The following is a 55287-nucleotide window of genomic DNA, read 5'->3' as shown; positions in this document are numbered from 1 at the left end:
TCCGGATGGACGACGTCTCGCAGACCGATTTGCACGACCGCCAGACCGCGATGGCGATCTCCGATTCGATGGGCGACCTCATCACCGCACCCCGCGCGGGGACGCCGGCGACCGGGCCCGTCGAGGGTCTGCGCGGCCCGAAGGTCGAGAAGATGGTGTCCCTCGCCCTCCAGGGCGGCGGTGCCCACGGCGCCTTCACCTGGGGCGTGCTCGACGCCCTGATCGAGGACGGTCGCATCGGCTTCGAGGCCATGAGCGGGGCGAGCGCCGGTGCCATGAACGCCGTCGTCATGGTCGACGGCTGGCTCGAGGGCGGGCCCGACGGCGCGCGGGCGGCCCTCTCGCGGTTCTGGAACGAGGTGAGCCTCGACGGCGACCTGTGGCCGGTCCAGCGCGGGGTGGTCAACGGCTTCCTCGACCTGTGGAAGAACAACCCCGTGGTCGACTTCTGGACCCGGGCGCTGAGCACCAGCCCCTACGTCTCCAACCCCCTCAACGTGAACCCGCTGCGTAAGGCTCTGGCCAAGCACGTGGACTTCGAGCGGCTGCGTGGCGCGGCCACATCGGCCATCTACGTCTCGGCCACCAACGTCTGGACGGGCAAGCTCGCGGTGTTCGAGCGCGAGGTGCTCAGCCTCGACCACCTCATGGCGTCCGCCTGCCTCCCCACCGTGTTCCAGGCGGTGGAGATCGACGGTGTGCCGTATTGGGACGGCGGCTACCTCGGCAATCCGGCGATCTATCCCCTGTTCCAGGGCGCCGAGACCCGCGACGTCGTGCTGGTCCAGATCAACCCGGTGGAGCGGCGCGAGACGCCGCGGACCCGCGAGGAGATCCAGAACCGCCTCAACGAGATCACTTTCAACGCCAACCTGATGCGCGAATTGCGGGCGATCGATTTCGTCGACCGGCTGATCGACGACGGGGTGCTCGGCCGCAACGACTACAAGAGCGTGCTGGTGCATCGCATCGACGGGACGGGTGCCCTCGACGATTACACGGCCGCCTCGCGGCTCGACGCACGCCTGAAGATGTTCGAGCGGCTGCGCGACACCGGCCGGGCCGCGGCCAAGACCTGGCTCGCGGAGAGCTACGAGGGCGTCGGCCGCACCTGCACCCTGGATCTGCGCGCCACCTACCAATGAGGCCGCCAGTGAGACCCGGTACCCGTCGGGCCGACGACGGGCACCGGGTCGGGGGTTGCGGGGATTCACCCAAGGTGGGGGATTAGGCCGGGACGGTCGCGCGTCTATATGGATATGCGCATGGGACCATCCGACCGTCAGCCCGATATCGTCGACCTGCTGGTGCCGATGCGGCGCTACGCGCGGGCGTTGACCCGCGACACGCTCAAGGCGGACGACCTCGTCCACGACGCCATGGTCCGCGCCCTGGAGGCGCGCCCGACCCTGAGGCCCGGCACCAACCTGCGCACCTGGATGATGACGGTGCTGCACAACGTCTTCATCGACGAGCAGCGCCGCAAGCGCGTGGAAGCCCGCCATGCCGATGTCCTCGTCCAGCTGACCGAGGAGGTCGTGCCGCCCGCCCAGGAAGGCCATGTCCGCCTCGCCCAGATCCGCCGGGCCTTCCAGACGCTGCCGGAGGAGCAGCGTGCCGCGCTCCATCTCGTGACCATCGAGGGCATGGCCTACGCCGACGCGGCGGTGGTCCTCGGCATTCCGATCGGCACCTTGATGTCGCGCCTCGGCCGCGGCCGGGCGGCGCTCAGGGCGTTCGAGGCGGGCGAGGCGTCCGGTGCGGAGCCGGCGCCGCGACGGGCGCAGGCCGATGTGCCGCGATTGCGCCTCGTGCCGGCATCGGCGCCGGACGAGGCCTTGCCGTCCGGGCGGCGGGCGTCCGGCGAGGGCTGAGGCAGGCCGTCCAGTCAGTGTGGCGAGGACCGAGGACAGGGGCGCCGCCGGATTTCGAGACATCCGGCCGTGAGCGACCCGTCCACAGCAGCGAGAGCGAGCAGACCATGACCGAGCCGTCGACCACCGATCCGATCACCGAGCACGATCTCATCGCCTATGTGGACGGTGAGCTCGCGATCATGCGCCGCCTCGACGTGGAGGCGCATCTGGCACGCCACCCCGACGTCGCCGCCCGGGTGATGGCCGAGCTGCACGACCGCGACGCTCTGCGCGAGGCCTTCGCCCAGCCGCCGACGCCGGGGCCGCAGCGCAACCGCGAGGCGGCGCGCCGCCTCGACCGCTCCCTGGCCTGGGGGCGTTTCACCGACCGCCTGCGCCGCGCCGCCGCCATCGCGATGCTGGTGGGAGCGGGCTGGCTCGCCCATTCCGACGTCGGCGCCTTCGGCATCGCCGACACCCAGGCCTCGCCGATCGACCCGGCCCTGATGGCCGATGCGCAGCAGGCCCGCGAGGCCGCCCGCATCCGCGCGCGCATCGCGTCCCAGCGTCTCGCGCCGGCCTACGACCAAGCCGGGATCGAGGCCGCCACCGGCATCCTCCTGCCGGCGCTGCCGGCGGGATGGACGGTCAAGGACGTCCAGGTGTTCCCGTCGCGGACGGGGGCCGGGATCGAGGTGGCGATCGAGGCCGAGGATCTCGGCGAACTGGCGCTGTTCGCCACCCACCGCCCGGACGGCGACGCCACGTCGGCCCCGGTGACCCGCTCGCAGGACGGCGGCACGGCCTATTGGACAGACGGACGCTCGGCCTATCTCCTGAGCGGCGCCGCCGACGGCGAGCGCCTGGGCAAGGCGGCCGCGCGCATGGCCGCCAAGGGCGACCGGCCGCAGCTCTGAGACGGTTTCCGCCTGGATAAAGTGAGAACCGTATCAACCGAGCCCGCGCGGCGCTCGATCGAAGCCCATGTCCGCATCACGACGCAGGTTCCGCACCCGTGACGCACCGCGTCACAGCATCGAGGGCAGCCTGTCCGCCGTGAGGCGAGACCGTGCCTCGGCCGCGTCGCGGTCCATGCGGGCGATCAGGGCCTCGGCGCTCGAAAACCGCTCTTCGCCACGCAGGTAGGCCACGAACTCCACCGTCATCTCCTGGCCGTAGAGGTCGCCGGAGAAGTCGAACAGGTTGACCTCGAGCAGGGGTGCGCCGTCGTCGAAGGTCGGGCGGCGGCCGTAGCTCGCGACCCCGTCGCACACCCGCCCGTCCCGGAGCTTGGCCCGGACCGCGTAGATGCCGTGGGCGAGCTCGCAGGGGCCCAGCGCCATGTTGGCGGTGGGATAGCCGAGGGTGCGCCCGCGCTTGTCGCCGTGGCGGACCTCGGCGGTGACGAACCAGCGATAGCCGAGCAGCGCGTTGGCCCGGGCGACGTCGCCGGAGGCCAGGGCCGTCCGGATCGCGCTGGAGGAGACCGGCACGGGATCCTCGGGCATCGCCACCGCCTCGATGATCCGGCAGCCGAGGCCGGCGGCGGCGCAGAGGGCGGCGAGAATCGCCGGTGTGCCCTCACGGCCACGGCCGAAATGGAAATCGTGCCCGATCACCACGCCCGAGAGGCCGAGGTCGCGCATCAGCAGGCCCTCGACGAAGGCCGCCGCCCCGGTTCCGGCCAGGGCGGCGTCGAACCGGCGCACGATCAGGCCATCGAGCCCGAGCCGGTCGAAGATCCGCTCCTTCGCCCGGCGGTCGCTGAGGTGGAACAGCGTCTCGCCGGGATTGAAGTACACCCGCGGATGCGGCTCGAAGGTGAGGACGACGGCCGGGCGCCCGTCCACCGCCGCGGTCTCGCGCACCGCCGCGACCAGGGCCCGGTGCCCGCGATGGACGCCGTCGAAATTGCCGATCGCCGCCACCGCCCCGCCGAGGCCGGCCGGCACCGGCTCGTCCTCGCGCACCACGAGGAAGGGCGCGCGCCGCATCGGTGCGCCGGGGGAGGGCGTGGCCGTCTCGTCGCCAGGCAACATCGGGTCCGGAAGGGGTAAGGGGGGTCGGCTGGCGCGGAACCTGTCGAAAACCCCCATGGGGGTCAAGCGCGGGACGCCCTCGCGGCGGCGGCGCGTTCGCCGCATCGGCCATGAGTGCGCCCGGAGCGGCCACCGCCCTGTTTTGGCGCGCCAGCGCCCGGAGCAGTTAACCGGTTCGCAATTCCGTCCTCGGTATTGTCGGTCACAAGAGGCGCCGTTGCGGTGCTTCCCCGAAACTCGTGACGGGGCGCGCGCCGCGCCGGCCCTCGTACTGACGGAGCAGAGCAGACCATGGCCCTCGATCTCGGCATGCCGATCCTCGTGGTGGACGACTATCAGACGATGGTCCGCATCATCCGCAACCTCCTCAAGCAGCTCGGCTTCGAAGAGGTCGACGATGCGTCCGACGGCACCGCGGCCCTGGCCCGCCTCAAGAACCGCAAGTACGGCCTCGTGATCTCCGACTGGAACATGGAGCCCATGACCGGCTACGAGCTGCTGCGCCACGTTCGCGCCGACGAGAACCTGCGCACCACCCCGTTCATCATGGTCACCGCCGAGTCGAAGACCGAGAACGTCATCGCCGCCAAGAAGGCCGGCGTGAACAACTACATCGTCAAGCCGTTCAACGCGGCCACGCTCAAGACCAAGATCGAAGCCGTCTGCGGCGCCTGATCCTCGTCAAGGATCGGTGACGCGTTAAGACCGGACGACACACGACGGAATGGGAGCGGGGCCGATGGGGGGGGCAATCAACGCGAGGATGGCGGCTCCCGCCATGCCCAAAGCCGTGGGTGCCGCAACGACGAAGCCTGCGGCGACCTCGGCGAAGCCGTCGCTGATCCGCGAGCTCGTCGATATCGCGGACTACATCACCCACGTCCGCAACGAGATCGCCGCCCTGCGGGCGAACGAACTCACCCGCGACCGTCTGCCGATGGCCCACGAGGAGCTGGACAGCGTGGTCCAGGCGACCGCCGGCGCCACCAACTCCATCATGACGGCGGCGGAGGAGATCCTGTCGCTGCCCGACGACGGGAACTACCGCGCCAGCGTCGAGGCGCGGATGAACGACATCTTCGAGGCCTGCACCTTCCAGGACATCACCGGCCAGCGCATCCGCAAGGTCGTGGACGCCCTGCGTCAGCTCGAGACGCGGCTGTCGCGCTTCGCCACCGCGGTCAAGGCCCGCGACGAGGCCGGCATCGACCCGGCCGAGATGGAGCGCCGCATGCGCGACGAACTCCTCATCCTCAACGGCCCGCAGCTCAAGGGGCCAGCGACCCCGCAGGACGCCATCGACGCCCTGTTCGATTGAGCGGCGGCCAAGCCTGCGAGACCAGCGAGCCTACCAGACCAATTTGTCGATGACCGCGTCCGGCCGCACGCTCTGGGCGGCCAGCCAGCCGGCGATGTCGCCGAGGGTGTGGTGCTCGGCGGTGACCCCCAGTTCCTCGGCGTGGATGCCGCGCGCCACCAGGAGGTTCGGGATGCCGAACCGCGCCGCGCCGTCGATGTCCGTGCGCAGCGCGTCGCCCACGGCCAGCACCCGGCCCAGGTCCGGCGGCGGCAGGCCGTCGAGGGCGGCGGCCTTGGCAAGCGCCTCCTCGTAGACCGGCCGATACGGCTTGCCGGCATAGGTGACCGCGCCCCCGATCTCGGCATAGGCGGCGGCGATGAGCCCGGCACAGGGGATCAGCACCTTGTCGCGCTCGACCACGAGGTCGGGGTTGGCGCAGATCATCGGCACGTCCCGCGCCCGCAGGGCCGCCAGCACCGCGCGATAATCCTCCGCCGTCTCGGTGGCATCGTCGAACAGGCCGGTGCAGACCACCGCCTCGGCCTCCTGCGGCCCCACCAGCGACAGGTCGAGCCCGGAGAAGATCGTCAGGTCCCGCTCGGGTCCGAGGTGGTGGATGCGGATGCCGGGCGTGCGCGCCAGCAGGCTGCAGGTGAGGTCGCCCGAGGTCAGGATGGCGTCGTAGGCCTCGCGCGGCACGCCGTAGCCGTCGAGGATCGCCTGGACGCCGGGCCAGGGCCGCGGCGCGTTCGAGACCAGCACCACCCGGCGCGGCCGGCCGGCGGCGGGCAGCGCGCGGAACCGGATCAGGGCCTCGCCGGCCCCGCGGTGCGCCTTGGTGCCGTCGTGCAGCACGCCCCAGACGTCGCACAGGATGAGGTCGACGCCCTCGGCGATGCCGGCGATGCCCGCCAGGATCGGGATAGGCGGCGGGACGGTCTGGGACATGGGATGAGGCCATCGAACGGATCGGGGCACGGATCCGTTCGGGCGGGTCGAACCGACCGGACGCCCCGCGCCCCGCAGCGGTTAAGCCGCCGGTCCGGCGAAATCAACGTCGCCCGGTTCAGCCGGCCCGGCGCAGGAAGTCCCGGAACGGGCGCCGCTGCGGCGCCGGCTCGCCGTCGGGCGCGGGCGGCTGCGGCGCGGCGGCCGTTGCCAGCACCTCGGCCCGCACCGCCCGGGCCGGGGCGAACAGGGCTCCCTGCGCCAGGGGAATGCCGAGGTCGATGAGGTCGGGCACGTCGGCCTCCCGCTCGACGCCGTCCGCCACCACGCGCACGCCGGCCCGGCCGAGCGAGGTGACGAGGTCTTCGAGGGCGATGTCCGGCATCGCCTGGCGGCTACCCGGACGCAGGATCATCTCGGCGGGGATCTTGATCTGGCCGATGCCGCGGTCGGCCAGGGCCAGGGGATCGAAGCGCATGTCCACCGGCCGGTCGAGGGTGAAGCCGAGCTGGCCACGCAGGGCGAGGAGCGCGGCCGACTGCTCGGCATCGAGGTTGCGCCAGCTCTCCTGCGGCAGCGACACCACGAGCCGCCCGGCGAGGCTCGGCCCGTCGCTCACGAGGCGGGTCAGCGAGCGCAGGAAGCCCGGCTCGTACAATGAGAACGGCGACAGGGCATAGGCCACCGCCGCGTTGCTGCCGCGCCCGCCGAGATGGCGGCCGATGGTGGCCACTTTCTGGATCATCCGCCGGTCGAGGTCGGTGGTGCGGCCGTGGCGTTCGAGCACCGGCAGGAACAGGTCCGGCGCCAGCACCTCGCCCGAGACGCGCAGGCGCGCCACCGCCTCGTAGGAGACGACCTTGCGCTGGGGCAGGCTGACCAGGGGCTGCAGGTGGACCTCGAGCCCGTCGCCCTCGAAGGCCGCGATCAGGGCGGTCTCGCGCTGGCGCTGCTCGCCCGAGCGGTCCGGCGGGGGCGGGTCCGCGGGTTCGCCGCCGCCGCGTGCTTCGACGGTGGCGAGGGGACGGGGCGCCCAGGGCGCGCGCGACGGCGCCGCCGTCGCGGCGGCCGGACCGCGGGGCGGTACCACGATCTCCTGGGAGACGGACGGGGCCGGCGCCGGCTGCGCCCTGGCGGACGTCACCGCGGTCGGCACCGGTACGGGGCGGGGCTCTGCCTTCAGCTTGGCGAGGTCGCTGTCCTGGGCGGCGACGATGGCGGCGAGTTCGCGCACGATACCGCTGAGGAGGCCGATCTCCGCCGTGACCTCCTCCACGTTGGCCGAGAGGTCCGCCGTGCCCTCGGCCCGGCCCGTCCGGGCCCTCGCCGTCTCGGCTCTTGCGACCTCGGCGGCCTTCGCCGCATCGCCCGTCCTGCCCGCCTCGAGGGCGAGGAGGCGCTTGGACAGGACGTCGATCTCGCCCGAGAGCTTGTCGCAGCGCTGGGCGAGGGTGCCGGCGCGCCGCTGCAGGATCAGGCCGATCGCCACGGCGACGGCCGCGAGGGCGAAGGCGCCGGCCAGCGGCACGAACACCGCCAGCGGCGGCAGGACGAGCAGCCCCAGCAGCATCCAGACCCAGGGGCCACCGCGCCGGCCGACGAACCTGGCCATGGATTGTTCAACCTCGAACGCGAACGACGTGCAAACGACGCGATGGAAACGGGCCGCGAATCGCGGATCGGCCAGTCTTGTCGGCGGACCGGCGCCCCCACAAGGGTATCGTCGGCGGTCCTGGGTCGATTTTTGCTAGGTGTGGCGCAAAGTGTGGCGCAAAGCTGGCTCGGCACCCGCGTCCGGGACCCCTGCGTCGTCCGTCGCGGCGACGGCGGACGCGGGCGGTAATCGAGGACATGCCGGGAGGGCTCAGCCGATGGACGCGATGCGGACGGACCTTCTCATGCGGGTCGAGGGCATGACCTGCGACGGCTGCGCCGCCGCGGTGACCCGGGCGATCCGCCGGCTCGACCCGCAGGCCGACGTCGCGGTGGACCGCGACCACGGCCGCGTCGCGGTGACGACCCTGGCCCGCGCCGACGGTATCGCCGAGGCGCTGACCCTGGCCGGCTACACCGCCACCCCGATGGAGCCCTGATTCTCGACATGAACCCCGCCATGAATCCTGACGTGCGCGCCGCCCCTGTCGGGCCCAACGACCTCGACGCCTGGTGGATGCCCTTCACCGCCAACCGCGCCTTCAAGGCGGCGCCGCGGATGATCGTGGGCGCCAGGGACATGCACTACCGCAGCGCCGACGGGCGCCGGATCCTCGACGGCATCGCCGGACTGTGGTGCTGCAACGCCGGCCACGGTCGCGACGCCATCACGGCGGCGATCCAGGCCCAGGCGGCGACCCTCGACTACGCGCCCCCGTTCCAGTTCGGGCACGACGGCGCCTTCACCCTGGCCTCGCGGCTGGCGCATCTGGCGCCGGGCGACCTCGACCACGTGTTCTTCTGCAATTCCGGATCGGAATCGGTCGATACCGCCCTCAAAATCGCGCTGGCCTATTGGGGCGCCAGGGGCGAGGGCCGGCGCACCCGCCTGATCGGGCGCGAGCGCGGCTACCACGGCGTCGGCTTCGGCGGCATCTCGGTGGGCGGCATCGTCACCAACCGGCGCGCCTTCGGCCTCGGCCTACCCGGCGTCGACCACCTGCCCCACACCTATTCGCGCGAGCACCAGGCCTTCACCGTCGGCGAGCCCGCATGGGGGGCGCATCTGGCCGACGATCTCGAGCGGATCGTCGCCCTCCACGACCCCTCCACCGTCGCCGCCGTCATCGTCGAGCCGATGGCCGGCTCCACCGGCGTGCTGCCGCCGCCCAAGGGCTACCTCGAACGCCTGCGGGCGATCTGCGACCGCTACGGCATCCTCCTGATCTTCGACGAGGTCATCACCGGCTTCGGCCGCCTCGGGGCCGCCTTTGCCGCCGAACGCTACGGCGTCACACCGGACATGATCACCTTCGCCAAGGGCGTGAACTCGGGCACCGTCCCGATGGGCGGCGTCATCGCCAGCGCGCGCATCCACGACGCGCTGATGACCGGCCCGCCCGGCACCATCGAGCTGTTCCACGGCTACACCTATTCCGGCCATCCCCTGGCCTGCGCGGCGGCGCTCGCCACCCTCGACATCTACCGCGACGAGGACCTGTTCGGACGGGCGAGGCGGCTGGAGCCTTCCTTCGGCGAGGCGGTGATGTCCCTCAAGGACCATCCCGGCGTCCTCGACATCCGCACCGTCGGGCTGGCGGCCGCCATCGACCTCGCGCCCCGGCCCGACGCGCCGGGCGCCCGCGCCTACGCGGCCATGGTCGCCGGCTTCGAGGACTTCGACATCGTCGTGCGCGCCGCTGGCGACACCCTGGCCCTGACCCCGCCGCTGATCGTGAGCGCCGACCAGATCGGGGAGATCGTGGACAAGGTCGGCCGGGTGATCCGGGCGGTGGCTTGAAGAGCGACCCGGCTCTCAGGGGCTCCGACGCTACCGAGCGACGACCGTTGTCCGCTTGGCACGGATCAGGGTCTGAAGTTGCGTCAGCACATCGACGAAGAGCGACCTCGGAATCCGTCCGTAGATCACCGATGGCGGCTGTGCGTCTGGAACCGGGCGTAGATCGGGGCCCGGCCACACGAACCGGTTACCTTCCGAAATGATGATCCACTGCCGGCGATCGTCCAGACCGAGCGTCATGCGCACCGCGGCCGGAACCTCGATGCCGACCGTCCGCCCCTCGGGTTCGCGATGGGTGATGGGAACGACGATGCAGCTTCCCCGCTCGGCGTCCTTCGAGATAACGAGGACGGCGGACCGGTCCTTTCGTCCCCCCACCTCACCCTGCTCGTCTTCGTTCGACCACAGGAATGAAAATCGAACGACCGTGCCCGCAATGGGCGGCTGTGTCGGGATCAGCCGGCGAAATCCCGTCGTCGTCAGTCTTTCAGTTCGTCCGGAACGTCAGCGGCCAGAATTTCGTCGGCGATGTCGTCGGGGATGTCGTCGACCGTGAACGATTGCCGGTCCCGGTCGCGCAGGCGGATGAACTCCTCATAGGAAATCAGGACCGTCTTCGGGCGGCCGTTCTTCTTGATCCGGACCGGAGACCGGATGGCCTCGTCCTGGTAGAAGCCCGCCTTCTTGGCGAGGTCGGTCGCGTCGATGTCTACGAACGTGAAAAGGTTCATCATTCACCAGCCGCGGGGGTCTGTTCCGCCTTGGATATGATCCGCAGAATGCGGATCACCCGTAGCTTTAGCAAGGGCGGTCACATGTCGCGAGAGGCCTCGGCCCTCACAGCGGACGCCGTCGGCAAAGGTCGATCGCCTGACGGCACGATTTTTTGTGGGCCGCCTCAAAAAAATCCGAACCGATCAGCGCTTGCCCCGTCGCACCCTGTGATGCCATCGGTCTAGGCTGGACACATCGCCAAGACGGCCGCACGGCTCAACGCCGGCGGGGACGGAATCCGGGAGAGAAGCATGCCCTCAGACATCGAGATCGCCCGCGCGGCGACCCTCAAGCCCATCGCCGAAGTGGCAGCCCGGATCGGCATCCCCGACGAGGCCCTTCACAACTACGGCCGCAGCATCGCCAAGATCGACCACGGCTTCATCAAGTCGCTGGAAGGCAAGCCCGAGGGCAAGCTCGTCCTGGTCACCGCCATCAGCCCGACGCCGGCCGGCGAGGGCAAGACCACCACCACGGTGGGCCTCAGCGACGGCCTCAACCGCATCGGCAAGAAGACCGTGGCCTGCCTGCGCGAGCCCTCGCTCGGCCCCTGCTTCGGCATGAAGGGCGGGGCGGCCGGCGGCGGCAAGTCGCAGGTGGTGCCGATGGAGCAGATCAACCTGCACTTCACCGGCGACTTCCACGCCATCACCTCGGCCCACAGCCTCGCGGCCGCGCTGATCGACAACCACGTCTACTGGGCCAACGAGCTCAACATCGACGTCCGCCGCATCGCCTGGCGCCGGGTGGTCGACATGAACGACCGCTCGCTGCGCGCGATCACATCGAGCCTGGGCGGCGTCGCCAACGGCTTCCCGCGCGAGGACGGGTTCGACATCACCGTCGCCTCGGAGGTCATGGCGGTGTTCTGCCTCGCCAAGGATCTCGACGACCTCGAGGCGCGTCTCGGCCGCATCGTCATCGCCGAGACCCGCGACCGCAAGCCGGTGACCCTGAAGGACGTCAAGGCCACGGGCGCGATGACCGTGCTCCTCAAGGACGCGCTCCAGCCCAACCTCGTCCAGACCCTGGAGGGCAACCCCGCGCTCATCCACGGCGGCCCCTTCGCCAACATCGCCCACGGCTGCAACTCGGTGATCGCCACCCGCGCCGGGCTCAAGCTCGGCGACTACGTGGTGACGGAGGCCGGCTTCGGCGCCGATCTCGGCGCGGAGAAGTTCATCGACATCAAGTGCCGCCAGGCGGGCCTCAAGCCCTCGGCGGTGGTGATCGTCGCCACCGTGCGCGCCCTCAAGATGCACGGCGGCGTCGGCAAGAAGGATCTTTCGGGCGAGAACCTCGAGGCCCTGGAGAAGGGGTTCGCGAACCTCGCCCGCCACGTCGAGAACGTGCGCGGCTTCGGCCTGCCGGTGGTGGTGGGCGTCAACCACTTCTTCGCCGACACCGACGCCGAGCACGCCAAGCTCAAGGAACTCTGCCGCGACAGGCTCCAGGTCGAGGCGATCACCTGCAAGCATTGGGCTGACGGGGGTGCCGGTGCAGAGGAACTGGCCCATGCGGTGGTCAAGCTGGCCGAGGGCGAGCAGAAGCCCCTGACCTTCGCCTACGAGGTCGAGACCAAGCTCGCCGACAAGGTCCGCACCATCGCCACCAAGCTCTACGGGGCGCAAGGGATCTCCATCGACGCCAAGGCCGCCACCAAGCTCGCCCAGTTCGAGAAGGAGGGCTACGGCAACCTGCCGGTGTGCATGGCCAAGACCCAGTACTCGTTCTCCACCGATCCGGCGCTGATGGGGGCTCCCACCGGCCACACCATCGCCGTGCGCGACGTGCGGCTCTCGGCCGGTGCCGGCTTCGTCGTGGTGATCTGCGGTGAGATCATGACGATGCCGGGCCTGCCCAAGGTCCCGGCGTCGGAGGGCATCCACCTCGACGCCAACGGCCAGATCGAAGGGCTGTTCTAACCTCGCCGCCCGGCCCTCCCGGTGACGGGAGGGCCGGCTCGCCAGAGGATTTCACGTGAAACCCTGGGTGCTTCTGGATACGGCCGCGATCCCCGGGAGCACCGAGGTGCTGCGCCTGCTGCAGCGCGGATCGGAGTTCTCGATCCAGCTCGGCCACAACGAACTCATGAACAGCCGCCTCAGCGGTTCGGAGGAGGCGCTGGCCGACCTCGCCTGCGCCCGCATCGGCGCCAGGGCGGGCGCGCGGCTCCTCGTCGGCGGGCTCGGCATGGGGTTCACCCTGACCGCCGCCCTCGCCGCCCTGAGGCCCGATGCGGAGGTGGTGGTCGCCGAGCTGGTGCCGCAGGTGGTGGCCTGGGCCAGGGGACCGCTGGCGGCGATCTGCGGCCCCGGTCCCGACGATCCCCGCGTCCGCCTCCGCCAGGACGACGTCGCCCGGGTGATCCGCGAGCGCCCGCTCGCCTACGACGCCATCCTGCTCGACGTCGACAACGGGCCCGACGGCCTGACGCGACCGGCCAACGACCGGCTGTACGACGGCGAGGGCCTGGCGGCGGCCCTGGCCGCTTTGCGCCCCGGCGGCGTCCTGGCGGTGTGGTCGGCCGCCCCCGACGGATCGTTCACGCAGCGTCTGCGCCGGATCGGCTTTGCGGTGGAGGAAGTCGGCGTCAGGGCCAACGGCAAGGGTGGCGGCGCCCGCCACACGATCTGGCTCGCGACCCGACCGCTGCGCGCCACCTCGTCCGCCCGCCGTCCGGCCTGATCGGACGGGGTCGGGCGCGGGTCGCTCAGGCCGAGGCCCGCGGGCGGGCGTCGCTCTGCTCCTGTCGGCGCCTCAGGCGCGTCAGGCCGTAGACTGCGGCGAGATTGCGCCGGGCCGCCTGCACCGGGGCGGCGTCGCGCTCGTGCCGTGCCGTCGCGATGAGGTCGAGGGCGAACGCCACCGATCGCTCGAGCCGCACGACCTCGGCCGACGTACCCTGTCCCGCTTCGCCCGCCTCGCTGCGGACGATGGGGGCTGCCTCCCCGATGGACGCCATCTGCCTGTCCCTCTCGACGGCTCGAAGCGGAGCCGTACTGACGGCCTCGGACATGCGCGAGCGACGGGGCCTCAAGATGGCAGCTTGACCGTAGGCGGGCGAAACCCGACCTCGGACGGTGTGATATCGTTTCCGCTTGAATCAAGCGGGAACCGCATCACCGAGCCCGGACGGCGCCTGAGCGAAGCTCATTTCCGCATCACGAAGTGATCAACCGGAAATGGCGTCAGTCGCGGCCGATGCCTTCGTTGAACTTGTCCTGGCAGGTGTAGCCGACGAAGCATTGCGGATCGTCGAGGGTGCGCTCGAACGCCGGCTTGGGCCCTTCCGGCAGCGGGCAGAAGCCGCCGTCGCGCACGAGTCGCGCATAGGTGATGGGTCCGGTGGTCATCACGACGGCGCCGGCCCGCGCGACGAAATCCCTCGCGGCGGCGCAGGCCATCGCGGTGGTGGCCGGGCGCCCCTGGGCCGCGATCGGGGAGGGGGAGCCGAGGACGGCGCAACCGGCCAGCACGAGGCGAACGGATCGGACCATGGCGTGACCTCCTGTGCGCTCGGGGCCGCCGGTCGCAACGTGACGGCCGCGGAGCCTCGATGGCGTGGAGCTTACGCTCCGGGCAGAGGCGGGTCGATGCCCTGACGACCAGGGCGCGGTGTCGCTGGCCGGGGTTGATCCCGGCGGAGTGTCGCGGCAGAGCGAAGCCGGTCGACACGTCGTCGTCGCCCATCCCGCGCACCCGCGAGGTCGTCCGCCGTGAGTGTCCCGCCCCGCCATACCGGCGCCGACGCGCCCCCCGCTGGGCCGGTGGCGGCGCGCTATTCCGCCCTCGTCGCCTCGGGCGTCATCGAGCGCGATGCCGCGCAGGTGCGCCTCGTCACGGCCCTCGACGACCTTCTGCAGGTGCTGGAGCGGCGCCGGCGCGCCAAGAAGGGCAGCGCGCTCGGCTGGCTGTTCGGCCGCCGCGACGATGCCGACGGGCCGCCCAAGGGGCTCTACATCTGGGGATCGGTGGGCCGCGGCAAGACCATGCTGATGGACCTGTTCTACGAGGCGGCCTCCGGCACCAAGCGCCGGGTGCATTTCCACGGCTTCCTCGCCGATGCGCACGAGCGCATCCACGCCCACCGCCAGGCCCTCAAGGCCGGCACCGCCAAGGGCGACGACCCCATCCCGGTGGTGGCCGAGGCCCTGGCCGGCGAGGCGGCGCTGCTGTGCTTCGACGAGTTCACGGTCACCGACATCGCCGATGCGATGCTGCTCGGGCGGCTGTTCGCGGCCCTGTTCCGGCACGGCGTCACGGTGGTGGCGACCTCCAACGTCGAGCCCGACCGGCTCTACGAGGGCGGCCTCAACCGCGCCCTGTTCCTGCCCTTCGTGGCCGAGCTCAAGACCCGCGTGTCGGTGTTGCGCCTCGACAGCCGCACCGACTTCCGCCTGGAGAAACTCGGCGGCGCCTCGGTCTACCACGTACCGGCCGACGAAGCCGCCGGCGCCGCCCTCGACCTCGCCTTCCGCAGCCTCACCGGCAAGGTCCGGGGCCGCCCGGCCACGATCCGCGTCAAGGGCCGACAGGTGGCGGTGCCCGAGGAGGCCGCCGGCGTCGCCCGCTTCACCTTCGCCGACCTCTGCGCGACACCGCTGGGCGCGTCGGACTACATGGCGTTGGCCCACACCTTCCACACGCTCATCGTCTCCGACATCCCGGTGATGGGGCCGGACAACCGCAACGAGGCCAAGCGCTTCATCACCCTCGTCGACACCCTCTACGACGGCCACGTGAAGCTCGTGGCGTCGGCGGCGGCCGAGGCGCAGGCTCTCTACACCGCCACCGAGGGCCGCGAGGCCTTCGAGTTCGACCGCACGGTGTCGCGCCTCATCGAGATGCGCTCGGCCGAATACCTCGGCCTGCCGCACGGCCGGGGCGATTCGGAAGCCTCGGGCGCCAGCACCGGCCTCGTCGAGACGTGAGGCGGGGACGGGCGCCTGCGCCACCCTGTTTTGACGTCGCGTCTCGCCGGTATCCGCCGACGGATCACGCCGAGCGGGTCCCCAAGACGGGCGGCGGACGTGCGAACGCGTCCGCCGATCCCGCTCAGATGACCTTGAGCAGCGCTTCGGCGCCCGAGATCTCGGTCTTGACCGGGACTTCCTCGAGGTTGAGGACGCGCACGACGCCGTCGTCGACCAGCATGGAATAGCGCTTCGAGCGCGGCCCGAGGCCGAAGCCGGTGCCGTCCATGTCGAGGCCGGTCGCCTTGGCGAATTCGGCATTGCCGTCGGCCAGGAAGTCGATGCCCTCGGCGCCGCTGGCCTTCTGCCAGGCGTCGAGCACGAACACGTCGTTGACCGAGGTCACCGCCACGGCGTCGACGCCCCGGCCCTTGATCTCGTCGAGCTTGGCGACGAAGCCGGGCAGGTGGTTGCGGTGGCAGCTCGGGGTGAAGGCTCCGGGCACGCCGACGAGGACGACGCGGCGGCCCTTGAACAGGTCGTCGGTGGTCTTGGCCACGGGCCCGTCGGGTCCGTTCACTCGGAAGGTCACCTGCGGCAGGTGCTGGCCAACCTCGATGGTCATCGCGTGTTTCCTCAGGTCTTTCAGGGCCGGCGGCGGTCGCCGCATGGGGGTGCCGTTCGTCTAGCGCGGAAGGCTCGGCAGTGTCGAGCTTGAGCCTCGATCTTGGGCGCCTCGACCTCGGGCGCCTCGACGTCTGGTGCGCTGCACATTGCGCGCTGGACAACGCGGGCCGGACCGCTAGCATCGCGCCATGCAGACCCCCACCACCGCCACCGAGTCCTCCGGCTACCTCGACGGACAGTTCCTCGTGGCCATGCCCGGGCTGCTGGACGAACGCTTCGCGCGCTCGGTGATCTACCTGTGCGCGCATTCCGCCGACGGGGCGATGGGCATCATCCTCAACAAGGCGGTGGACGACCTCAACATGCCCGACCTGCTGGTGCAGCTCGACATCGCCACCGAGGACGACGCGATCCGCCTGCGCGAGCGGATCGGCCACATGCCGGTGCTGATGGGCGGTCCGGTCGACGCCAAGCGCGGCTTCGTGCTGCACAGCGACGACTTCCACATTGCCCAGTCGACCCTGATCATCGACGACGGCATCTGCCTCACCGCCACCGTGGAGATCCTGCGGGCCATCGCCACCGGCGACGGGCCGGCCAACGCGGTGCTGGCGCTCGGCTACGCCGGCTGGCAGCCGGGCCAGCTCGAGACCGAGATCATGGCCAACGGCTGGCTGACCTGCCCGGCCGATCCGGACCTGATCTTCCACACGGCGCTCGACGCGAAATACGAGCGGACGCTGCGCTCGAACGGGATCGACCCGGCGATGCTCTCCCTCACCGCCGGACGGGCGTGACGGGTCTCGTACGACATCCGCTCGATGGCTTCGCCCCGCGGATTTCGGCGTCGCTCGGGCGCCGCGCGGGCTCGGTGATACGGGTCCCGCCTTATCCAAGCGGGAACCGTATCGGTGGCCGCCGATGTCGCGGGCCCTAGCGAATGAAACCCGAGCGTGCATCATCTGGGTTCGATGCGCGCTCGGACAGCGGGTCTCTACTCAGAACTCCATGTCGAGTTCGTCGATGTCCTCGGGTTCGGCCAGGGCCTGCTCGGCCCATTCCGCCATCAGCGGCCAGGCGAGGATGCGGTCGCGGTAGTCCGCGATCCGGGGCGGCAGCGGGACGTCGTAGGTCCGGAAGCGGGTGCAGACCGGGGCGTACATGGCGTCGGCCAGCGTCGGGGCCTCGCCGAAGAGGTAGGCGCCGTCGTAGCGGGCCAGGCAATCCTCGACGATCGTCACGATGCGGTCGATGTCGCCCGCGGCACCGTTGAAGACCTTGAAGTCGGCGTGCCGGGCCTTGAGGTTCATCGGCAGCGCCGAGCGCAGGTTGATGAAGCCGCCGTGCATCTCGCCGGAGATGGAGCGGCAATGGGCGCGTGCCGCGATGTCCTCGGGCAGCAGGCCCGACCCGGGCAGGATCTCGTGGAGGTACTGCGCGATGGACAGGGTATCCCACACCGCCACGCTCCCGTGCTGCAGCCGCGGCACCAGGAAGGACGGCGACAGATGCAGCAGCTCGGCGCGGGTGGACGCGTCGGTCCCCGTCAGGAGCTCGGTCTCGAACGCGAGCCCCGACATCTTGCAGATCAGCCAGCCGCGCAGCGACCACGACGAATAGTTGCGGCTCGAAATCGTGAGCGTCGCGGCTGACATCGGCGTTTCCTCGAAGGTGGTCCGTAGGGTCCGGCAGAGCGGTCCGGGACTCGGCGATCCGGGACCGGATCTCGGCGATCCAAGACTCGTGCCGTATCGGCGGCATCCGGGACGAATGCGTCGCGCGGCCGGCACGGGCATTGCAGACCAGGCGCCGGCCCCGGACGGATGGGCCGGCACGGACCTTACCTGATGCAGGGGCACCACAACACGGCGGGATCGTATTTCGCCCCCGTTGCCTTCCGTTCCGGAGTGGCCCAGCCTGCCGTCATGGGACGGCTGAACGAACGGTATGAGCTTTCCTGCCCGGTCAGGGCGGATGTTTCGGCGTCCGATCGTTCGCGTAGAGGTCCCGGCGCCATGCTGTACGATGCCTTCGAGGTCCAGTCGGACATCGCCAAGCAGACCCGCACCTGGGGGCGGATGGTCAACGAGGCCCTGGCCCCGTGGCGGAGCGCGGGCTACCGCGAACCGCTGAACTGGTTCACCGCCAGCGCCCGCATGATGATGCGCGCCGGCCTCACCTTCGCGCGCCCCGCCTACGGCATCGACGCGGTGACGGTGGGCAACCGCCAGGTGCCGGTGACCGAGGAGGCGGTGCTGGTGACGCCCTTCGGCACCCTGCTCCGGTTCCGCAAGGACATCGACAGCGTGCAGCCCCGCGTCCTCGTGGTGGCGCCGCTCTCGGGCCATTTCGCGACGCTCCTGCGCGGCACCGTCAAGACGATGCTGCCCGACCACGACGTCTACATCACCGACTGGCACAACGCCCGCGACGTGCCGCTTTCGGCGGGCACCTTCGGGTTCGACGATTACGTCGACCACCTCGTCCAGTTCCTCGAGGCGATGGGGGACGGCGCCCACATCGTGGCCGTGTGCCAGCCCGCGGTGCAGACCCTCGTGGCCGCCGCCGTGATGGCGCAGTCGCGCAATGCCGCCCACCCGCGCAGCATGACCCTGATGGCCGGCCCGGTGGATTGCCGGATCAGCCCGACCTCGGTGAACAAGCTCGCCACCTCGAAGCCCCTCGCGTGGTTCGAGAAGAATCTGATCGCCACGGTGCCCTCGCGCCATGCCGGCGCCGGTCGCCGCGTCTACCCGGGCTTCATGCAGGTCTCGGCGTTCCTCTCGATGAACGCCAAGCGCCACATCCAGCAGCACGCGGACCTGTTCTGGCACATCGCCAACGACGAGACCGACAAGGCCAACGGGATCGAGACGTTCTACGACGAGTATTTCGCCGTGCTCGACCTCGACGCGGCGTTCTATCTCGAGACCGTCAAGACCGTGTTCCAGGAATACACCCTGGCCAAGAACGAACTGACGTACCGCGGCAACCCCATCGACATGCGCGGCATCCGCAAGACCGCCCTGATGACCGTCGAGGGCGAGCGCGACGACATCTGCGCCGTCGGCCAGACCATGGCGGCGCACGACCTCTGTACCGGCCTGGCGCCGCACATGAAGAGCCACCACCTCCAGGCCGGCGTCGGCCACTACGGCGTGTTCTCCGGCCGCAAGTGGGAGAACCAGACCTATCCGCTGGTGCGCAACTTCATCCAGTCGCACAATTGAGCCACAGGCGGCACCCGCCGGGCCCAACCCGTTCGGCCGGCTGTTGGAATGTGTCCCGCCTTGGTGTATGAGCCTGCCCCAAGTGCAGTTTCTGCGTCGATTCGAGTGTGTCTGAGGGGCGTCCCTCCCGGGCTATTCCGGGCGAGGGGCGTTTTTTCAGTTTTCCCGCGAGGGGCTCGGGGCCGGCGCCGGTTCGTCCAAGACCACCATCGCTCCAAAACCATCACCGTCCTAGAGGATCTAGACCGTTGCAGGTACTCGTTCGCGACAACAACGTCGATCAGGCTCTCCGCGTCCTGAAGAAGAAGATGCAGCGTGAAGGCATCTTCCGGGAAATGAAGCAGCGCAAGGCCTACGAGAAGCCGTCCGTGCGCAAGGCGCGCGAGAAGGCCGAGGCGGTGCGCCGGGCCCGCAAGCAGGCGCGCAAGACCGCGATTCGCGAAGGCCTGATCGCGGCTCCCAAGCCCAAGCCCCGTTTCGGCGCCGGTGCTCCCCGTCGTCCCGGCGGCTCGCCGTTCGCCCCGACCGCTCCGGCGATCGGACCAGCGGCCGGCTCCGGCCCCGGCGCCGCCTGAAGCGAGGCGGGGGCCTCTGGCCCTCACCCCCGTGCCGCCCTGCGGCACGGGTCGCCCGGCGCGGCGGATCGTGTCGTTTGGACTCTGAGGAAGCGGGCCACCGGTGCGGTGGGCCCGCTTTTTTCGTTGGTACGACAGGCCGGTCGTATCGAGCCGCGGACGCGGCGCTCGCCCGGGTTTCCCAGGATCACGCTCCAGGCGTCCCAGGAAAGGCCGAACGGATACGCCGGAAAAGGCGGCAGGCGTCGCGAGCCGTCGCGCACGGAGGCGCGGGCGACCCTGCGGATGATACGGTTTCCGCTTGGATCAAGCGGGAGCGGTATCACCGAGCCTGCGCGGCGCCTGAGCGAAGCCCATGTCCGCATCACGAAGTGATCAACCGGAAATGGGATGACGGCACAAAAAAGGCCCCGCCGAAGCGGGGCCGTTGATCGGTCCGACCGGCCTTGGGGCCGGGATCAGACCGCGATGCGCTCCTCGCCGTCCATCGGCTCGCGCAGGACGTAGCCGCGCCCCCAGACGGTCTCGATGTAGTTCTTGCCCGACGAGGCATTGGCGAGCTTCTTGCGCAGCTTGCAGATGAACACGTCGATGATCTTGAGTTCCGGCTCGTCCATGCCACCGTAGAGGTGGTTCAGGAACATCTCCTTGGTCAGGGTCGTGCCCTTCCGCAGGGAGAGGAGTTCCAGCATCTGGTACTCCTTGCCGGTGAGATGGACGCGGGAACCCGCGACCTCCACGGTCTTCTGGTCGAGGTTGACCACGAGGTCGCCCGTGGTGATCACCGACTGGGCGTGGCCCTTCGAGCGGCGCACGATGGCATGGATGCGCGCGACGAGCTCGTCCTTGTGGAAGGGCTTGGTGAGGTAGTCGTCGGCCCCGAAGCCGAGGCCCTTCACCTTGTCCTCGATGCCGGCCATGCCGGAGAGGATCAGGATCGGCGTCTTGACCTTGGCGACGCGCAGGTTGCGCAGCACCTCGTAGCCCGACATGTCGGGCAGGTTCAGGTCGAGCAGGATGATGTCGTAGTCATAGAGCTTGCCGAGGTCGATGCCCTCCTCGCCAAGGTCCGTCGTATAAGTATTGAAGTTCTCGGACTTAAGCATCAACTCGATGCTCTGCGCGGTTGCGCTGTCGTCCTCGATCAGAAGTACCCGCATCGTCGGTCCCCAGCACAGCCGGCCGTGCTCAGCGTCTGGGCAAGCCCCCGCTGTTCGCCCGCCACCGGCCCGTGGCGGACGTTCCCTCGTCCTGGACGTCAAACGCTAATCGTTAATCGTTAACAAAACCTGATTCTCCGTGGCAAGCCCTGAATTCGGGACCGGCCATCCGTTCGTCGATCCGTTGTCGGTCTGTTCCGATCCAAGACCTGAAAAGAACCGACCGCCGGGCCGAGAAAAAGCACCGAGGCGTCTGTTATCGAAAGCGTTTCACGTGGCACGTCACCGGAAGGCCACGGTGGTCGTACCAATCTGACGACCGCGATGGCGAGCCTCGTCGAAGGACCCGTCCACCGCTGCCGTCGCGATGAGGGCAGTGTTAAGGAGGGAGGTAAACGAACCGTTGCCAGCCTCGCACAAGATTGCGCGACGGGGCGCGGCGGAACCGTCGGCGGCGGAGGAAACGATGGCGGCGGAGGAAACGATGGCGGATCGCGGTGCCGGCCGGCTCGGACTGTCGGCGGTGATGCGGGCGCTCGACGCGATCGCGCCCCTCGAGACCTACGGTCGGGTGGTGGCCATCCGCGGGCTGCTCGTGGAGGTGGCGGGCCCGGTCTCGGCGATGCGCCTGGGCGGGCGGCTCGACATCAGCGTGGAAGGCGCCGGCGGCGCGGCGAGCGTGCCCTGCGAGATCATCGGGTTCCAGGGCGACCGGGCGCTGGCGATGCCGTTCGGCTCGCTGGAGGGCGTGCGCCGCGGCTGCCCGGCCATCGTCCGCGACGAAGCGGCGGGCGCGATCCGGCCCTCGACGGCCTGGCTCGGCCGCACGATCGATGCCCTCGGCCGGCCGATCGACGGGCTCGGCCCCCTCGTCCACGGCCCCGCGATCTATCCCCTGCGGGCGGATCCGCCGCCCGCGCACGCCCGCAAGCGCGTCGGGCCGCCGCTGGATCTCGGCATCCGCTGCATCAACACCTTCCTGACCATGTGCGCGGGCCAGCGCATGGGCATTTTCGCGGGTTCGGGCGTCGGCAAGTCGGTGCTGCTGTCGATGCTCGCCCGCTACACCGCCGCCGACGTGGCGGTGATCGGCCTCGTGGGCGAGCGCGGGCGCGAGGTGCAGGAGTTCCTGCAGGACGATCTCGGCCCTTCCGGCCTCGCCCGCTCGGTGGTGGTGGTGGCCACCTCCGACGAGCCGGCCCTGATGCGGCGCAACGCGGCCTACGTCACGCTGGCGGTCGCCGAGTACTTTCGCGACCAGGGCAAGCAGGTGCTGTGCATGATCGATTCGATCACGCGCTTCGCCATGGCCCAGCGCGACATCGGCCTGGCCGCCGGGGAACCGCCCACCGCCAAGGGCTACACCCCCACCGTCTTCAGCGAGCTGCCGCGCCTGCTCGAACGGGCCGGCCCCGGCGTCGGGGCGGGGGCGATCTCGGGCCTGTTCACGGTGCTCGTGGAGGGCGACGACCACAACGAGCCGGTGGCGGATGCGGTGCGCGGCATCCTCGACGGGCACATCGTGATGGAGCGGGGCATCGCCGAGCGCGGGCGCTATCCGGCCATCAACGTGCTGCGGTCGGTGTCGCGCACCATGCCGAAGGCCTGCGACCCGGCCCATCTGCCCACCGTGCGGCGCGCCAGGCGGCTCTTATCCACCTATGCCGACATGGAGGAACTGATTCGCCTCGGCGCCTATCGCTCGGGCGCCTCGCCCGAAGTGGACGAGGCGATCGGCCTGATGCCGGCAATGGAGGCTTTTCTGGGTCAGGGTAAGGAAGAAGCAACTTCGATCGGGGATGGTTACCTGCGGCTGGCGGAGATCGTGGGCGGTCCATGACGGACCCGCCCGCGCTCGGCGCGAGCCGAACCGAGGACGCCCCGGCGTCGCTCGGCCGAGTTGCGTAACAGTGGAACGGTCACCATGAAATCGCGAGACACGCTGATCCGGCTCCGCCGCTTCCAGGTGGACGAGAAACGTCGCCGCGTGACCCAGATCGAGATGATGATGGCCGACTTCAACCGCATGGCGCTGGAGCTCGACCGCGAGGTCGCCCATGAGGAAAGCCGGGCCGGCATCTCCGACGTCACGCATTTCGCCTACCCGACCTACGCCCGTGCCGCCGCGGGCCGCCGCGACAACATGCGCCAGTCGGCCGCCGCCCTCGAAGGGCAGCTCGCCGAGGCCAAGGCCGAGCTCGGCGAGGCGTTCGAGGACCTCAAGAAGGTCGAGATCCTCGACGACCGCGAGCGCAGCGCCGAACGCGCCGCCGAGGCGATCCGCGACCAGGCCGCCATGGACGGGATCGGCCTGTCGCGCATCCGCGCCTGACGCGGGCGCCAGCCCGCCGCACGGGCCGGGCTGGCACGAAAGCGTCATGATCGCGTGACATCAGCCGGGGCGTGCCGGCTTTCTCCCGAGGTTCGCCCGCTCCCGGTCGTGCTTGCGATGCCGGGCACGGTCGTGCAGGGAGGGCCCGCGTGAGGGGGCTCGACCTGTCGATCATGAAGAAGATCAGCGATTTCATCTGGCCGATCGTCGGCCTCGCCGCCGTCGTCGTCTCGGGCTACCTGCTCTATCGCGAGCTCGCCGGCATCTCGGTGGCCGAGATCAAGAGCAGCTTCGCCGAGATCCCGGTCCACCGCTTCCTGCTGGCCGGGCTCGCGACCCTCGTCGCCTATGCGGCGCTGGCCTGGTACGACCGCATCGCCCTGCTGCATCTGGGCGTGCGCCACATCTCGTGGTTCTTCGTCTCGGTCTGCTCGTTCACCACCTACGCCCTCTCCCACAACATCGGCGCCTCGGTGTTCTCCGGCGCGGTGGTGCGCTACCGGGCCTATACCGCCAAGGGCCTGTCGGCGGCCCAGGTCGCGGTGCTGGTGGCCCTGTGCTCCTTCACCTTCGGCCTCGGCACGATCCTGCTCGGCGGCCTCGTCCTCGTGGCCCTGCCCGACACCCTCACGCGCCTCAACGGCTACATGCCGTCGATGCTGACCGACCCGGCCACCGCCCGCATCCTCGGCGCGGGCCTGCTCGGTTTCGTCGCCCTCTACGTCATCGGCTCGCTCCTGCGCCTCAAGCCCATGACCATCCGGTCGTTCAAGCTCGAATACCCGCGCCCGCAGATCATGGCCCGGCAGATCGTCGCCGCGCCCCTGGAGCTGCTGGGGGCCGCCGGCATCATCTACTTCGCCCTGCCGGAGGCCGGGAATCCGGGCTTCCTCGTGGTGCTGGCGGTGTTCCTCGCCTCGTTCTCGGCGGCCCTGGTGTCGAACGCGCCCGGCGGCCTCGGGGTGTTCGAGCTGGTCTTCGTGGTGGCGATGCCGGACGTGGCGCGCCCGTCGATCATCGCCGCCCTCCTGGTGTTCCGGCTGTTCTACTTCTGGATCCCGTTCCTGATCTCCGTCGTCGTCGTGCTGCTCTACGAGCGCAATCGCCTGGCCAAAGCCATCAAGGGCGACCCCGCCGTGGAGACGGCACCCGCCCCGCCGCTGACCGCGCCGGGCCTCGATCCGAAGGCGATCGACGCACGCATCCGCAAGACGCCGGTCTGATACGGTTTCCGCTTGGATCAAGCGGGAACCGTATCACCGAGCCCGCGCGGCGCCTGAGCGAAGCCCATTTCCACATCACGAAGTGATCAACTGGAAATGGTCTGAGGCGGCGGCGCTCGCATCTCGGGACGAAGGCCGGGCTTCAGCAGCTCGCCGAGCCGGTGGAGGTCCGCACCGCCGAGGTCTGCGAGGTGAAGACGGCGCCCTTGCCGGTGACGTTCTCGACGGTGGCCGTCGACAGCGTCATCAGCGCCCCCGTGTAGGGGACGAAGGCGAGGTAGGCGACCTCCACCACCACGATGAAACCCTCGTCGTTCTCGGCGAACACCGGCGACGCCTTGGCCGCCACCGAGGGATCGATGAAGGTCACCCTCCCGGTGCAGGGCAGCATGGTGCCGCCGACCTTCTTGGCCTGGATCAGGGTCACCTTGGCCTGCGGGTATTGCACCAGGGCGTTGACCTTGCGGTCGTAATACCAATCGATCGTCTTCGTGGCGCAATCTCCCGAGGGGCAGCTGGCCAGCAGCGACGCGATCTGCGTCGAGGACCGTTCGACGTCGCGGCTGATCCCGGCCATCATGCTGAGGTCGACGACCATGGCCAGCAGCCCGAGGAGAATGGTGGCGGTCATCGCGAACTCGATCACCACCGCGCCGCCGGTCTCCCGGCCGAACGACCGCAACAGGCGGGCCAACGGGTGAACCGGCGCAGGTGAGACGCTCATGGCTTCCTGAACACCACGGACGACTTGGCGGTCATCACCGGAATGAAAGGGACGAACTGCGTCACCGGCAGCGCGGCGCGCAGTACGATCGCCTGCTGGCTCGTGCCCGAGGAGAAGGTCGTGCCGGTGATCGGCGTCGCCGTCGTCGCGACGGAATCGAGCCGCGCCATCTCGACGACGACCGCCGCGACGCAGCTCGCGCGCGCCATGATGACGATCCTGTCGCACAGGTCGCCCTTGAAGAGGGACTGGTCGCTCGCCAGCACGGAAGCGGGGGGCCTTGCCGCGCTGTCGTAGAGGCCGTTGCTCAGGAGGCTCTGGGTGTACTGGAACACGACGAGCTGGAGGATGCCCACGAGCAGCATCGTCAGCGGCATGGCGACGAGCCCCAGTTCCAGGGCGGCGATCCCCTTCTCGCAGCGCGCGAAGGCCGCCGCGGACAGCCGGTTCCGGATCGAACCCCTACGGGACATCGAAGCGTCTCCCGCCTCCTGCATCGCCACATCCCCGCGCCGATCCCCACACATCGGACAGGACCTCAGCCGGGGCAGCCGTTCTTGCAGATCCGGAGGTAGTCGATCAGCCCCCCGAACGAATCTTCCTTGCCGGCCGCGCGCCAGGTGATCTTGTAGTTCGCCTCCACGGGCACCGTGAAATCGATCACCCGCTCGACCCATTTGTCGGCCTGCACGCAGACGTCGACCATGTTGTTGGCGTTGAAGGTGTAGTCGCCCTCCTTCTCGATGAACAACTCGATCCGGTTGGTCTGGCCGTTGACCTGATAGTAGGAGACATCGCTGCTCGTCTTGCCGCAGATCACCTGACCCGGACGCGATGCGTCGCGCTCACGCGCGATATACCAGTATCGGACCTGGTACGATCCTGTCGTGAGCCTGAGAAGGCGCGACATCGCCGAGTTCGTGCGGCAGTTGCTCACGCCCGCGTTGACGGACGTCTTGCAGTCGCTGTCGAGCTCGGCGAAGAAGTCGCCGAAGCGGATCGAGTTGCTGGCCAGTTCGCGCAGGCCGTTGATCTCGATGCCGGCATTCTGGACCTTCCAGCCGTTCCACTCGCTGCTCGCGTTCTTGAGAACGGTCCAGCTGTTGGGAGCGACCGTGTGGGAGGGCTGCTCGAAGGATTCGGAGATCAGCAGGGTCGAGGGGTTGCGATCGGCGAAGGCGACCGCCGTCGAATTGACCGCGCAGTCCCGCGCGACGGTGAAGCTCATGGAGGCCTGGCCGAAGGCGCCGCTGAAGATCAGCGGCATGACGCCGGTCGCCGTGACGTTTATGTTGGTGTCGGTGCTCGTGGCGCGCGCCGCCGGGGCGACGTCCTCCATCGCCTTGGCGGCGAAGTTGTTGTTCTTGATCCGCTCAAGATCGGAATCGTAGGTCTTGGTGCCGTTCGCGCTCGTCACGTCGAGCCGCTTGTGTCCGTTCACGAACGCCTGCCCCTGCGTGCACGACAGTTCGACCGCGCTCGCCAGGCGCTGCCGGTAAGCAATTCCGCGGGACGTCTCGACCACACCGCCAACGCCGAAGATCAACGCCGGCAGAGCCAGCGCCAGGATCATGATCACGGCACCCTTCTCGTCCCGTAAGAACATCGAACACGTGCCCCGTCGACCACCCTGGCCCGCTGTCGACCATCAGGCGCCGCGAAACACTAACGTCGGGTGACTCCGACACGTCGATTACCCAGCGACACCTTAGCGAGCCAGGGTTGCGAACCGAACCCTGCATCAGGGTTAGCGAACTCCTGATGCGACCTGTGGTCCGGCGCTCGCTCAGACCGATCCCACCGTCCGCAACCGTGCCCGCGGGTGGATCTCGGCCTGGCTCAGCACGGCGGTCTCGCGGCGGAAACGCTCGATGATCGAGCGCACGAAGGGCCTCGCCTGCACCGAGGTGACGAGGACCGGCATCTCGCCCATGCGCGCGGCCGTCTCGAAGCGGTCGCGCACGGTGTTGACGAACTCGGTGAGCTTCGACGGCTGCATCGCGAGGTAGCGCTCGTCGCGCTCCCCGGCGATGGCGTCGAGAAAGGCCTGCTCCCAGGCCGGCGACAGGGTGATGATCGGCAGCGTCCCCTGCCCGTCCTGGTATTGCGCGCAGATCTGGCGGCCCAGTCGCGCACGGACGTGCTCGACGATGTCGCGCGGGTTCTTCACGCTGCCCGACACCTCGGCGATACCCTCGACGATGGCGCCGAGATCGCGGATCGAGACCCGCTCGGCGAGCAGGAACTGCAGCACCCGCTGGATCCCCGTCGTGCCGATCTGGCTCGGTACCACCTCCTTTAGGAGGTCCGCGTGGTCCTTCGAGAGTTCGCGCAGCAGCTTCTGCACCTCGACGTGGTTGAGGAGTTCCGAGACGTGCGCCTTGATGATCTCGGTCAGATGCGTCGAGACCACGGTGGCGGCATCCACCACGGTGTAGCCCTTCATCTGGGCCTGATCGCGCAGGGACGCGTCGATCCAGGTGGCGGGGAGGCCGAAGGTGGGCTCGAGCATGTGCTGGCCGGGGAGCTGCACCTGGCCGCCCATCGGGTCCATCGCCATGAACTGGCCGGGGAAGATCTGGCCGGTGCCGGCCTCGATCTCCTTGACGCGCACCACGTAAGCGTTGGCGTCGAGCTGGACGTTGTCGAGGATGCGCACCGAGGGCATCACGAAGCCGAGTTCGCCGGCGAGCTGGCGGCGCAGGGCTTTGATCTGGTCGGTCAGCCGGTCTTGGCCCTCGGGACCGTTGACCATGGCCAGCAGCGCGTAGCCCATCTCCAGCTTGAGGTCGTCGAGCTTGAGGAGGTCGGTGACCGTCTCCTCCTTGGCGGCCTGGGCGGCGGCCACCGCGCCCGCGTCCATCGGCGCGCCGTCGGCGTCCAGCGGCGGCGCCTCGCGGGCGACCTTGGCGATCTTCCAGGCGGCGTAGCCCGAGGCGCCGGCGAGCCCCAGGAACGGCAGCATCGGCATGCCCGGCAGGAGCGCGATCAGCACCATGACGCCGGCCGACATGCCGAGCGCCTTGGGGTAGTTGGCGAGCTGCTTGCCGAGCGCCTTGTCGGCCGAGCCCTTCACGCCCGCCTTCGAGACGAGGATGCCGGCCGCGGTGGAGACGATGAGCGCGGGCACCTGGCTGGCGAGCCCGTCGCCGATGGTGAGCAGGGTATAGGTCTTGGCCGCCTGCATGAACGGCATGCCCTGCTGGGCGACGCCGATGATGATGCCGCCGATGACGTTGATGAAGGTGATGAGCAGCGCGGCCACCGCGTCTCCGCGCACGAACTTCGAGGCACCGTCCATGGCGCCGAAGAACGAGGATTCCTCTTCCAGGGCGGCGCGGCGGGACTTGGCGACCTTCTCGTCGATGAGCCCGGCCGAGAGGTCGGCGTCGATGGCCATCTGCTTGCCGGGCATGGCGTCGAGGGTGAAGCGGGCCGCCACCTCGGCGATGCGGCCCGAGCCCTTCGTGATGACGACGAAGTTCACGATGATCAGGATCGCGAACACGATGATCCCGATGACGAAGTTGCCCCCCATCACGAAGTTGCCGAACGCCTCGATGACGTGGCCGGCCGCCGCCGTGCCCTCGTGGCCGTGCCCGAGGATGAGCCGCGTCGAAGCGAGGTTAAGGGCGAGCCTGAGCAGGGTCGCCACCAGCAGCAGCGTCGGGAAGACCGTGAACTCGAGCGGGTTGTCGATGAACAAGCCGGTCATCATGATCAGCACAGAAATGATGATCGAGACCGCCAGGAGCAGGTCGAGCAGGAACGCCGGCAGCGGGAAGATCAGCACCGTCAGGATGCCCATCACCGCGGTGGCGAAGAACAGGTCGGTGCGCTTGGAGAAGGCGTTGAGGTTCTCGCGCGTCGGCATCGCCAGGCGGGTGAACTCGCCGACCCGGGCGGGGGGTGCCGCTTCGCTCATCGTGGCTCCTGAGGATCCGGCACCCGCGCTGCGCGGGATTCGGACCCGGCAAGATTTGCCGGGTTCAGGGTTAGCGGACCGTTAACGGTCGCCCTCCGAGCCGCCCCGCGCGAGGCCAGACAAGGAACCAAGACTCCTCCGAGCTGCTTGAACAGACAGCAACCTGCATCGATCCGAGGAGCTTTCCATGCGCCTGCCCCTTCTCACTGCCGCTTTTCTCATCACCACCGGGGCCGCCTTCGCACAGGCACCCGATGCCAAGCCGATGGAGACCAAGCCCGCAGAGACCAAGCCCATGACGGCGCCGGCCGCGACCCCGGCCACCAAGGACGGCGCCCCCCATGCCGCCACCGGCAGCGTCGGGCAGCCGCTCGAATCGGGCGCCAACAGCTTCACCGAGGCCCAGGTGAAGGAGCGCTTCGCCAAGATGGGCTTCGGCACCGTCAAGGATCTGCGCAAGGACGACGCCGGCATCTGGCGCGGCACCGCCGAGCATGCCGGCAAGCCGGTGACCATCGGCATGGACTTCAAGGGCAACGTCGCCGCGCAGTAGCGCCGGCAGCCGTCCCCTTTTCCCCCAGCGAGAGAGAGTTGATCCCATGGCGACCCGTACCCTGACAGGCCTGTTCGACGATTATGCCGCCGCCGCTCGTGCGGTGGACGCCATCGAGGCGGCCGGTGTCCCCAACGGCGACATCAGCATCGTCGCCAACAACACCGACGACCGGCATTCCGGCCTCCCCGGCACCACGAACCACACCACCGGCACCACCCACAAGGCCGTCGCCGACGAGGGCGATGCCACGGATGGGGCCGGAACCGGCGCCACCCTCGGCACCGTGCTGGGCGGCGGCGCGGGCCTGCTGACGGGCCTCGGCCTGATGGCGATCCCCGGCGTCGGCCCCGTCGTCGCGGCCGGCTGGCTGGTGGCGACCCTGACCGGTGCCGGCGTCGGCGCGGCGGCCGGCGGTCTGCTCGGCGCCCTGACCGGCGCCGGCTTGAGCGACTCGGAAGCCGAGCATTATGCCGAGGGTGTGCGCCGCGGCGGCACCCTCGTCACGGTCCGGACCGAGGAGGCGCATGTCGCGCGCGTCACCGCGCTCCTGTCCGAGCACGGTGCGATCGACCTCGATACCCGGGCGGAGAACTGGCGGGCCGAAGGTTGGACCGGCGGTACCCTGACCGAGACGCGCACGGGCTCCCACGACGTCGGCACGACGCGCCCCGGTGCGCCGGCCGCCGGCCTCGGCACCGAGACCGGACGGACCCTGCTCGGGTCGGAGCCGACCGCCGCCGAGCGCGAGAAGCGCGGGATCGTCGGCTGACGCATTCCCGGCCAGACCGGTCTGGTCCGGTCTGCGAAAACGAAAACACCCGCGTCGGGAAACCGACGCGGGTGTTTTCGTCTCTAACGCCTACGGGAGGTGCCTACCGCAAGCGCGGTTCGGAAAACACTGTCGCTTAATAGTAGTCGCGGCGGCGGCCGTAGCCATAACCGTCGTGGCCGCGGTGGTGATGGTGGCCGCGCCAGCCGCCGTGGTGCCCACCCCAGCCGCGTCCGCGATGGCCGCCCCAGCCGTCACCGCGATGACCGCCGCCCCAGCCGTAGCCGCGATGGTGGTGGTGATGGCGATGTCCGCCGCCCCAACCATACTGAACCGGGACCACGTCGGGCTGCGCATCCTGAACCAGGGCCGATGCCGGCGCCAACGGCGCAGCCTCGGCGCCGACGGACGCTGCGCCGGACACGCCGAGCGCGATCGCGGCGGCCAGCATCCATGTTTGCGATCGGGTCGTCAGGTCACGAAAGGCCATGCCGGTCTCCATCGGGTCGGTTCACCGGGACGATCCCGGTGTGTGCGACGGACCCTAGGGAGCGGCGACTGAACCGATGCTGATGCCCGGCTTCAGGATCCGTTCGGCAACGGGCGTGGATGGTACGCAGGCCGGGGCGTCGTCCGGGGCGTTTCTCGGTCCGCGACGGTCCGAACCTTCGTCCCTCACGGGCGGCGATAGACCCAGACGCGGGCGGGGGGCAGGTTCAGCCAGACCTTGTTGGACCGGCTCGCCATGTAGCTGCCGGCGTCGCAACGCTTGGGGATCGGCGGCACGAGGGCGTAGGTGAACTGGACGAAGGGCGCGTCGGGCCGCATCAGATCGTGCGCCGCGTTGAGGAGGCCGAGGCGCTGCTCCAGGGGTTTGGTGAACAGCGGCAGGCTGGACACGGTGGCGGCGGCCTTCTCGGCCAGGAGCGGCCCCGCCGTTTCGGCGATCGCATAGGCGTCGCCCTGGACGATGGTGGCGCGGGGAAACCGCCGCCGCAGCAACGCGCAGAAGTCGGGGTTGTACTCGATCAGGATGAGCCGTTCCTGGGCGACGCCGCGGCGGACCAGGGCGTCGGTGACCGGACCGGTGCCGGGACCGAGTTCGATCACCGGGCCGTCGAGGCGCGGATCGACGTAGGACGCCATGGTGCGGGCGAGCATCTTGCCCGAGGGCGTCACCGATCCGGTGACGAGGGGCCGCTCGAACCAGGATCGGAGGAACCGGGCCTCGTCCTCCAGCGGATCGCGCTTCTCGCGGCCGGCTTGCGCCGCGGCGAAGCGCTTGTCGGTCGAGGATTTGGCACCGGAAGGGCGAAGCGACGGCAAGACCCAACGTCCTCACATGACGAACGACAAAGAAAGGCTAGACGACGAAAGACACGCTACAGTCAAGCTGCCGTGGGCCGAGCGAGGCCCGGGCCGGCGCGCCATCCCGATGGCATCGGTGCCGCTGCCATAACCGTGGCAGGCGGCGATTTGATCCGGCCCCTCGTCACGTGCGTGCGGTGCCGCCGAGACCGCCCAGGAAATCGCGCATCTTGGAGAAGAACCCCGCGCTTTCCGGGTGAGTGGCATCGGAGGCCGACTGGTCGAATTCCTGGAGGAGTTCGCGCTGGCGCTTGGTCAGGCTCTGGGGCGTTTCGACGAAGACCTGGATGTAGAGATCGCCGACGTCGCGAGAGCGCAGCACCGGCATGCCCTTGCCCTTGATGCGGAACTGCTTGGCGGTCTGGGTCCCGGCCGGGATGCGGACCTGGGTCTGGGTGCCGTCGATCACCGGCACGGTGATGTCGCCCGACAGGGCCGCCGTCACCATGGAGATCGGCACGCGGCAGAACAGGTCGGCGCCGTCGCGCTGGAAGAAGGTGTGCGGCTTGATCGAGAGGAACACGTAGAGGTCGCCGGCCGGACCGCCGCGCTGGCCGGTCTCGCCCTCTCCGGCCAGCCGGATGCGCAGGCCGTCGTCGACGCCCGCGGGCACGTTGATCGAGAGGGTGCGCTCGCGGGTGACGCGACCGGCGCCGGAACAGGAGGCGCAGGGGTCGTCGACGATCTCGCCGCGTCCGTGGCAGTTCGGGCAGGTCCGCTCGATCGCGAAGAACCCCTGTGCCGCCCGCACCCGGCCGTAGCCGCCGCAGGTGGTGCAGGGGCGCGGCTTCGAGCCGGGCTTGGCGCCGGTGCCGCCGCAGGGCTCGCAGGTGATGGCGGTGGGGATCGTGATCGTCTCCGCCTTGCCCGCGTAGGCCTCCTCCAGGGAGATCTCGAGGTTGTAGCGCAGGTCGGCCCCGCGCTCGCGGCCCGGCTGGGCGCGGCCACGCCCGCCCCCGGCCGCGGCACCCGGCCCGGCCCGGCCGTCGCCGAAGAAATTGTCGAAGATGTCCGACATGAAGTCGCCGAACTCGTTGCCGAATCCGGGGCCGCCCGGCGCGCCGCCCTGGCTGAAGGCGGCGTGGCCGAAGCGGTCGTAGGCGGCGCGCTTCTGCCCGTCGGAGAGGCACTGGTAGGCCTCGTTGAGCTCCTTGAACTTGAGCTCCGCCTCCTTGTCGCCCGGGTTGCGGTCCGGGTGGTGGACCATGGCGAGCTTGCGGAAGGCCACCTTCAGTTCGCCGTCGGACGCGGTCTTGGAGACGCCCAGAATCTCGTAATAGTCCCGCTTCGACATGCCTGCCCTCAGGTCCGCACAGGCCGATCCCCGGGCCGTGGAGCCCAGGGATCAAAGCCGTCATCGCTCAACGATATGATCGAGAAGAACGGGGCCGGCCAGACGGCCGGTCCCGCGCCAGGACTTGGGCTCACGCCCGCTTCTTCTGGTCCTTGTCGTCGACTTCCGAGAAGTCGGCGTCGATCACGTCGTCCTTCTTCGCTTCGGCGCCGGCCGCGGCCTCCGGGCCGCCCTCCGGCGTCTGGCTGGCCGCGTACATGGCCTCGCCGAGCTTCATCGAGGCCTGCATCAGGTCGGTGGTGCGTGCCTTAATGGTCTCGACGTCCTCGCCTTCGAGGGCCGTGCGCAGCGCCGTCATCGCCGTCTCGATCCCGGCCTTGTCCTCGGCCGAGACCTTGTCGCCGTACTCCTTCACCGACTTCTCGGTGGCATGGATCAGGCTCTCGCCCTGGTTCTTCACCTCGACGACTTCGCGGCGCTTCTTGTCGGCCTCGGCGTTGGCCTCGGCGTCCTTGACCATCTTCTCGATGTCCGCATCCGAAAGGCCGCCCGAGGCCTGGATGCGGATCTGGTGCTCCTTGTTCGTCGCCTTGTCCTTGGCCGTCACGTTGACGATGCCGTTGGCGTCGATGTCAAAGGTCACCTCGATCTGCGGCAGGCCGCGGGGTGCCGGGGGAATGCCCATCAGGTCGAACTGGCCGAGCATCTTGTTGTCGGCCGCCATCTCGCGCTCACCCTGGAAGACCCGGATGGTGACCGCGTTCTGGTTGTCCTCGGCCGTCGAGAAGGTCTGCGACTTCTTCGTCGGGATGGTGGTGTTGCGGTCGATGAGCCGGGTGAACACGCCGCCCAGGGTCTCGATGCCCAGCGACAGCGGGGTCACGTCGAGGAGCAGCACGTCCTTGACGTCGCCCTGGAGCACGCCGGCCTGGACCGCCGCGCCGATGGCCACGACCTCGTCGGGGTTGACGCCCTTGTGGGGCTCCTTGCCGAAGAAGGCCTTCACGACCTCCTGGATCTTGGGCATGCGGATCATGCCCCCAACGAGCACGACCTCGTCGATCTCGGAGGCCGAGACGCCGGCGTCCTTGAGGGCCTTGCGGCAGGGCTCGATCGTGCGCTGGACGAGGTCGTCGACCAGGCTCTCGAACTTGGCGCGGCTGAGCTTGAGCGCGAGGTGCTTCGGACCCGTCGCATCGGCGGTGATGTAGGGCAGGTTGATCTCGGTCTGGGTGGCCGAGGACAGCTCGATCTTGGCCTTCTCGGCGGCCTCCTTGAGGCGCTGGAGGGCGAGCTTGTCCTTGGTGAGGTCGATACCCTGCTCGCGCTTGAACTCGGTGGTCAGGTATTCGACCACGCGGTTGTCGAAGTCCTCGCCGCCGAGGAAGGTGTCGCCGTTGGTGGACTTCACCTCGAACACGCCGTCACCGATCTCGAGGATCGAGACGTCGAAGGTGCCGCCGCCGAGATCGTAGACCGCGATGGTGCCGGCCTTCTTCTTGTCGAGGCCGTAGGCCAGCGCCGCGGCGGTGGGCTCGTTGATGATGCGCAGCACCTCGAGGCCGGCGATCTTGCCGGCGTCCTTGGTGGCCTGGCGCTGGGCGTCGTTGAAGTAGGCGGGCACGGTGATGACGGCCTGCGTCACCGGCTGGCCGAGATGCGCCTCCGCGGTCTCCTTCATCTTCTGCAGGGTGAAGGCGGAGATCTGCGAGGGCGAATACTTCTTGCCGTCGGCCTCGACCCAGGCGTCGCCGTTGTCGCCGCGCGCGATGGTGTAGGGCACGAGGCCCTTGTCCTTCTGGGTCATCGGGTCGTCGTAGGTGCGACCGACGAGACGCTTAATCGCGAAGAAGGTGCGCTCGGGGTTGGTGACCGCCTGGCGCTTGGCCGGCTGGCCGACCAGGCGCTCGCCGTCGTCGGTGAAGGCGACGATGGAAGGCGTGGTGCGCGCGCCTTCCGCATTCTCGATGACCTTGGGCTGCGTGCCTTCCATGACGGCCACGCAGGAATTGGTGGTGCCCAAGTCGATGCCGATAACTTTACCCATGGTGGGATCCCTCTCGTGATGCTCTGCAAGCAGACCGCCGAGCCCCGGAGCAGCTCGGCCCATGGCGGTGCAAACTGAATGTCGTAAGACCGGAGTCGGGCCCGGATCGCAGGGCCGAAACGGCCCGATCCGGGTCTTAATCCCGCGCCCCGCCGGATATAAGAAGGTGGATGCGGAGCCGCAAGACGACGGCCCGCCGATGTTCCGGCGTCGCCTCCCCGGCGATCCTGTAGAAGTCGAAGACGAACCACGTCTTCGTCCGACGGATCGACCTGTTGCGGGAACGCCACGTTCGGCCAGCCGACGACGTGTTAGTCTGTCGCCGACATTTCAAGTCTCGACGGCCGGCGGCCGGAAAGTTTCGATGCGTTCCACCCGCGTTCTCCTCCTGGCGGCCCTGATGCCGGCGAGCCTCGTCCCCGCGGGCCTGGCCGCCCTGCCGCGGACGGCGGCGGCGCAATCGTTCTTCGAGGAGCTGTTCGGGATCGGCAAGGCCGCCAAGCCGCCGGTGCCGCCGCGCGGGGTGCCGACCGCGCCGCCGGCCCAGGCCCCGGCCGGCGACCCCTCACCGGCGGGCGCGCCGGGGGAACCCGGCACCGATGCGCCCCGGCCCGCGCCCGCTCCCCTGAAGCCGGTCATGCTCAAGGTCCCGGCGGAGGACAACGTCTTCGGCCAGGAGCTGATGCGCAACGGCTCGGGCGGCAGCCTCAAGCTCGAACGCTCGGGCTCCGCCATCGTGGTGCGCGCGACCCTTCCGGGCACGAAGGTCTCTCAGGCGGCCGAGACCTGCAAGGTGCCCCTGAACGACGGCGCTCCGGTCACCCTCACCCCCGAGGCCAGGACCGACGGCATCGCCCGGTTCGAGGTCGCGGGGGGCGAATGCCCCCTGCGCTTCGAGGTGCTGGATGGCGCGGTCCTGGTGACGCCGCTGTCGGGCGGCCCGGTCTGCACCTTCGCGGCGGCCGATTGCGCGACCACGCCTGGGGGCCTGTGGGGGCCGGGAGCCGCGAGTCTGATCCCGCGCTCGGGCGAATTCGACACCGCCCGCGGCGTCGCCGACAAGGCGGTGCGCGACAACTACAAGGTGATGACGCAGCGCGCGCGCGGCCAGGACGTCCGGCCCATCGTCACCGAGCAGGCGGCGTTCTCCTCCGACCGCGAGCAGATCTGCCGCAACTACGCCCGCGAGGGCAGCCACGGCTTCTGCCACGTCCGGATCTCGGAAGGCCGGGCCATCGCCCTGGCGACCCGCCTGGGCGTCAGCCCGGCCACCGCCGCGGCCCCGAGCGCCAGCGCCACCCCGCGTCCGCGCCGGCCCAAGCCCGCGGTGGAGGGGCTGAACCCCGACGGTGGATTTGCGGATTGATACGGTTTCCATCTGGATGAAGCGGGACCCGGATCACCGAGCCCCTGCGGCGCCAGAGCCAAGCCCATGTCCGCATCACGAAGTGATCGACCGGACAAGGTGTGAGCCGGGAGATGTCCGAATCCGACCTCGGGCTCAGGTGCGCTCGACCTCCGGTGTGAACAGGTAGCCGCCCGAGCGGATCGTGCGGATGATCTCGGGGTTGCGCGGATCACCCTCGATCTTCTGCCGGATCCGGCTGATCAGGACGTCGATGCTGCGCTCGTAGGGGCCGGCGGCGCGCCCCTGTGTCAGGTCGAGGAGCTGGTCGCGGGACAGGACGCGGCCCGGGCGCATGCACAGGGCGTGGAGCAGGTCGAATTCCGCCCCCGTGATCGCCACCCGCGCCTGCTCCGGGCTCAGGAGCTGGCGCAGGGAGACGTCGAGGGTCCAGCCGAGGAAGCTCAGGCGCCGCACGCCCTCCTCGGTGGTCTCGCCGGCCGATCCGCGGCGCAGGATGGCGCGGATCCGCGCCAGGAGTTCGCGCGGGTTGAACGGCTTGCCGAGATAGTCGTCCGCGCCGATCTCGAGACCGATGATGCGGTCGATCTCCTCGGCCTTGGCGGTCAGCATCAGGATCGGCACCGCCGATTCCCGGCGGATGCGCCGACACAGGCACAGGCCGTCCTCCCCCGGCAGCATCAGGTCGAGGACCACGAGGTCGACCCGCGAATCCGCCAGGCGCCGGTCCATCTCGCGCCCGTCGCCGGCCAGGGTCACCCGGCAGTCGTTGGCGCGCAGGTAGCGGGCGACGAGGGCGCTGATCTCGCGGTCGTCCTCGACTACGAGGATGTGGGGGGTGGCGGTGGCGTTCATGGGGTGGCCGGGGCGGATCCTGACGATCGGAACCTCGAGGTTATGCCGCGAGCCGCCCGGCTGTCGAAGGCCGGGGACGCGGCGAAATTGTAAGCGTGTGTGTCTCGCCTGGCCCCGCCTGGACGATCCCGGCGGAATGCCCGGCGCGCATTGCCCTGCGTGCCCGCGATTCTTATGTCGGGCCTGACGCCGATTCCGATGCCGCCTTCCTGGCCCGGTGCGGTTCCTCGACCCGACAGGAGACGACGATGCCGCCCTCAAACCGCCTCTTCGATGAGTTCGCCCGTCTCGCCACCGATGCCGCCGGGGCCGCGCAGGGCGTGCGTCGGGAGGCCGAGACGGTGTTCAAGGCCCAGGTCGAGCGCCTGATCCGCGACATGGACATCGCCTCGCGCGAAGAGGTCGACGTCCTGCGCGACCTCGTGGCCGCCCTGCGCAGCCAGAACGACGCCCTGGCCGCCCGAGTCGCCGCCCTGGAAGGCGTGTCGGCGCCGGTCCGCACGGCGCCCGGAGCCACCGAGTCACTGTGACGCAAGGCCCCGTCGCGGGGTGGAGTGGCGCAGGCGCTTGTGCACAGGAAGGAACGGTGGACCGTCGCTTTCCTGTTCATGCGCCGCGCCGACCGCTTTGAAACGGGAGTCTGGCCCGGTCTATAGTCGGGAACGCACTGATTCGCCGACCCCGACCGCCACCGCCGTGACCGTCTAAGCTTTGGTTTTGTCGCCTTAAATCTTGCGCTGCAGTGTCAGGCTGCGGTGCAGGACGGCGATGCCGTCGCCGCTGGTCTCAACACGTCTCGACGATCCCGCCGGATCGCCAAACTGGACCGCCATGACCCTCCTGCATATCGAAACTCACGACCGTAACGAGCACCCCCTCGACACCGTCGAGCGGCTCGCCTCCCTGCGCGACTGGATCTTCGACCGTGCCGAGACCGACGAGATGTCGGTGGCCGTCTCCGGGCGCTGGGCCGATTACCACGTCGCCTTCACCTGGATCGAGGACGTCGAGGCCCTGCACGTGGCCTCCGCCTTCGACATCAAGGTCCCCGAGCGTCGGCGGACCGAGGTGCTCAACCTCGTCTCCCTCATCAACGAGCAGCTCTGGATCGGGCATTTCGACCTGTGGTCCACCGACAGCGTCGTGATGTTCCGCCACTCCCTGCTGCTGACGGGGGGCGCCGTGCCGACCCAGGCCCAATGCGCGATGATGCTCAAGTCGGCCGTGGACGCCTGCGAGCGCCACTACCAGGCCTTCCAGTTCGTGATCTGGGCCGGCAAGCCGGCGCGCGAGGCCCTCGACGCCGTCCTGTTCGAGACCGAGGGCGAGGCCTGACCGTCGCGATGCTGCCCGCCTCCCTCACCCTCGTCGGCGCCGGCAAGATGGGTGGCGCGATGCTGGCGGGCTGGCTGCGCGCCGGCCTCGATCCGGCCCGCACCGTGGTGATCGATCCCTCGCCTTCGCCCGAGGCGACCGCCTTGTGCGCCGAGCACGGTCTCGCCCTCAATCCCGCCTCTTCGGCGCCGGCCGATGTCCTGGTGCTGGCCGTCAAGCCGCAGGGGCTGGCCGAGGCGGCTCCCGGGCTGGCGCCGCTGGTGGGGCCGCGGACGCTGGTCCTCTCGATCCTGGCGGGCAAGACCATCGCCGACCTCATGGCGCGGCTGCCCACCGATGCGGTGGTGCGGGCGATGCCGAACCTGCCCGCCAGCGTCGGGCGCGGAGCCACCGGCGCGGTCGCCGGTGCCGGGGTCACCGCCCTGCAGCGGGCCCAGGCCGATGCGCTCCTCGCCTGCGTCGGCCTCGTCGAATGGCTTGAGGCGGAGGCGCTGATCGATGCGCTCACCGCCGTCTCGGGTTCGGGCCCGGCCTATGTGTTCCACCTCGTCGAGGCTTTGGCGGAGGCCGGATGCGCCGCGGGCCTGCCGCAGGACATGGCCCGGCGCCTGGCGCGCGCCACCGTGGCGGGGGCGGGCGCCCTCCTCGATGCCGATCCGCGCGAGGCCTCGCAGCTGCGTCGCGACGTGACCTCGCCCGGCGGCACCACCGCCGAGGCCCTGGCGGTCCTGATGCGCGAGGACGGCCTCACCGCCCTGATGCGCGAGGCGGTGGCCGCGGCCGCGCGCCGGGCCGGCGAGCTGTCGGGCTGACGACCGCTCCGCCGGATTCGCGGCGCTGACCGCCCGTCCGCGTTCGATCGCGGGCCAAAGCGGCGTCGCAGCCCTCTAACCCAAACCGGGCTCGCGCCTTAGATGAGGGGCGTTGGAAGAGGACCGGACAGCCATGGACGACAACGACGCCTCGCCCCGCCAGAACGGCACGGACCTCACGTCTGCCGGTCCCGCGACCGCCGCGAAACCGGAGGCGTCCAGGCGCGACGCCGGAAAACCGAAGTCTCCCAAGCGCGAGGAGGCTGTCGAGGCGCTGATGCGGCTCGCCGCCGAGCAGCCCTGGAACGACATCGAGGTCGGCGACATCGCCCGGGAAGCCGGGATGACCCTCGCCGAGTTGCGCGACCTGTTCCCCTCCAAGGGGGCCGTACTCGGTGGCCTCTCGCGGATGATCGACCACGCGGTCCTTGACGCGGACACCTCGGACCTGGCCGAGGAGCCGACCCGCGAGCGCCTGTTCGACGTGCTGATGCGTCGCCTCGACGCGATGACCCCCTACAAGCCGGCCCTGCGCCGGATCGCCTATGCACTGCGCGGCGACCCGCTCTCGATGCTGGCCCTCAACGGCGTCGCCCTCAATTCCCACCGCTACATGCTGGCGGCGGCCGGCATCAACACCGAGGGGCCGCTCGGTCGCCTCAAGCTCCAGGGCGTGGTCATCGCCTTCGCCCGCACCGTCGAGACCTGGTTCGACGACGAGGACCCGGCGCTCGCCCGCACCATGGCGCGCCTCGACAAGGAGATCCGCGGCGGCGAGCGGCTGATGGAACGGGCCGAGGATGCCCGCCGCCTCACCGCGCCCCTGCGTGCGATCGGGCGCTCGCTCCTCGACCGCCGTCCCCGCCGCAGCGATCGTGACCGGACGGATGCCGATCCGGCCGCGATGATCTGAGGCTCGAAACCGGCTTAGGGCTCGACCCGGCGCAGCACGAAGGTGGTGCCGACGTCCGGGTCGCGCCGCCAGCGGCCCTCGCCGACCGGGACGAGCTCGACCGTGTGGCCGCGCTTGGCCCGCAGTGTCATGCGGCCTTGCCCCGCCTGCCACAGCACCGGATCGAACACCGCGATCCCGGTGTCGCGGCAACCTTCGACGAGCCGCACCGGGGCGGGCTTGGCCGCCTCTCCCGCCAGCAGTTCGACGCGGCAGACATCCTGTTCCTTGAACCGGTCGAGGGCGTAGAGGCCCGGCGCCGGTTCCGGCCCGCTAGCCCCGGCAGGCCGCGCCAGGGGATCGCGCGGGCCGTTCTGCGGCGCGGCCGCCGGCATCGCGGCGGCCTCCGCCGCACCGGTGGCCGCGATCTGCAGGGGCACAAGGCTGTAGGCCTCGCCGTCCTCCAGGCCGGCGCCGTAGCTGCGCGCGTCCGACCGGCGCTTGAAGGCGAGGACCGGGCGCACGTCCTTGTCCACCAGCCGGATCGCATCCTCGGTGAACAGCCAGCCGGCCACCCGGTTGAGCACCGGCAGCGCCCGCCGGCAGCCGGCCGGGAAGGTGAGCCGGCGCCCGGCCTCGCCGCTGGCGGCCGACAGCGTGAGCACGCAGCGGCGGGTGCTGGCGTCGCGCGACAGGTCCCAGGTTCCAGGCACGCCGGCCAGGGTCTGGGGCAGGCTCGGAACGAAGGCGGGCGCCCCGGCTTCCGCCGGTGCCGTTGCGTCCTGCGCATGGAGCGGGCCGGCGAGCACGAGGCCCGCCGCCAGGACGGTGGCGCCGATGCGGATCATGGACGTGTCCTCACGGTGGTCTCGCTCCACGGCGTCTCGGGAACCGGGGTGAGGGGGCCGCCCCCGTCGAACCAGGAGAGCAGGTTGTCGACGACGAGCCGGCCCATCGCCGCGCGGGTATGGTCGGTGCCCGAACCCACATGGGGCAGCAGCACCACCTGATCGAGGGCGACGAGGGCCGCCGGCACCTGCGGCTCCCTGGCATAGACGTCGAGGCCGGCGCTGCGGATCGTCCCCGCCGTCAGGGCCGCGACCAGGGCGTCCTCGTCGACCACGCTGCCGCGGGCGACGTTCACGAGGATGCCCTCGGGGCCCAGGGCCGCCAGGACCGCCGCGTCCACCATTCCCCGGGTCGCGGGGCCGCCGGGGGCGACGACGATCAGCACGTCGACGGCCTGCGCCAGGCCGAGGAGGGAGGGGTGATAGTCGTAGGCGACGCCCGCCTGCCGATTGCGGCCGTGATAGGCGATCGCGACGCCGAAACCCTCGAGGCGCCGTGCCACCGCCCGGCCGATCCGGCCGAGGCCGAGGATGCCGACCCGGCGCCCGCGCAGGGTCGCGGTGAGGGGAAACGAGCGCTGCGGCCAGTGTCCCGCGCGCAGGTGGCGGTCGGCCTGCGGGATCTGCCGGACGGTGGCGAGCAGGAGCCCCAATGTGAGGTCCGCCACCTCCTCGTCGAGCACATCGGGGGTATGGGTGACGACGATGCCCCGCCCCGCGGCTGTGCGCACGTCGATGGTGTCGTAGCCGACCCCGAAGCTCGCCACGATCTCGATCGCCGGCAGTTTCGCCAGCAACGCGGCGTCGACGGGGGCCTGCGCGCCCACCGCGAGTCCTCGGATGCGAGGGCCGATTTCGGCGAGGAATGCCGCGCCGTCCGCGGCGAGGTCGAGGCGATGGAGGGTGAAGCGGGCGGCCAGGGCCTCCATCACGCTCGGCTGCATCGCCTTGAGGAGCAGGAGATCGATGGATCGGGCTGCCGTCACGGTTGCTCTCGCACGTTTCCCGTCCCGTCCCTGCCGGCCCCGCCTGTCGGGGCCGCAGGCCAGCCATAGCCCGGCTCCATCCGTGCGGCCACTTCCGAAACCGCATCGGAGACACTACTAAGGAACCTCGATCCCATTCCGGCACGCAACACGGCTTTCGCAACGATCATGACGGCCCCGCGCACCCTCTACGACAAGATCTGGGACGACCACGTCGTCGACGTCGAACCCGACGGCACCACCCTGCTCTACATCGACCGCCACCTCGTCCACGAGGTCACCAGCCCGCAGGCCTTCGAGGGGCTGCGCGTGGCCGGCCGCAGGGTGCGCCATCCCGAAAAGACCCTCGCGGTGGTCGATCACAACGTCCAGACCTCGGACCGCAGCTTCGGGATCGAGGATCCGGAGAGCCGCATCCAGCTGGAAGCGCTGGCCGAGAACGTGCGCGACTTCGGCATCGAGTTCTACGATGCGCTCGACCGGCGCCAGGGCATCGTCCACGTCATCGGCCCCGAGCAGGGCTTCACCCTGCCCGGCCAGACCATCGTCTGCGGCGACAGCCACACCTCGACCCACGGCGCCTTCGGGGCGCTGGCGCACGGCATCGGTACCTCGGAGGTCGAGCACGTGCTCGCCACCCAGACCCTGCTGCAGCGCAAGGCCAAGAATATGCGCGTGACCGTGGACGGCACCCTGCCGCCCGGCGTGACCGCCAAGGACATCATCCTGGCCATCATCGGCGAGATCGGCACCGCCGGCGGCACAGGCTATGTCATCGAATACGCCGGCGAGGCGATCCGCGCCCTCTCGATGGAGGGGCGGATGACGATCTGCAACATGTCGATCGAAGGCGGCGCGCGGGCCGGCCTCGTGGCGCCCGACGCCACCACCTACGCCTACGTGAAGGGCCGCCCGAAGGCGCCCCGCGGCGCGCTGTTCGACCGGGCCCAGGCCTATTGGGAAAGCCTCGTCACCGACGAAGGCGCCCATTTCGACCGCGAGGTCCGCCTCGACGCCGCCGCCCTGCCGCCGATCGTGAGCTGGGGAACGAGCCCCGAGGACGTGGTCTCGGTCCTGGGCGCCGTGCCCGACCCGGCGGCGATCCCCGACGAGAACAAGCGCCAATCGAAGGAGAAGGCCCTCGACTACATGGGCCTCACGCCCGGCACCCGGATCACCGACATCACCCTCGACCGGGTCTTTATCGGCTCCTGCACCAACGGCCGCATCGAGGACCTGCGCACGGTCGCCCGGATGGTGGAGGGCCGCAAGGTCCACCCGAGCGTCTCGGCCATGGTGGTGCCGGGCTCGGGCCTCGTGAAGGCGCAGGCCGAGGCCGAGGGCATCGACCGCATCCTCAAGGAGGCGGGGTTCGACTGGCGCGAGCCGGGCTGCTCCATGTGCCTCGGCATGAACGCCGACCGGCTGAGCCCGTTCGAGCGCTGCGCGTCGACCTCGAACCGCAATTTCGAGGGCCGCCAGGGCCACCGCGGCCGCACGCACCTGGTTTCCCCCGCGATGGCGGCGGCGGCGGCGGTGGCCGGCCGCTTCGTCGACATCCGCGACTGGACCGGTCGCTGAGGCAAAACCCCGAAATCCCGATTGACGTCGTGGGCCGCCCCGCCTAAACGACCCACGACGGCAGCCGCGATGCGGCTGACGGGCCCAGGTGGCGGAATTGGTAGACGCGCTGGTTTCAGGTACCAGTCTTGCAAGAGGTGAAGGTTCGAGTCCTTTCCTGGGCACCATCAGCTGGCTAGGCCGCTGATCCGCAGAACGAAATAGCAAAATCAGGGACTTACACTGCCCGGTTGGTACAAACGGGTGGTACAATGGCGTTGATGACGACGCGTCCCTAGAAGTATCCCAAGACCGCCTCCTACTACCTTCGCCGTGCCGTGCCGTGCCGTGCCGTGCCGCTCGAACTGCGCGCGCTCGTTAGCAAGCGCGAAGAGAAGGTAAGCCTTGGCACCAAAGATCCCGTGGAGGAGAAGCGGCTGCACGCCGTCGCCCTTGTGGCGCTCGAGCAGCGGTGGGCAGCGTTGCGGGTGGGGCCACGCTCCCTGAGCGAGCGCGAGGCGCATGAACTCGCTGCCCCCCTCTACGAGCGCTGGATCGGCCACTATCGAGAGGAGCCGAGCCGGCAGACCTTCTGGCGCATCGAACTGGGCGACAAGCTGTGGCCGCCGCGGCGTCGGGGCTGGTCATAGCGGGTCGATCTGGGCCGTGCCCTCATCCGCGATGGAGGAATGGTGCCTTCAGGAAGCGACTGCCGTCCTCAAGCGTCAGGGTCTCATCGTCGACGAAGAGGATCACCTCAAGCTCGCGAAAGCCATCGCCGCGGCCGTGCAGCGTGCGAGCATGACCCTCGCACGCTACGCGCGGGGTGAGTTCGACGGACCGTCCCTCGGGGCGCCAGTCTCGATGCATCGAGGCGCGGCGCCGACCTCAGCTTCGCCGGCACGTTCATCCGTGACCTTCGACGAACTCGTGAAGGGCTGGGCTACCGAGCGCAGCCCGACCGAGAAGACCCTCTACGAATGGGGGCGGGTGATTCGGGATTTTGCGGCATTCGTCGGCCACGTCGATGCTGCGGCGGTCACCCCCGAAAACGTCATTGCCTGGAAAAACGACCTTGTTGCCGCGGGCCGCAAGCCGAAGACGATTAATGATGCCAAGCTCGCGCCGGTGCGTACGATCCTTCAATGGGGTGTCAGCAACCGGCGGCTACCGAGCAACCCCGCCGCTGGAATCAGCATCAGCGCCAAAAAGAAAGCCGGTCAGGGCATCCGCAGCTTTACAGAAGAGGAGGCTCTCACGATCCTGTAGGCGGCGGCCAGGGAAGCCGATCCGGTTCGCCGGTGGATACCGTGGCTATGCGCCTACTCGGGCGCCCGGCTGTCCGAAGTCTGCCAGTTGCGTGTCGAGGACATAGGGGAGATCGAAGGCGTCCCGACGATGCGTTTCGACGCCGAGGCGGGCTCGTTGAAGACGGTCGGTTCGGAACGGACGGCGTCGTTGCATTCGGCATTAATTGTTGCGGGGTTCCTCGACTTCGTTCGCGCGCAAGACTTCGCGCGCAAGACTCGGGCGCGCTTTTCGCAAATCCCGACCGGACAAGTTTGGCAAGTGCGGTGGTAATGGCACTAAGATCCTAGGACGGTGGGTCAGGGATCCGGGTATCACAGACGTGCGCTTATCACCGAGCCACTCTTGGCGGCATCGTTTCAAAACCTTGGCGCGAAATCATGGCCTTGCACCCAACATTGCAGATGCGATCACCGGCCACTCGCACCGGTCGATTGGAGATCAGTATGGCGAGTATGATGTGTCGGCGAGCTTTTCGCATGCGTGAAGGGTTCGAAGTCCTGCGTTGCTAGAAGTAAAATTGAAAAGGCCTATCATCGATGCGATGTAAGTATACGATTTTGCTGCTACGAGGAGACGCGTTTCGGGCCTATCTTCGAAGCAGTTCAGACGAAGGGGGCGGTTAATTTGGAATTAACGGGAGTGATCGGCGATGGTAGGGACTGACGATTACCTCCGAACGCTCCTCGATCAGGCGGCGGCAGAGGAAGCGTTCCTCGATTGCCTGCGCCAAGCTGAGGATGCCCGGCCGAACGGTGTCGCTGTTTCGCTTGCGTCAACTCCTCTCGTGTCTTTGATGATTACGAACCAGCAACGGGCGAAGTTGCGGGAGCTTGGCTTCTCAGAGGAAGCCATTCGGATGATGACGCCCGCCGAGGCGCACGCGCAGCTCGGGCTAGGCAAGCCGAGCCTCTGAGCACGATGTCACCGGCCCATGCTGTCGGGAAAAGCTGTTCGGCCTAGCGTTCGCCGCCCTGCCAGCTTGGCAAGCGCGGCAGCAATTTCAGTTTACCCCAAGCCGTTGGATGATACGGACCGCCCTTCACGTTGGCATGGCCTTTACTGGCGATGGCGCAGTTGGGTGAGCGCCCGCACGAACTGCCTGCAGTCCGGTCTCGGGATCGCGGGTGCGTGGTAGACCTATGAATCGCCTCAGGGACGGGAAGGGGCTGCGCGGATGCCGATCAGCAGGATAGACCTCACGGGCGCGGGCTCGCCGGAGGCGCTCGTCAAAGGCATCCTAAAGGCCGAGCCGAACCTTCCGGTGCCCGTGCCGATCCAGGAGCTGTGCACGCGCCTCGGCATCCTAAGGATCGAGGACTTCGACACCAACGAGTTCGAGGGCGTCCTCCTGACCGACGCGAAGCGGTCTGAAGGATCCATCCTCGCCAAGCGCGGGGGCGAACCGCGTCGCCGCTTCACCATTGCGCACGAACTCGGCCACTTTCTCATGGGGCACCACGTCCCGGATCAGCCCGGCCGGTTCGAGTGCAAGAGTTCTGACCTGCTACGCGTCAACGCGAAAGAGGGCGATCAGCGGCAGCGCAGGGAGGTCGAGGCCAACCGCTTCGCCACCCTCATCTTGATGCCCCCGCACCTGCTACGAGGGGCCATGGCAGGCTTTCGCGAGCCCGATCTTCAACACGTTCTTGCGCTCGCGCGCGACTTCTCGGTCGGCAAGGAGACGGCGGCTCGGTCCTACGTACAGTACCACCCCGCGCGGATCGCCATTGTCGTGGCGGGCAACGGCCGGGTGCAACGCTGCTACCGCAGCCTCTCCTTTCCAGCCATCATCTGCGCAGTCGGCAGCCCGGTCCCGACAAGCTCGCTCTATCACAGCGGTTCGCAACGGCCGAACATCGCGAGCGACATCGCCGCGTGCAGTCCCGATCTCTGGATCGATGTGAAGCGTGACCTCCGCGCGCCGTCCCTCTACGAGCAGGTGTACCTACAGCAGAAAGGCTTTGCGATGATCCTGCTGCGTTTGGATCCCGTCCCGGAGGAGAGCGCGGAGGAGCGCAGGCTGGAGGAGGGCTGGCGTTACCGCTTCCATTAAGGGCGACGGTAGGCGACACTTCCGTAGGCTCGGATACGAAGCGCCGCTCCGACTTCGGCTGAACCGATGTCGTCAGGATCACGTCGCGATCACTCGTACCGATGCCTCGCAGGGTCGTAGCCGTGGTTCAGGACGTTGATGAAGGCGACGACTGGCGCTCGGTCGCCACGCGTCCCCAGGATACAGCGACCCTCGAAACGGCACGCCAGCGCGCGCGGGAACCTGATCGGGGCCGCGATGCGAGCCGCCCATCCGAGATTCCGAAGGCAGGATGGAAGGACATCCTGTGGCGCGCCTTGTGGGCTCTACCGAAGGATCGTGTGCTCACCACCGCCGGCGGCGTCGCTTTCTTCGCCCTGCTTGCCGTGTTTCCCGGTCTCGTCGCCGTGGTCTCGATCTACGGGTTGTTTTCCGATCCCAACGTGATCAGCCAGCATGTCGGCCTCCTGACCTATATACTCCCTGCCGCCGCGCTCGAACTGCTCTCCGAGCAGCTCGTGCGGATCGCGGCTCGCAGCACGGGGTCGCTGAGCCTCACATCGACGATCAGCCTGCTCATCGCCCTATGGAGTGCAAACTCTGGCGTCAGCGCCCTCTTCGATGCCCTCAACGTCATCTACCGGGAACGGGAGGATCGGACCCTGGTCCGGTTCTACGCCACGACTTTCCTATTCACCCTCGGCGGCGCGGCGTTTCTCCTCCTGACGATCAGCGTGGTGGTCGTCCTTCCGGCGATCATGGAGCGCTTCGGGTTCGGGGGGGTGGCCGATACCATTCTGTCCGTGGCCCGGTGGCCAGTGATTTTGGCCGTGGTTAGCCTGAGCCTGACGCTGATTTATCGCTACGGCCCGAGCAGGCGCCGAGCGAAATGGCGTTGGGTGACCTGGGGCAGCACGCTGGCAGCGTTTCTCTGGGTTTGCACGTCCGGAATGTTCTCCTGGTACGTGGCGAGCTTCGATAGCTACAACCGTATCTACGGGTCTCTTGGCGCTGGCATTGGCTTGATGTCCTGGATCTGGCTTTCCATTGTCGTCGTCCTGCTCGGCGCCGAGATCAATTCAGAAATGGAACGCCAGACCGCCCGCGACAGCACCGAGGGATGGCCCAAACCCCTTGGCGTCCGGGACGCCTTCGCTGCCGACAATGTTGGACCAAGCCAGGAATAAATCGCTGGAGTAGCGCCATCGCCGCTTTGTCAAAGGGCGGAAAATGGCGCGAGGCGAACATCAGGCGGGTGTGAACGGGCTGGTAAAAACAATGCGGCCAAAAGCTAAAGCTGGGGAACTGGACGAAACCTATCTATGGGTGCCCTATGGGCCGAGACAAAGCGATCACGCCAGAACCAAGATCGCCGGAGGAACCCGCATGCTGCGTTGCCTTGCGGCCGTTGCCGCCGTCGTTCTCGCTCTGCCAGTCCATGCAAAGGAGCCCCTCCGCTTTGAGGTCGATCCGGCTTGGCCTAAACGTCTGCCGAACGATTGGATCATGGGGCAGGCCGCCGGCGTCGCCGTCGACGCGGCGGACAATGTCTGGGTCGTGCAGCGGCCGCGGACACTCACCGACGACGAGAAGGCAGCAAGCCTCGATCCACCGCGGACCCGGTGCTGCAAACCGGCACCGCCCGTCCTCGTCTTCGATCAAGCTGGGACGCTGCTGAAGTCCTGGGGTGGCCCTGGCCAGGGTTACGACTGGCCCACGAACGAGCATGGCATCCACATCGATCATAGGGGGTTTGTCTGGCTGGCTGGCAATGGCGACACCGACGGCCAGATTCTGAAGTTCACCCAGGAGGGACGGTTCGTCCTGCAGATCGGCAAGGCGGGTCAGCAGACCGATAGCCAGGATACCTCGCGGCTTGGCAAGCCCGCAGCGATGCAGGTCGATCCCGAGACCAACGAACTCTACGTCGCGGATGGCTACTACAACCATCGGATCATCGTGTTCGACGCCGAGACGGGCGCGTTCAAGCGCATGTGGGGCGCCTACGGAAAGCCGCCGACCGACGAGAAGCTCGGTCCCTACGATCCCGATGCTGCGCCGGCCGCGCAGTTCCGCAATCCGGTGCACTGCGTCCAGATCGCCCGGGATGGGCTAGTCTATGTCTGCGACCGCACCAACAACCGCATCCAGGTCTTCCACAAGGACGGCAGCTTCGTGAAGGAGATGTTCGTCGAGCGCGGCACGCGGGCCAACGGCGCGGTGTGGGAGCTCGCCTTATGGCCGGACGAGCGCGAGACCTACCTCATCAACGCAGACGGAGCGAACAACGAAGTCCGCACTCTCAGCCGCGACACCGGCGAGGTGCTCGGCCGTTTCGGGCGCAACGGCCGGCAGGCAGGCGACTTCCACTGGGTCCACAATCTTGCGGTGGACTCGAAGGGCAACGTGTTCACCACCGAGGTAGACACCGGCAAACGTGCCCAGAAGTTTCTGTTCCGAGGCGACATGGTTCTGCGCAAACGCATTGCTGCACCGTGAGGACCACGCGATGATCACCGCCGACCCCGTTCTGAACACGCTGGCCACGTGTGCCTGTTGCCTTCCGCGCCGCGGCTTTCTGGGCGGCCGCGTTGGTCGCGGACTGAGCCAGGCTATGTCGCAGTCTCAGCGCGGACTTCCTCGGGGGCGCACGTGCCCACCGCATGGCTGAGCGCACCTACCTTGAAGAAACTACGGCAGCGGTCTCGCATGAGGCGGTGCTTCTCTACGAGAACGGCCGTCCGATGGTGTAGGCTATGGGGCGAGTCGATTTTTGTCGCGAAGTACCGCTGCGCGCCAATGAGCGCAGCGTTCTTCGAGATGTCTAAAACCTCCTTCGTAAGCTTCCGGGTGCTCTCGCCTGGAGCGGGCATTCGTCCTTAGCCTCCGGCTTTCATTCGCCGCTTGACACCTCGCTGGGCCCGATCAGCTTCGCCCAAACGAAGATAGCGTCCCCGAATTGAGTTGATCGAGCATCCGAGTCAGTGCCGCGACATTGTTCTTGTCGTCAGCGCTTTCGAGCGCGTCCTGCAATACCGGGCGGATGTCCTCGGCTTCGACCTTCTCCATGTCCCAGTTCGGATAAAGGCGCTCTCGCCTTTCCTCGCTCTGGCTCAGCGCGACGATATCGTAATGGCGCGGATCGCCATGCAGGCTCGCGATCAGCTTGTGTATCTGGACGGCCGGCCCCTCGATCCACTGGAAAAAAACGCCGCTGCCGAAAACCAGCACCCCGGTGATGCCGCGAGCGGGATTGTGTCGCTGGGCCGACTCGACGATGCGGCCGACCTCGGCATCGTCGACGCCGTCGGCGGCACGGCTGCAGTAGACAAAATGATAGAGCGGGGGCAGCGCGGCTTCGTCCAACTCAGTGCCGCGGTGAAAACCGTACTCGTCAAACATGGTTAGGCCCGCTCCGTTTACGCCAGGCAGGGCGTTCCGCCCGGTGCGTGAGCGGCAGGATAGCGTAACTGGCCGGATTTGAAATTGAACGTAGCGGCCCACGCCGTCGCGCGGAAACCGAAGGTGCTGCTACTCGCCGGACGCACTAGCGGACGGGCGGGCGAGAAAGTCTCCTGACCGGCGCCATGCCCCGGAACAGTCCGATGCGGCATCATGGCGACAGGGTATGCCGAACCCTAGTCCGCATCGGCCGGTTTGACCGTCATGACCGAGAAATCATCTGATCCCACCGTGCAAATCGTCGATGCCCGACGCCGTGAGATGGCTATCGAGCACCTGCTCTTCGGGACCATCCGCTTTGTCTCGCAGCACCACCCTGAGCTCCTCGATCAACTCGATGCCAGCCTCGACCATCTATGGGATAAGGGGCCAGATGGTGAGCGTGACGACGAAGCCGTACGGGAGGTCGCGCGCCGCTTCGTCGGGAGCCTGCGTGCGGAGCGGTGACTCGGCCGATGGAGCCCATCATGAGCGGCCTCCCCAACTTTCCTCCCGAAGCCTTCGCCAAGCAGGATCGCACGCCGGACGGGCTGTTCTACGCGCAGGCGCGCTTCGTCACGCATATCGACGACGCGGCCATCGACGCCGTGACCGACCTGTACCGCACGCTACTGCCGCCCGGTGGCCGCATCCTCGACCTGATGTCGAGTTGGATCAGCCACCTGCCTGCAGAGGTCGCCTACGGGGGTGTAATTGGCCATGGCCTCAACGCTGAAGAACTCACCGCCAACGCACGCCTGACGCAGCACTTTGTGCAGGACCTCAACGCCGACCCCATCCTGCCGTTCGACGACGCCAGCATCGATGCCGCCCTGATCTGCGTCGGGGTGCAGTACCTACAAGATCCCGTGGCCGTCCTGCGCGAGGTCGCACGTGTGCTGGTGCCGGGCGCACCCGTGATCGTCACCTTCTCGAACCGCTGTTTCCCCACGAAGGCGGTGGCCATTTGGCGAGCCGTCGGCGGGGATGATCATGCTCGGCTCATCGCACTGTACCTGCAGCACGCAGCGTTCTCGGCGATTGAGGCCAGGGTGCTACTGCCGGAAGGTGGACCCACTGATCCGATGCGGGCGGTGATCGGACGAACCTCGACGCCGAAAGCGGACGCGCAGTAGCGCAGGCGGCGGGCGGAGGGTTGCCTAAGCTTTAGCAGCGGCTGTCTCACGGCCCCTCAGCTACAGGGCAAGGCCAAGCTGACGTGGCTCTTCCCCCGCGCCATGTCGCAGCCCGGATAGCGACACCCCGATCAGTCGCACGCTGCGGCGTAGGGGAAACACGTCCCGCAGCAGGCCGAGGCTGATCTCCGCCAGCGATTCGCGGCTTTCCACCGGCATTGTGAGGGAACGCGCCCGGGTGATCTGCTCGAAGTCGGAAAATTTTACCTTCAGGGTGACGGTGCGGCCGGCGACGCCCTTGCTCGCGCAGACCGTCCAGACCTTGTCGAGGATCGGCTGTAGCCGCTCGCTGAGAACGGCGAACTGGGTGGTGTCCTCGGAGAAGGTGTTCTCCGCCCCCACCGACTTGCGGATGCGATGTGCCCGAACGGGTCGGTGATCGATGCCCCGGGCGACGTTGTGGTAGTAGCCGCTCGAGCTGCCAAAGATGGCCTGAAGTTCACTGAGCGAGCGTGCCTTGAGGTCGCCGCCCGTGAGGATGCCAAGGCGCTTCATCTTGGCCTCCGTCACGGGGCCAACGCCATGGAAGCGTCCGATGGGCAAGGCCTCGACGAAAGCTGGTCCCATGGCCGGGGTGATGACGAACAGGGCGTCCGGTTTTCGGTAGTCGGAGGCAACCTTCGCCAGGAACTTGTTGTAGGAGACACCCGCAGAGGCCACGAGGCCGGTGCGAGCCAGGATCTCCGCCCGAATGGCCCGTGCAACCGCGGTGGCGGTCGCGAGCCCTTGGAGGTTCTCGGTGACGTCGAGGTAGGCTTCGTCGAGAGACACCGGCTCGATGGTCGGGGTGTGCTCGGCGAACACCGCCTGGATCTCGGCGGAGATCGCCTTGTAGACCTCGAAACGCGGCTTGACGAAGACGAGGTCGGGGCAGAGCCGCCGGGCGGTGACCGAGGGCATTGCCGACCGAACGCCGAACACCCGTGCCTCGTAGCTCGCCGCTGCCACGACACCGCGTTCGCGTGATCCGCCGACCGCCAAGGGGCGCCCGCGCAGGGCCGGATCATCGCGCTGCTCGACGGACGCATAGAACGCATCCATGTCGATGTGGATGATCTTCCGAGCGACGGCGACAGGTTCGGTCAAGGGTGCTGTATCGTTCGGCATTCCCGCCCCTGAAGCACCGGACGACGGGCTGCGCACCGACACGCAGCCTTGCCCTTTTTCACCGGCTACCCTCATATAGAACATAACGCGAACTGAGGCGTTTTCGGAAGGTGCTGCGAAGGGGATTTGCAGATCATGGCCCGCTACCGCTTTCACGCAACCAATGGCTACGCCCTCGTTCTCGATGCCATTGGCAAGGATGTGCGTTGCCCCGGACGCCTGATGCGTCGGGCTGTGGCGGTCGCCAAAAGCGTCATGGACGAACTCGATGATCAGGAGGAATGGTCGGAGTGGAGCGTCACCGTGCACGACCTCAGCGGTCGTCGTGTGTTGGTGCAGCCCTTCGTATCGCAGGCCGGTGGCGCCTTTCAGGCAGCTTGAAACCAGCGCGAGTTGGCCATGCTTGTAGAAAAGCATGATAGGCACCGAGTTTGACCCTGCCTCGATTTGATATTTCTTAGAATTTCGGGTCTTTAGATAGAGATCCGCCGGGGTAAAACTTCGTGTTTATTGACAATTAGGCTCCGCAGCCGTGACCCGCACGACCGTCTGCCGTCGCTTTCGGTCGTGCGGCTGGAATGCTACCCACCCGCCTCATCACGAGGGGCTATCCAATGACCTTCCCGACGCGACGCGCCGTGTTCCTGGCCGTCTTCATGGGCTGCGTTCCGGCTTTTGCGCAGACCTCGGTCCCCGCCGGTCCGGAGACGGTCGCCTCGCAGGCCGTCATCCGCAAGCTGAACGCCTATGTCGGGCTCTTGAACCGGACGCTCCGCGCTTCGGAGTCGATGGCGCGTTACGGAAGCTGGGTGAACATGCAGACCGGCCCGACAGGTCGTGAGAGCATCGTGTACGGGCTCTACTCACTCTATGACGTGCGCGACGAGATCGCGAAGGCGAAGGCGGCCGTGAGTGCGGAACCACGCATGGCGGAGCTCGACGCGGCCATCCCACCGTACGTCGCGGCCTATGAAACGCTCGCCCCGCTGATTGCGCAGGCGAACGGCTATTACGAGCGGGCGGACTACAAGGTCGACAAGATGGCGGAGGGCAAGACTTTGCACGGCAAGCTCGCGCCTGCCGGCAATGCCTTCCTGGAAGAACGGGCGAAGCTCGAACCGCTCTTCGCCCGTGAGAAGCTTAAGAGCGACGAGGCAGAGCTCGCGCTGATCGAGAAGCAGGAAGGCCGCAAGGCGCGCTGGATCGTCGCCAACGTCATGCTACGAGCGCGTCCGGTGGTGGAACTGCTCCCGCGCGAAGCTAGGCCCATCGTTGACCTGCCGGCCTTCGACGCCGCACTCGCCACTTATGCCTCGGCCGTCAGGAGCATGGACGAGTATACCACGGCCGAGCCGGGCTCCTTCTCCGGCTTCGAGGGCCGACCGGCTTCCTGGCTCGGCAAGCTACGCGAGTTCCGCGAGAAGCTCGGCCGCGCGAAGGGTGACGCACGCCGCGGCCGTATCGACACAACCTGGATCGTGAACGACTACAACACCCTGATTTCGTCCTCGCAGACGGCGACCCGTTTCCCGCGTTAGGCGGTCCTGCCGGACGCTGCCGGCGCTGACGGGACCATCCCGTACGATGGACGTTACATCTCGGCGGCGCGCGCTTCGCCGGGATGACGAGGAAGCCAAATGATGCAGTCAGATACGCCACGCCCCGGAGACGATCCCCTCCCGCCCATCGGCGATCCAACTCCTGGCCCTCAGGTACCTGAGATTGATCCACCGGCGGAGCCACCGGCCCCTCAGCCACCAGGCCCCATCGAAGCTTCCTAAAAGCTTGGCGATCCGTTAGCGCAACTCACGACGACGGAGACGGTAGTCGCACCGCGACCTCGTTCCGGCGCAGGAATGGCACCGAGAACGGCGGATCGTAGCCCATAAAGAAGGGCTGATCCGCCGGCTTTCGTCCAGCGGCTTCCATCACCTTCGTCAGGATGCGGGCCTGCTCATCCCTAGCCGCAGGCGATGCGGTGCCCGAGAAGCGCAGGACGGCCAACCGTTCCGGAGGGATGCGAACCAGTCTCACACCAGGTTCCGTCGGCTCCGGCGCACCGGCTTCGACGACCGCCCTCGGCAGGTAGAAACGCATGGTTCCCTGGGCGCCCTGTTCGACCGGGACCGTCATCGCGATCAGGCGGCCTTTGCTCTCGACGGGCGTCGTCATGGCGATCCGCTGACCGCCACCATTCGCCCCGGTGATGTAGCGGAAAAGCCGGCCGAACGCCTCCCCGTCCTGTTGTCCCCTGGCATCCGTCTCGACGGCAACGCGTCCTTCATAAGCCCGCACCTCGACCCCGCGGTCGAGTCGCTCGACGACCGCATAGTGTCAAACAGCGTTGAACATTGACCCTGGATCGGCGTCGAACTTTGACCCCCCGGATGGGTATGGCGGGGCGCCCCTGATCAGCCCGGCGAAGCGGG

Annotated in this window: 57 protein-coding genes, 1 tRNA gene and 1 pseudogene; 35 read left to right on the top strand and 24 right to left on the bottom strand. The window is 68.6% G+C overall.

The features are described 5' to 3' along the window. Positions 1-68 precede the first annotated feature (68 nt). From ASG59_RS05125 to ASG59_RS05115, 3 genes are all read left to right on the top strand, one after another. The gene (locus ASG59_RS05125) at positions 69-1145 is read left to right on the top strand and encodes a patatin-like phospholipase family protein (RefSeq protein ID WP_056407356.1); all 1077 of its coding nucleotides are present in this window, start codon (positions 69-71) and stop codon (positions 1143-1145) included. A 120-nt stretch (positions 1146-1265) separates the two neighbouring features. Beyond that, positions 1266-1874, top strand: a complete 609-nt coding sequence (locus ASG59_RS05120; protein ID WP_056407324.1) for a sigma-70 family RNA polymerase sigma factor — start codon at positions 1266-1268, stop codon at positions 1872-1874. A gap of 107 nt (positions 1875-1981) precedes the next feature. Beyond that, positions 1982-2773 (top strand): anti-sigma factor, encoded by a 792-nt coding sequence (locus tag ASG59_RS05115; protein WP_056407322.1) that lies wholly within the window; start codon positions 1982-1984, stop codon positions 2771-2773. Between the two features lie 111 nt (positions 2774-2884). Here ASG59_RS05115 and ASG59_RS05110 read toward each other — a convergent pair whose 3' ends face one another. After that, positions 2885-3895 (bottom strand): bifunctional riboflavin kinase/FAD synthetase, encoded by a 1011-nt coding sequence (locus tag ASG59_RS05110; protein WP_056407320.1) that lies wholly within the window; start codon positions 3893-3895, stop codon positions 2885-2887. Between the two features lie 291 nt (positions 3896-4186). Here ASG59_RS05110 and ASG59_RS05105 point away from each other — a divergent pair, with 291 nt between their 5' ends. Both ASG59_RS05105 and ASG59_RS05100 read left to right on the top strand, forming a co-directional pair. Beyond that, entirely contained in the window at positions 4187-4570 is a 384-nt protein-coding gene (locus ASG59_RS05105; protein WP_055887268.1) for a response regulator, read from the top strand. Between the two features lie 103 nt (positions 4571-4673). Beyond that, complete coding sequence (locus ASG59_RS05100) at positions 4674-5213, top strand: protein phosphatase CheZ (protein ID WP_055887468.1); 540 nt, start codon at positions 4674-4676, stop codon at positions 5211-5213. Positions 5214-5243: 30 nt separating this feature from the next. Here ASG59_RS05100 and ASG59_RS05095 read toward each other — a convergent pair whose 3' ends face one another. Together ASG59_RS05095 and ASG59_RS05090 are read right to left on the bottom strand one after the other, a co-directional pair. Continuing rightward, entirely contained in the window at positions 5244-6143 is a 900-nt protein-coding gene (locus ASG59_RS05095; protein ID WP_055887266.1) for a TIGR01459 family HAD-type hydrolase, read from the bottom strand. Positions 6144-6261: 118 nt separating this feature from the next. Then, entirely contained in the window at positions 6262-7755 is a 1494-nt protein-coding gene (locus ASG59_RS05090; RefSeq protein ID WP_056407318.1) for an EAL domain-containing protein, read from the bottom strand. 259 nt (positions 7756-8014) lie between these two features. Here ASG59_RS05090 and ASG59_RS05085 point away from each other — a divergent pair, with 259 nt between their 5' ends. Together ASG59_RS05085 and ASG59_RS05080 are read left to right on the top strand one after the other, a co-directional pair. Beyond that, complete coding sequence (locus tag ASG59_RS05085) at positions 8015-8236, top strand: heavy-metal-associated domain-containing protein (RefSeq protein WP_055887260.1); 222 nt, start codon at positions 8015-8017, stop codon at positions 8234-8236. Positions 8237-8256: 20 nt separating this feature from the next. Continuing rightward, positions 8257-9597, top strand: coding sequence for an aspartate aminotransferase family protein (locus ASG59_RS05080; RefSeq protein WP_056282351.1), 1341 nt, complete (start codon positions 8257-8259; stop codon positions 9595-9597). Positions 9598-9627: 30 nt separating this feature from the next. Here ASG59_RS05080 and ASG59_RS05075 read toward each other — a convergent pair whose 3' ends face one another. Beyond that, positions 9628-9975 (bottom strand): hypothetical protein, encoded by a 348-nt coding sequence (locus ASG59_RS05075; protein WP_056407316.1) that lies wholly within the window; start codon positions 9973-9975, stop codon positions 9628-9630. A 101-nt stretch (positions 9976-10076) separates the two neighbouring features. After that, positions 10077-10331 carry a hypothetical protein gene (locus ASG59_RS05070; protein WP_055887250.1) on the bottom strand — a complete coding sequence of 85 codons (255 nt, stop codon included), beginning with the start codon at positions 10329-10331 and terminating at the stop codon, positions 10077-10079. A 291-nt stretch (positions 10332-10622) separates the two neighbouring features. Between ASG59_RS05070 and ASG59_RS05065 the strand changes: the two genes are divergently transcribed. Together ASG59_RS05065 and ASG59_RS05060 are read left to right on the top strand one after the other, a co-directional pair. After that, on the top strand, positions 10623-12296 hold the full coding sequence (locus tag ASG59_RS05065) for a formate--tetrahydrofolate ligase (RefSeq protein WP_055887247.1): 1674 nt from the start codon (positions 10623-10625) through the stop codon (positions 12294-12296). A gap of 55 nt (positions 12297-12351) precedes the next feature. Beyond that, a complete protein-coding gene (locus ASG59_RS05060) occupies positions 12352-13059 on the top strand; it encodes a hypothetical protein (protein WP_056407315.1) in 708 nt (235 codons plus the stop codon). A gap of 25 nt (positions 13060-13084) precedes the next feature. On the opposite strand, the gene ASG59_RS05055 is transcribed toward ASG59_RS05060, so the two are convergent. Continuing rightward, complete coding sequence (locus ASG59_RS05055; protein ID WP_055887241.1) at positions 13085-13336, bottom strand: hypothetical protein; 252 nt, start codon at positions 13334-13336, stop codon at positions 13085-13087. Positions 13337-13562: 226 nt separating this feature from the next. Then, positions 13563-13871 (bottom strand): hypothetical protein, encoded by a 309-nt coding sequence (locus ASG59_RS05050; protein WP_055887238.1) that lies wholly within the window; start codon positions 13869-13871, stop codon positions 13563-13565. A 219-nt stretch (positions 13872-14090) separates the two neighbouring features. Here ASG59_RS05050 and zapE point away from each other — a divergent pair, with 219 nt between their 5' ends. After that, positions 14091-15305: a cell division protein ZapE gene (gene zapE, locus ASG59_RS05045; RefSeq protein WP_082528628.1), complete on the top strand. Its 1215-nt coding sequence runs from the start codon at positions 14091-14093 to the stop codon at positions 15303-15305. A gap of 124 nt (positions 15306-15429) precedes the next feature. On the opposite strand, the gene ASG59_RS05040 is transcribed toward zapE, so the two are convergent. After that, positions 15430-15912 (bottom strand): peroxiredoxin, encoded by a 483-nt coding sequence (locus tag ASG59_RS05040; protein WP_055887233.1) that lies wholly within the window; start codon positions 15910-15912, stop codon positions 15430-15432. Between the two features lie 190 nt (positions 15913-16102). Between ASG59_RS05040 and ASG59_RS05035 the strand changes: the two genes are divergently transcribed. Further along, positions 16103-16711, top strand: coding sequence for a YqgE/AlgH family protein (locus tag ASG59_RS05035; RefSeq protein WP_055887231.1), 609 nt, complete (start codon positions 16103-16105; stop codon positions 16709-16711). A gap of 201 nt (positions 16712-16912) precedes the next feature. On the opposite strand, the gene ASG59_RS05030 is transcribed toward ASG59_RS05035, so the two are convergent. Beyond that, positions 16913-17569, bottom strand: a complete 657-nt coding sequence (locus tag ASG59_RS05030; RefSeq protein ID WP_056407311.1) for a glutathione S-transferase family protein — start codon at positions 17567-17569, stop codon at positions 16913-16915. A 360-nt stretch (positions 17570-17929) separates the two neighbouring features. On the opposite strand from ASG59_RS05030, the gene phaZ reads away from it, so the two are divergent. Together phaZ and rpsU are read left to right on the top strand one after the other, a co-directional pair. Then, complete coding sequence (gene phaZ, locus ASG59_RS05025) at positions 17930-19144, top strand: polyhydroxyalkanoate depolymerase (protein WP_056407310.1); 1215 nt, start codon at positions 17930-17932, stop codon at positions 19142-19144. A gap of 248 nt (positions 19145-19392) precedes the next feature. Then, positions 19393-19719 (top strand): 30S ribosomal protein S21, encoded by a 327-nt coding sequence (rpsU, locus tag ASG59_RS05020; RefSeq protein ID WP_055887215.1) that lies wholly within the window; start codon positions 19393-19395, stop codon positions 19717-19719. A 458-nt stretch (positions 19720-20177) separates the two neighbouring features. On the opposite strand, the gene ASG59_RS05015 is transcribed toward rpsU, so the two are convergent. Continuing rightward, positions 20178-20879, bottom strand: coding sequence for a response regulator transcription factor CtrA (locus ASG59_RS05015; RefSeq protein WP_055887213.1), 702 nt, complete (start codon positions 20877-20879; stop codon positions 20178-20180). Between the two features lie 484 nt (positions 20880-21363). Here ASG59_RS05015 and fliI point away from each other — a divergent pair, with 484 nt between their 5' ends. The 3 genes from fliI to ASG59_RS05000 all read left to right on the top strand — a co-directional run bounded on the left by fliI (position 21364) and on the right by ASG59_RS05000 (position 24434). Beyond that, positions 21364-22719 carry a flagellar protein export ATPase FliI gene (fliI, locus tag ASG59_RS05010; protein ID WP_056407354.1) on the top strand — a complete coding sequence of 452 codons (1356 nt, stop codon included), beginning with the start codon at positions 21364-21366 and terminating at the stop codon, positions 22717-22719. 84 nt (positions 22720-22803) lie between these two features. Next, positions 22804-23211: a flagellar export protein FliJ gene (gene fliJ / locus ASG59_RS05005; RefSeq protein WP_055887208.1), complete on the top strand. Its 408-nt coding sequence runs from the start codon at positions 22804-22806 to the stop codon at positions 23209-23211. 173 nt (positions 23212-23384) lie between these two features. Beyond that, a complete protein-coding gene (locus ASG59_RS05000; protein ID WP_055887465.1) occupies positions 23385-24434 on the top strand; it encodes a lysylphosphatidylglycerol synthase domain-containing protein in 1050 nt (349 codons plus the stop codon). Between the two features lie 142 nt (positions 24435-24576). Here ASG59_RS05000 and ASG59_RS04995 read toward each other — a convergent pair whose 3' ends face one another. From ASG59_RS04995 to flhA, 4 genes are all read right to left on the bottom strand, one after another. Next, positions 24577-25158 (bottom strand): hypothetical protein, encoded by a 582-nt coding sequence (locus ASG59_RS04995; protein WP_156399111.1) that lies wholly within the window; start codon positions 25156-25158, stop codon positions 24577-24579. Further along, complete coding sequence (locus ASG59_RS04990) at positions 25155-25631, bottom strand: TadE/TadG family type IV pilus assembly protein (RefSeq protein ID WP_162245433.1); 477 nt, start codon at positions 25629-25631, stop codon at positions 25155-25157. Before ASG59_RS04990 ends, ASG59_RS04995 begins: the two co-directional genes overlap by 4 nt. A 65-nt stretch (positions 25632-25696) precedes the next feature. Continuing rightward, positions 25697-26737: a hypothetical protein gene (locus tag ASG59_RS20780; RefSeq protein ID WP_210168504.1), complete on the bottom strand. Its 1041-nt coding sequence runs from the start codon at positions 26735-26737 to the stop codon at positions 25697-25699. 207 nt (positions 26738-26944) lie between these two features. Next, positions 26945-29083 carry a flagellar biosynthesis protein FlhA gene (gene flhA / locus ASG59_RS04980; RefSeq protein WP_055887197.1) on the bottom strand — a complete coding sequence of 713 codons (2139 nt, stop codon included), beginning with the start codon at positions 29081-29083 and terminating at the stop codon, positions 26945-26947. A 187-nt stretch (positions 29084-29270) separates the two neighbouring features. Between flhA and ASG59_RS04975 the strand changes: the two genes are divergently transcribed. Together ASG59_RS04975 and ASG59_RS04970 are read left to right on the top strand one after the other, a co-directional pair. Further along, positions 29271-29636 carry a hypothetical protein gene (locus tag ASG59_RS04975; protein ID WP_056407303.1) on the top strand — a complete coding sequence of 122 codons (366 nt, stop codon included), beginning with the start codon at positions 29271-29273 and terminating at the stop codon, positions 29634-29636. 46 nt (positions 29637-29682) lie between these two features. After that, the gene (locus ASG59_RS04970) at positions 29683-30408 is read left to right on the top strand and encodes a hypothetical protein (protein ID WP_244472302.1); all 726 of its coding nucleotides are present in this window, start codon (positions 29683-29685) and stop codon (positions 30406-30408) included. Between the two features lie 136 nt (positions 30409-30544). On the opposite strand, the gene ASG59_RS19740 is transcribed toward ASG59_RS04970, so the two are convergent. From ASG59_RS19740 to dnaK, 4 genes are all read right to left on the bottom strand, one after another. Beyond that, on the bottom strand, positions 30545-30898 hold the full coding sequence (locus tag ASG59_RS19740) for a hypothetical protein (RefSeq protein ID WP_156387736.1): 354 nt from the start codon (positions 30896-30898) through the stop codon (positions 30545-30547). A gap of 185 nt (positions 30899-31083) precedes the next feature. After that, the gene (locus ASG59_RS04960) at positions 31084-31647 is read right to left on the bottom strand and encodes a phospholipid methyltransferase (RefSeq protein ID WP_244475628.1); all 564 of its coding nucleotides are present in this window, start codon (positions 31645-31647) and stop codon (positions 31084-31086) included. Positions 31648-31900: 253 nt separating this feature from the next. Further along, entirely contained in the window at positions 31901-33070 is a 1170-nt protein-coding gene (gene dnaJ, locus ASG59_RS04955) for a molecular chaperone DnaJ (protein WP_055887179.1), read from the bottom strand. A 130-nt stretch (positions 33071-33200) separates the two neighbouring features. Beyond that, positions 33201-35117, bottom strand: a complete 1917-nt coding sequence (gene dnaK / locus ASG59_RS04950; protein WP_055887176.1) for a molecular chaperone DnaK — start codon at positions 35115-35117, stop codon at positions 33201-33203. Between the two features lie 364 nt (positions 35118-35481). On the opposite strand from dnaK, the gene ASG59_RS04945 reads away from it, so the two are divergent. Next, positions 35482-36483, top strand: a complete 1002-nt coding sequence (locus ASG59_RS04945) for a hypothetical protein (protein WP_056282265.1) — start codon at positions 35482-35484, stop codon at positions 36481-36483. A 135-nt stretch (positions 36484-36618) separates the two neighbouring features. Here the strand turns inward: ASG59_RS04945 and ASG59_RS04940 are convergent, their stop codons facing one another. Continuing rightward, positions 36619-37338 (bottom strand): response regulator, encoded by a 720-nt coding sequence (locus tag ASG59_RS04940; RefSeq protein WP_056282261.1) that lies wholly within the window; start codon positions 37336-37338, stop codon positions 36619-36621. 248 nt (positions 37339-37586) lie between these two features. Between ASG59_RS04940 and ASG59_RS04935 the strand changes: the two genes are divergently transcribed. The 4 genes from ASG59_RS04935 (at position 37587) to ASG59_RS04920 (ending at position 40398) form a co-directional block, all read left to right on the top strand. Beyond that, positions 37587-37868, top strand: a complete 282-nt coding sequence (locus tag ASG59_RS04935) for an accessory factor UbiK family protein (RefSeq protein WP_056282258.1) — start codon at positions 37587-37589, stop codon at positions 37866-37868. A 301-nt stretch (positions 37869-38169) separates the two neighbouring features. Next, positions 38170-38673 (top strand): YbjN domain-containing protein, encoded by a 504-nt coding sequence (locus tag ASG59_RS04930; RefSeq protein WP_056407298.1) that lies wholly within the window; start codon positions 38170-38172, stop codon positions 38671-38673. Positions 38674-38681: 8 nt separating this feature from the next. Then, positions 38682-39485, top strand: a complete 804-nt coding sequence (proC, locus tag ASG59_RS04925) for a pyrroline-5-carboxylate reductase (protein ID WP_056407295.1) — start codon at positions 38682-38684, stop codon at positions 39483-39485. Positions 39486-39618: 133 nt separating this feature from the next. Then, entirely contained in the window at positions 39619-40398 is a 780-nt protein-coding gene (locus ASG59_RS04920; protein WP_056407293.1) for a hypothetical protein, read from the top strand. A 14-nt stretch (positions 40399-40412) separates the two neighbouring features. Here the strand turns inward: ASG59_RS04920 and ASG59_RS04915 are convergent, their stop codons facing one another. Beyond that, entirely contained in the window at positions 40413-41225 is an 813-nt protein-coding gene (locus ASG59_RS04915; protein ID WP_082528625.1) for an AprI/Inh family metalloprotease inhibitor, read from the bottom strand. Then, a complete protein-coding gene (locus tag ASG59_RS04910) occupies positions 41222-42211 on the bottom strand; it encodes a 2-hydroxyacid dehydrogenase (RefSeq protein WP_156399109.1) in 990 nt (329 codons plus the stop codon). Before ASG59_RS04910 ends, ASG59_RS04915 begins: the two co-directional genes overlap by 4 nt. A gap of 168 nt (positions 42212-42379) precedes the next feature. On the opposite strand from ASG59_RS04910, the gene leuC reads away from it, so the two are divergent. The 8 genes from leuC to ASG59_RS04865 all read left to right on the top strand — a co-directional run bounded on the left by leuC (position 42380) and on the right by ASG59_RS04865 (position 49613). Beyond that, on the top strand, positions 42380-43792 hold the full coding sequence (gene leuC / locus ASG59_RS04905; protein WP_055887158.1) for a 3-isopropylmalate dehydratase large subunit: 1413 nt from the start codon (positions 42380-42382) through the stop codon (positions 43790-43792). Positions 43793-43874: 82 nt separating this feature from the next. Next, positions 43875-43959 (top strand) — tRNA-Leu (locus ASG59_RS04900). A 165-nt stretch (positions 43960-44124) separates the two neighbouring features. After that, positions 44125-44421: a DUF6538 domain-containing protein gene (locus ASG59_RS04895; RefSeq protein WP_056407290.1), complete on the top strand. Its 297-nt coding sequence runs from the start codon at positions 44125-44127 to the stop codon at positions 44419-44421. A gap of 16 nt (positions 44422-44437) precedes the next feature. Then, positions 44438-45040 carry a hypothetical protein gene (locus ASG59_RS04890; protein WP_156399108.1) on the top strand — a complete coding sequence of 201 codons (603 nt, stop codon included), beginning with the start codon at positions 44438-44440 and terminating at the stop codon, positions 45038-45040. A 691-nt stretch (positions 45041-45731) separates the two neighbouring features. Further along, a complete protein-coding gene (locus ASG59_RS04880; protein ID WP_055887155.1) occupies positions 45732-45995 on the top strand; it encodes a hypothetical protein in 264 nt (87 codons plus the stop codon). A 261-nt stretch (positions 45996-46256) separates the two neighbouring features. Continuing rightward, on the top strand, positions 46257-47135 hold the full coding sequence (locus tag ASG59_RS04875; protein ID WP_056407284.1) for an ImmA/IrrE family metallo-endopeptidase: 879 nt from the start codon (positions 46257-46259) through the stop codon (positions 47133-47135). Positions 47136-47257: 122 nt separating this feature from the next. Then, the gene (locus tag ASG59_RS04870; protein ID WP_156399107.1) at positions 47258-48301 is read left to right on the top strand and encodes a YihY/virulence factor BrkB family protein; all 1044 of its coding nucleotides are present in this window, start codon (positions 47258-47260) and stop codon (positions 48299-48301) included. Between the two features lie 199 nt (positions 48302-48500). After that, complete coding sequence (locus ASG59_RS04865) at positions 48501-49613, top strand: hypothetical protein (RefSeq protein WP_056407280.1); 1113 nt, start codon at positions 48501-48503, stop codon at positions 49611-49613. Between the two features lie 426 nt (positions 49614-50039). Here ASG59_RS04865 and ASG59_RS04860 read toward each other — a convergent pair whose 3' ends face one another. Then, positions 50040-50516 (bottom strand): BLUF domain-containing protein, encoded by a 477-nt coding sequence (locus ASG59_RS04860; protein WP_056407279.1) that lies wholly within the window; start codon positions 50514-50516, stop codon positions 50040-50042. Positions 50517-50780: 264 nt separating this feature from the next. Here ASG59_RS04860 and ASG59_RS04855 point away from each other — a divergent pair, with 264 nt between their 5' ends. After that, positions 50781-51023, top strand: coding sequence for a hypothetical protein (locus ASG59_RS04855; protein ID WP_200944268.1), 243 nt, complete (start codon positions 50781-50783; stop codon positions 51021-51023). A gap of 20 nt (positions 51024-51043) precedes the next feature. Then, on the top strand, positions 51044-51691 hold the full coding sequence (locus tag ASG59_RS04850) for a methyltransferase domain-containing protein (protein WP_056407349.1): 648 nt from the start codon (positions 51044-51046) through the stop codon (positions 51689-51691). Positions 51692-51751: 60 nt separating this feature from the next. On the opposite strand, the gene dinB is transcribed toward ASG59_RS04850, so the two are convergent. Then, on the bottom strand, positions 51752-52858 hold the full coding sequence (dinB, locus tag ASG59_RS04845) for a DNA polymerase IV (RefSeq protein WP_056407277.1): 1107 nt from the start codon (positions 52856-52858) through the stop codon (positions 51752-51754). Between the two features lie 135 nt (positions 52859-52993). Between dinB and ASG59_RS21170 the strand changes: the two genes are divergently transcribed. Together ASG59_RS21170 and ASG59_RS04835 are read left to right on the top strand one after the other, a co-directional pair. Then, positions 52994-53239, top strand: a complete 246-nt coding sequence (locus ASG59_RS21170) for a hypothetical protein (RefSeq protein ID WP_056407346.1) — start codon at positions 52994-52996, stop codon at positions 53237-53239. Positions 53240-53472: 233 nt separating this feature from the next. Continuing rightward, positions 53473-54396, top strand: coding sequence for a YiiG family protein (locus ASG59_RS04835; RefSeq protein WP_056282242.1), 924 nt, complete (start codon positions 53473-53475; stop codon positions 54394-54396). 268 nt (positions 54397-54664) lie between these two features. Here ASG59_RS04835 and ASG59_RS04830 read toward each other — a convergent pair. Next, positions 54665-55177, bottom strand: a pseudogene (locus tag ASG59_RS04830) (heme-binding protein); the annotation flags it as partial. Positions 55178-55287: the final 110 nt, after the last annotated feature.

Origin of the sequence: Methylobacterium sp. Leaf466 (assembly GCF_001425565.1) — a bacterium.
GTDB lineage: Bacteria > Pseudomonadota > Alphaproteobacteria > Rhizobiales > Beijerinckiaceae > Methylobacterium.
The sequence above is the reverse complement of the archived record's forward strand: the minus strand, read 5'-3'. Positions and strand labels throughout refer to the sequence as shown.

What these genes read in the sequence shown, in the direction of transcription:
- dnaJ (WP_055887179.1), bottom strand. Translation starts at nt 33,070, where the DNA reads ATGTCGAAGCGGGACTATTACGAGATTCTGGGCGTCTCCAAGACCGCG.
- ASG59_RS04970 (WP_244472302.1), top strand. Translation starts at nt 29,683, where the DNA reads ATGGCGACCCGTACCCTGACAGGCCTGTTCGACGATTATGCCGCCGCC.
- ASG59_RS05065 (WP_055887247.1), top strand. Translation starts at nt 10,623, where the DNA reads ATGCCCTCAGACATCGAGATCGCCCGCGCGGCGACCCTCAAGCCCATC.
- ASG59_RS04860 (WP_056407279.1), bottom strand. Translation starts at nt 50,516, where the DNA reads ATGTTTGACGAGTACGGTTTTCACCGCGGCACTGAGTTGGACGAAGCC.
- leuC (WP_055887158.1), top strand. Translation starts at nt 42,380, where the DNA reads ATGACGGCCCCGCGCACCCTCTACGACAAGATCTGGGACGACCACGTC.
- ASG59_RS04855 (WP_200944268.1), top strand. Translation starts at nt 50,781, where the DNA reads ATGACCGAGAAATCATCTGATCCCACCGTGCAAATCGTCGATGCCCGA.
- flhA (WP_055887197.1), bottom strand. Translation starts at nt 29,083, where the DNA reads ATGAGCGAAGCGGCACCCCCCGCCCGGGTCGGCGAGTTCACCCGCCTG.
- ASG59_RS04915 (WP_082528625.1), bottom strand. Translation starts at nt 41,225, where the DNA reads ATGATCCGCATCGGCGCCACCGTCCTGGCGGCGGGCCTCGTGCTCGCC.
- ASG59_RS04975 (WP_056407303.1), top strand. Translation starts at nt 29,271, where the DNA reads ATGCGCCTGCCCCTTCTCACTGCCGCTTTTCTCATCACCACCGGGGCC.
- ASG59_RS04850 (WP_056407349.1), top strand. Translation starts at nt 51,044, where the DNA reads ATGAGCGGCCTCCCCAACTTTCCTCCCGAAGCCTTCGCCAAGCAGGAT.
- ASG59_RS19740 (WP_156387736.1), bottom strand. Translation starts at nt 30,898, where the DNA reads ATGGCCTTTCGTGACCTGACGACCCGATCGCAAACATGGATGCTGGCC.
- proC (WP_056407295.1), top strand. Translation starts at nt 38,682, where the DNA reads ATGCTGCCCGCCTCCCTCACCCTCGTCGGCGCCGGCAAGATGGGTGGC.
- ASG59_RS05120 (WP_056407324.1), top strand. Translation starts at nt 1,266, where the DNA reads ATGGGACCATCCGACCGTCAGCCCGATATCGTCGACCTGCTGGTGCCG.
- ASG59_RS05090 (WP_056407318.1), bottom strand. Translation starts at nt 7,755, where the DNA reads ATGGCCAGGTTCGTCGGCCGGCGCGGTGGCCCCTGGGTCTGGATGCTG.
- dinB (WP_056407277.1), bottom strand. Translation starts at nt 52,858, where the DNA reads ATGCCGAACGATACAGCACCCTTGACCGAACCTGTCGCCGTCGCTCGG.
- ASG59_RS05070 (WP_055887250.1), bottom strand. Translation starts at nt 10,331, where the DNA reads ATGATGAACCTTTTCACGTTCGTAGACATCGACGCGACCGACCTCGCC.
- ASG59_RS05000 (WP_055887465.1), top strand. Translation starts at nt 23,385, where the DNA reads ATGAAGAAGATCAGCGATTTCATCTGGCCGATCGTCGGCCTCGCCGCC.
- ASG59_RS04990 (WP_162245433.1), bottom strand. Translation starts at nt 25,631, where the DNA reads ATGTCCCGTAGGGGTTCGATCCGGAACCGGCTGTCCGCGGCGGCCTTC.
- ASG59_RS04995 (WP_156399111.1), bottom strand. Translation starts at nt 25,158, where the DNA reads ATGAGCGTCTCACCTGCGCCGGTTCACCCGTTGGCCCGCCTGTTGCGG.
- ASG59_RS05050 (WP_055887238.1), bottom strand. Translation starts at nt 13,871, where the DNA reads ATGGTCCGATCCGTTCGCCTCGTGCTGGCCGGTTGCGCCGTCCTCGGC.
- fliI (WP_056407354.1), top strand. Translation starts at nt 21,364, where the DNA reads ATGGCGGATCGCGGTGCCGGCCGGCTCGGACTGTCGGCGGTGATGCGG.
- ASG59_RS05100 (WP_055887468.1), top strand. Translation starts at nt 4,674, where the DNA reads ATGCCCAAAGCCGTGGGTGCCGCAACGACGAAGCCTGCGGCGACCTCG.
- ASG59_RS05105 (WP_055887268.1), top strand. Translation starts at nt 4,187, where the DNA reads ATGGCCCTCGATCTCGGCATGCCGATCCTCGTGGTGGACGACTATCAG.
- ASG59_RS05080 (WP_056282351.1), top strand. Translation starts at nt 8,257, where the DNA reads ATGAATCCTGACGTGCGCGCCGCCCCTGTCGGGCCCAACGACCTCGAC.
- ASG59_RS04935 (WP_056282258.1), top strand. Translation starts at nt 37,587, where the DNA reads ATGCCGCCCTCAAACCGCCTCTTCGATGAGTTCGCCCGTCTCGCCACC.
- ASG59_RS05110 (WP_056407320.1), bottom strand. Translation starts at nt 3,895, where the DNA reads ATGTTGCCTGGCGACGAGACGGCCACGCCCTCCCCCGGCGCACCGATG.
- ASG59_RS04865 (WP_056407280.1), top strand. Translation starts at nt 48,501, where the DNA reads ATGCTGCGTTGCCTTGCGGCCGTTGCCGCCGTCGTTCTCGCTCTGCCA.
- phaZ (WP_056407310.1), top strand. Translation starts at nt 17,930, where the DNA reads ATGCTGTACGATGCCTTCGAGGTCCAGTCGGACATCGCCAAGCAGACC.
- ASG59_RS05015 (WP_055887213.1), bottom strand. Translation starts at nt 20,879, where the DNA reads ATGCGGGTACTTCTGATCGAGGACGACAGCGCAACCGCGCAGAGCATC.
- ASG59_RS04875 (WP_056407284.1), top strand. Translation starts at nt 46,257, where the DNA reads ATGCCGATCAGCAGGATAGACCTCACGGGCGCGGGCTCGCCGGAGGCG.
- ASG59_RS05125 (WP_056407356.1), top strand. Translation starts at nt 69, where the DNA reads ATGGGCGACCTCATCACCGCACCCCGCGCGGGGACGCCGGCGACCGGG.
- ASG59_RS05095 (WP_055887266.1), bottom strand. Translation starts at nt 6,143, where the DNA reads ATGTCCCAGACCGTCCCGCCGCCTATCCCGATCCTGGCGGGCATCGCC.
- ASG59_RS04930 (WP_056407298.1), top strand. Translation starts at nt 38,170, where the DNA reads ATGACCCTCCTGCATATCGAAACTCACGACCGTAACGAGCACCCCCTC.
- ASG59_RS04835 (WP_056282242.1), top strand. Translation starts at nt 53,473, where the DNA reads ATGACCTTCCCGACGCGACGCGCCGTGTTCCTGGCCGTCTTCATGGGC.
- ASG59_RS04920 (WP_056407293.1), top strand. Translation starts at nt 39,619, where the DNA reads ATGGACGACAACGACGCCTCGCCCCGCCAGAACGGCACGGACCTCACG.
- fliJ (WP_055887208.1), top strand. Translation starts at nt 22,804, where the DNA reads ATGAAATCGCGAGACACGCTGATCCGGCTCCGCCGCTTCCAGGTGGAC.
- ASG59_RS04940 (WP_056282261.1), bottom strand. Translation starts at nt 37,338, where the DNA reads ATGAACGCCACCGCCACCCCCCACATCCTCGTAGTCGAGGACGACCGC.
- dnaK (WP_055887176.1), bottom strand. Translation starts at nt 35,117, where the DNA reads ATGGGTAAAGTTATCGGCATCGACTTGGGCACCACCAATTCCTGCGTG.
- ASG59_RS05035 (WP_055887231.1), top strand. Translation starts at nt 16,103, where the DNA reads ATGCAGACCCCCACCACCGCCACCGAGTCCTCCGGCTACCTCGACGGA.
- ASG59_RS04880 (WP_055887155.1), top strand. Translation starts at nt 45,732, where the DNA reads ATGGTAGGGACTGACGATTACCTCCGAACGCTCCTCGATCAGGCGGCG.
- ASG59_RS05030 (WP_056407311.1), bottom strand. Translation starts at nt 17,569, where the DNA reads ATGTCAGCCGCGACGCTCACGATTTCGAGCCGCAACTATTCGTCGTGG.
- ASG59_RS05115 (WP_056407322.1), top strand. Translation starts at nt 1,982, where the DNA reads ATGACCGAGCCGTCGACCACCGATCCGATCACCGAGCACGATCTCATC.
- ASG59_RS05055 (WP_055887241.1), bottom strand. Translation starts at nt 13,336, where the DNA reads ATGGCGTCCATCGGGGAGGCAGCCCCCATCGTCCGCAGCGAGGCGGGC.
- ASG59_RS05085 (WP_055887260.1), top strand. Translation starts at nt 8,015, where the DNA reads ATGGACGCGATGCGGACGGACCTTCTCATGCGGGTCGAGGGCATGACC.
- ASG59_RS05040 (WP_055887233.1), bottom strand. Translation starts at nt 15,912, where the DNA reads ATGACCATCGAGGTTGGCCAGCACCTGCCGCAGGTGACCTTCCGAGTG.
- ASG59_RS21170 (WP_056407346.1), top strand. Translation starts at nt 52,994, where the DNA reads ATGGCCCGCTACCGCTTTCACGCAACCAATGGCTACGCCCTCGTTCTC.
- ASG59_RS04945 (WP_056282265.1), top strand. Translation starts at nt 35,482, where the DNA reads ATGCGTTCCACCCGCGTTCTCCTCCTGGCGGCCCTGATGCCGGCGAGC.